Annotated in this window: 55 protein-coding genes (1 of these 55 cut by a window edge); 33 read left to right on the forward strand and 22 right to left on the reverse strand. The window is 71.9% G+C overall.

Annotation, left to right across the window (positions count from 1 at the left end):
- Nucleotides 1-173: 173 nt before the first annotated feature.
- From WD250_15930 to WD250_15945, 4 genes are all read left to right on the forward strand, one after another.
- On the forward strand, nt 174-2297 hold the full coding sequence (locus tag WD250_15930; GenBank protein MEX2621705.1) for a diguanylate cyclase: 2124 nt from the start codon (nt 174-176) through the stop codon (nt 2295-2297).
- Between the two features lie 43 nt (nt 2298-2340).
- Nucleotides 2341-7143 carry an NAD-glutamate dehydrogenase gene (locus WD250_15935; GenBank protein MEX2621706.1) on the forward strand — a complete coding sequence of 1601 codons (4803 nt, stop codon included), beginning with the start codon at nt 2341-2343 and terminating at the stop codon, nt 7141-7143.
- Between the two features lie 165 nt (nt 7144-7308).
- Nucleotides 7309-7509: a type II toxin-antitoxin system VapB family antitoxin gene (locus tag WD250_15940; protein MEX2621707.1), complete on the forward strand. Its 201-nt coding sequence runs from the start codon at nt 7309-7311 to the stop codon at nt 7507-7509.
- Nucleotides 7500-7928 carry a PIN domain nuclease gene (locus tag WD250_15945; GenBank protein ID MEX2621708.1) on the forward strand — a complete coding sequence of 143 codons (429 nt, stop codon included), beginning with the start codon at nt 7500-7502 and terminating at the stop codon, nt 7926-7928. Before WD250_15940 ends, WD250_15945 begins: the two co-directional genes overlap by 10 nt.
- 173 nt (nt 7929-8101) lie before the next feature.
- Here WD250_15945 and WD250_15950 read toward each other — a convergent pair whose 3' ends face one another.
- Genes WD250_15950 through WD250_15960 form a run of 3 tightly spaced genes read right to left on the reverse strand, consistent with a single transcriptional unit; the run spans nt 8102 to nt 11607 of the window.
- Nucleotides 8102-8881 carry a succinate dehydrogenase/fumarate reductase iron-sulfur subunit gene (locus WD250_15950; protein MEX2621709.1) on the reverse strand — a complete coding sequence of 260 codons (780 nt, stop codon included), beginning with the start codon at nt 8879-8881 and terminating at the stop codon, nt 8102-8104.
- On the reverse strand, nt 8882-10798 hold the full coding sequence (locus WD250_15955; protein ID MEX2621710.1) for a fumarate reductase/succinate dehydrogenase flavoprotein subunit: 1917 nt from the start codon (nt 10796-10798) through the stop codon (nt 8882-8884).
- Between the two features lie 23 nt (nt 10799-10821).
- Nucleotides 10822-11607 (reverse strand): succinate dehydrogenase cytochrome b subunit, encoded by a 786-nt coding sequence (locus WD250_15960; protein MEX2621711.1) that lies wholly within the window; start codon nt 11605-11607, stop codon nt 10822-10824.
- A 113-nt stretch (nt 11608-11720) separates the two neighbouring features.
- On the opposite strand from WD250_15960, the gene WD250_15965 reads away from it, so the two are divergent.
- Entirely contained in the window at nt 11721-13313 is a 1593-nt protein-coding gene (locus tag WD250_15965; protein MEX2621712.1) for a methylmalonyl-CoA mutase family protein, read from the forward strand.
- A gap of 45 nt (nt 13314-13358) precedes the next feature.
- Here WD250_15965 and WD250_15970 read toward each other — a convergent pair whose 3' ends face one another.
- On the reverse strand, nt 13359-14042 hold the full coding sequence (locus tag WD250_15970; protein MEX2621713.1) for an HAD family hydrolase: 684 nt from the start codon (nt 14040-14042) through the stop codon (nt 13359-13361).
- A 99-nt stretch (nt 14043-14141) separates the two neighbouring features.
- Nucleotides 14142-14714 carry a M15 family metallopeptidase gene (locus WD250_15975; GenBank protein ID MEX2621714.1) on the reverse strand — a complete coding sequence of 191 codons (573 nt, stop codon included), beginning with the start codon at nt 14712-14714 and terminating at the stop codon, nt 14142-14144.
- Nucleotides 14715-15239: 525 nt separating this feature from the next.
- On the opposite strand from WD250_15975, the gene WD250_15980 reads away from it, so the two are divergent.
- Nucleotides 15240-15995 carry a MerR family transcriptional regulator gene (locus WD250_15980; protein MEX2621715.1) on the forward strand — a complete coding sequence of 252 codons (756 nt, stop codon included), beginning with the start codon at nt 15240-15242 and terminating at the stop codon, nt 15993-15995.
- Nucleotides 15996-16120: 125 nt separating this feature from the next.
- Here the strand turns inward: WD250_15980 and WD250_15985 are convergent, their stop codons facing one another.
- Nucleotides 16121-17593, reverse strand: a complete 1473-nt coding sequence (locus WD250_15985; protein MEX2621716.1) for an FGGY family carbohydrate kinase — start codon at nt 17591-17593, stop codon at nt 16121-16123.
- Nucleotides 17590-18966: an FAD-binding oxidoreductase gene (locus tag WD250_15990; GenBank protein MEX2621717.1), complete on the reverse strand. Its 1377-nt coding sequence runs from the start codon at nt 18964-18966 to the stop codon at nt 17590-17592. The genes WD250_15985 and WD250_15990 overlap by 4 nt, the downstream gene beginning before the upstream one ends.
- A gap of 114 nt (nt 18967-19080) precedes the next feature.
- On the opposite strand from WD250_15990, the gene WD250_15995 reads away from it, so the two are divergent.
- From WD250_15995 to WD250_16010, 4 genes are read left to right on the forward strand one after another with little or no spacing between them, the layout of a single operon-like run.
- Nucleotides 19081-20154, forward strand: a complete 1074-nt coding sequence (locus tag WD250_15995) for a GNAT family N-acetyltransferase (protein MEX2621718.1) — start codon at nt 19081-19083, stop codon at nt 20152-20154.
- Nucleotides 20151-21275 carry a DUF418 domain-containing protein gene (locus WD250_16000; GenBank protein MEX2621719.1) on the forward strand — a complete coding sequence of 375 codons (1125 nt, stop codon included), beginning with the start codon at nt 20151-20153 and terminating at the stop codon, nt 21273-21275. Before WD250_15995 ends, WD250_16000 begins: the two co-directional genes overlap by 4 nt.
- 56 nt (nt 21276-21331) lie before the next feature.
- Nucleotides 21332-22276: a lysylphosphatidylglycerol synthase domain-containing protein gene (locus tag WD250_16005; GenBank protein ID MEX2621720.1), complete on the forward strand. Its 945-nt coding sequence runs from the start codon at nt 21332-21334 to the stop codon at nt 22274-22276.
- A gap of 30 nt (nt 22277-22306) precedes the next feature.
- Entirely contained in the window at nt 22307-23722 is a 1416-nt protein-coding gene (locus WD250_16010) for an NAD(P)H-quinone dehydrogenase (protein ID MEX2621721.1), read from the forward strand.
- A 3-nt stretch (nt 23723-23725) separates the two neighbouring features.
- On the opposite strand, the gene WD250_16015 is transcribed toward WD250_16010, so the two are convergent.
- Together WD250_16015 and WD250_16020 are read right to left on the reverse strand one after the other, a co-directional pair.
- Nucleotides 23726-24217: an SRPBCC domain-containing protein gene (locus WD250_16015; GenBank protein MEX2621722.1), complete on the reverse strand. Its 492-nt coding sequence runs from the start codon at nt 24215-24217 to the stop codon at nt 23726-23728.
- Between the two features lie 37 nt (nt 24218-24254).
- A complete protein-coding gene (locus WD250_16020) occupies nt 24255-24500 on the reverse strand; it encodes a helix-turn-helix domain-containing protein (GenBank protein MEX2621723.1) in 246 nt (81 codons plus the stop codon).
- Between the two features lie 110 nt (nt 24501-24610).
- Here WD250_16020 and WD250_16025 point away from each other — a divergent pair, with 110 nt between their 5' ends.
- Nucleotides 24611-24817 (forward strand): hypothetical protein, encoded by a 207-nt coding sequence (locus tag WD250_16025; protein ID MEX2621724.1) that lies wholly within the window; start codon nt 24611-24613, stop codon nt 24815-24817.
- Between the two features lie 676 nt (nt 24818-25493).
- Nucleotides 25494-25925, forward strand: coding sequence for a tyrosine-type recombinase/integrase (locus WD250_16030; GenBank protein ID MEX2621725.1), 432 nt, complete (start codon nt 25494-25496; stop codon nt 25923-25925).
- Nucleotides 25926-26092: 167 nt separating this feature from the next.
- On the opposite strand, the gene WD250_16035 is transcribed toward WD250_16030, so the two are convergent.
- The 3 genes from WD250_16035 to WD250_16045 form a co-directional block, all read right to left on the reverse strand.
- Nucleotides 26093-27343 (reverse strand): MFS transporter, encoded by a 1251-nt coding sequence (locus WD250_16035; GenBank protein ID MEX2621726.1) that lies wholly within the window; start codon nt 27341-27343, stop codon nt 26093-26095.
- Nucleotides 27344-27359: 16 nt separating this feature from the next.
- A complete protein-coding gene (locus tag WD250_16040; protein ID MEX2621727.1) occupies nt 27360-27713 on the reverse strand; it encodes a hypothetical protein in 354 nt (117 codons plus the stop codon).
- Between the two features lie 88 nt (nt 27714-27801).
- Nucleotides 27802-30630, reverse strand: coding sequence for an AAA family ATPase (locus WD250_16045; GenBank protein ID MEX2621728.1), 2829 nt, complete (start codon nt 30628-30630; stop codon nt 27802-27804).
- A gap of 148 nt (nt 30631-30778) precedes the next feature.
- Between WD250_16045 and WD250_16050 the strand changes: the two genes are divergently transcribed.
- Nucleotides 30779-31696, forward strand: a complete 918-nt coding sequence (locus WD250_16050) for a class I SAM-dependent methyltransferase (GenBank protein MEX2621729.1) — start codon at nt 30779-30781, stop codon at nt 31694-31696.
- Here WD250_16050 and WD250_16055 read toward each other — a convergent pair.
- Together WD250_16055 and WD250_16060 are read right to left on the reverse strand one after the other, a co-directional pair.
- Nucleotides 31671-31976 carry a hypothetical protein gene (locus WD250_16055; GenBank protein MEX2621730.1) on the reverse strand — a complete coding sequence of 102 codons (306 nt, stop codon included), beginning with the start codon at nt 31974-31976 and terminating at the stop codon, nt 31671-31673. The genes WD250_16050 and WD250_16055 overlap by 26 nt on opposite strands.
- 686 nt (nt 31977-32662) lie before the next feature.
- Entirely contained in the window at nt 32663-33001 is a 339-nt protein-coding gene (locus WD250_16060) for a nuclear transport factor 2 family protein (GenBank protein ID MEX2621731.1), read from the reverse strand.
- Between the two features lie 32 nt (nt 33002-33033).
- Here WD250_16060 and WD250_16065 point away from each other — a divergent pair, with 32 nt between their 5' ends.
- From WD250_16065 to WD250_16080, 4 genes are all read left to right on the forward strand, one after another.
- Nucleotides 33034-33459: a winged helix-turn-helix domain-containing protein gene (locus WD250_16065; GenBank protein MEX2621732.1), complete on the forward strand. Its 426-nt coding sequence runs from the start codon at nt 33034-33036 to the stop codon at nt 33457-33459.
- Nucleotides 33456-33878: an SRPBCC domain-containing protein gene (locus WD250_16070; GenBank protein ID MEX2621733.1), complete on the forward strand. Its 423-nt coding sequence runs from the start codon at nt 33456-33458 to the stop codon at nt 33876-33878. Before WD250_16065 ends, WD250_16070 begins: the two co-directional genes overlap by 4 nt.
- Nucleotides 33879-33951: 73 nt before the next feature.
- Nucleotides 33952-34290, forward strand: coding sequence for a hypothetical protein (locus WD250_16075; protein MEX2621734.1), 339 nt, complete (start codon nt 33952-33954; stop codon nt 34288-34290).
- A 118-nt stretch (nt 34291-34408) separates the two neighbouring features.
- Complete coding sequence (locus WD250_16080) at nt 34409-34651, forward strand: hypothetical protein (protein MEX2621735.1); 243 nt, start codon at nt 34409-34411, stop codon at nt 34649-34651.
- A 47-nt stretch (nt 34652-34698) separates the two neighbouring features.
- On the opposite strand, the gene WD250_16085 is transcribed toward WD250_16080, so the two are convergent.
- The gene (locus tag WD250_16085; protein ID MEX2621736.1) at nt 34699-35337 is read right to left on the reverse strand and encodes a class F sortase; all 639 of its coding nucleotides are present in this window, start codon (nt 35335-35337) and stop codon (nt 34699-34701) included.
- Nucleotides 35334-36332, reverse strand: coding sequence for an ice-binding family protein (locus WD250_16090; GenBank protein MEX2621737.1), 999 nt, complete (start codon nt 36330-36332; stop codon nt 35334-35336). Before WD250_16090 ends, WD250_16085 begins: the two co-directional genes overlap by 4 nt.
- Nucleotides 36333-36397: 65 nt before the next feature.
- Here WD250_16090 and WD250_16095 point away from each other — a divergent pair, with 65 nt between their 5' ends.
- The 3 genes from WD250_16095 to WD250_16105 are packed head-to-tail and all read left to right on the forward strand — an operon-like array spanning nt 36398 to nt 37308.
- Entirely contained in the window at nt 36398-36676 is a 279-nt protein-coding gene (locus tag WD250_16095) for a hypothetical protein (protein MEX2621738.1), read from the forward strand.
- Between the two features lie 51 nt (nt 36677-36727).
- Nucleotides 36728-37084: a nucleotidyltransferase domain-containing protein gene (locus tag WD250_16100; protein MEX2621739.1), complete on the forward strand. Its 357-nt coding sequence runs from the start codon at nt 36728-36730 to the stop codon at nt 37082-37084.
- Nucleotides 37081-37308, forward strand: a complete 228-nt coding sequence (locus tag WD250_16105; protein ID MEX2621740.1) for a hypothetical protein — start codon at nt 37081-37083, stop codon at nt 37306-37308. The genes WD250_16100 and WD250_16105 overlap by 4 nt, the downstream gene beginning before the upstream one ends.
- 38 nt (nt 37309-37346) lie before the next feature.
- Here the strand turns inward: WD250_16105 and WD250_16110 are convergent, their stop codons facing one another.
- On the reverse strand, nt 37347-39104 hold the full coding sequence (locus WD250_16110) for an acetyl-CoA carboxylase biotin carboxylase subunit (protein ID MEX2621741.1): 1758 nt from the start codon (nt 39102-39104) through the stop codon (nt 37347-37349).
- Between the two features lie 215 nt (nt 39105-39319).
- Here WD250_16110 and WD250_16115 point away from each other — a divergent pair, with 215 nt between their 5' ends.
- The 7 genes from WD250_16115 to WD250_16145 all read left to right on the forward strand — a co-directional run bounded on the left by WD250_16115 (nt 39320) and on the right by WD250_16145 (nt 45299).
- Nucleotides 39320-39772 carry a cupredoxin domain-containing protein gene (locus WD250_16115; protein ID MEX2621742.1) on the forward strand — a complete coding sequence of 151 codons (453 nt, stop codon included), beginning with the start codon at nt 39320-39322 and terminating at the stop codon, nt 39770-39772.
- 148 nt (nt 39773-39920) lie between these two features.
- Complete coding sequence (locus WD250_16120; GenBank protein MEX2621743.1) at nt 39921-41705, forward strand: hypothetical protein; 1785 nt, start codon at nt 39921-39923, stop codon at nt 41703-41705.
- A 101-nt stretch (nt 41706-41806) separates the two neighbouring features.
- Nucleotides 41807-42607: an AAA family ATPase gene (locus WD250_16125; GenBank protein MEX2621744.1), complete on the forward strand. Its 801-nt coding sequence runs from the start codon at nt 41807-41809 to the stop codon at nt 42605-42607.
- Entirely contained in the window at nt 42604-42939 is a 336-nt protein-coding gene (locus WD250_16130; GenBank protein ID MEX2621745.1) for a hypothetical protein, read from the forward strand. Before WD250_16125 ends, WD250_16130 begins: the two co-directional genes overlap by 4 nt.
- Entirely contained in the window at nt 42936-43724 is a 789-nt protein-coding gene (locus WD250_16135; GenBank protein MEX2621746.1) for an inositol monophosphatase family protein, read from the forward strand. Before WD250_16130 ends, WD250_16135 begins: the two co-directional genes overlap by 4 nt.
- Before the next feature lie 253 nt (nt 43725-43977).
- Nucleotides 43978-44379 (forward strand): cupin domain-containing protein, encoded by a 402-nt coding sequence (locus WD250_16140; GenBank protein MEX2621747.1) that lies wholly within the window; start codon nt 43978-43980, stop codon nt 44377-44379.
- A 125-nt stretch (nt 44380-44504) separates the two neighbouring features.
- Nucleotides 44505-45299 carry a Bax inhibitor-1/YccA family protein gene (locus WD250_16145; protein MEX2621748.1) on the forward strand — a complete coding sequence of 265 codons (795 nt, stop codon included), beginning with the start codon at nt 44505-44507 and terminating at the stop codon, nt 45297-45299.
- A gap of 33 nt (nt 45300-45332) precedes the next feature.
- On the opposite strand, the gene WD250_16150 is transcribed toward WD250_16145, so the two are convergent.
- Nucleotides 45333-47414, reverse strand: coding sequence for a DEAD/DEAH box helicase (locus tag WD250_16150; GenBank protein ID MEX2621749.1), 2082 nt, complete (start codon nt 47412-47414; stop codon nt 45333-45335).
- A 175-nt stretch (nt 47415-47589) separates the two neighbouring features.
- On the opposite strand from WD250_16150, the gene WD250_16155 reads away from it, so the two are divergent.
- Nucleotides 47590-49209 carry a DUF885 domain-containing protein gene (locus WD250_16155; protein ID MEX2621750.1) on the forward strand — a complete coding sequence of 540 codons (1620 nt, stop codon included), beginning with the start codon at nt 47590-47592 and terminating at the stop codon, nt 49207-49209.
- Nucleotides 49210-49221: 12 nt separating this feature from the next.
- Here WD250_16155 and WD250_16160 read toward each other — a convergent pair whose 3' ends face one another.
- From WD250_16160 to ligD, 4 genes are all read right to left on the reverse strand, one after another.
- Entirely contained in the window at nt 49222-49815 is a 594-nt protein-coding gene (locus tag WD250_16160; GenBank protein MEX2621751.1) for a TetR/AcrR family transcriptional regulator, read from the reverse strand.
- Nucleotides 49816-49891: 76 nt separating this feature from the next.
- Nucleotides 49892-50407, reverse strand: a complete 516-nt coding sequence (locus WD250_16165) for a DUF2017 family protein (protein ID MEX2621752.1) — start codon at nt 50405-50407, stop codon at nt 49892-49894.
- A 27-nt stretch (nt 50408-50434) separates the two neighbouring features.
- Nucleotides 50435-50737 carry an ATP-dependent Clp protease adapter ClpS gene (gene clpS / locus WD250_16170; protein MEX2621753.1) on the reverse strand — a complete coding sequence of 101 codons (303 nt, stop codon included), beginning with the start codon at nt 50735-50737 and terminating at the stop codon, nt 50435-50437.
- A 32-nt stretch (nt 50738-50769) separates the two neighbouring features.
- Nucleotides 50770-53337: a non-homologous end-joining DNA ligase gene (ligD, locus tag WD250_16175; protein MEX2621754.1), complete on the reverse strand. Its 2568-nt coding sequence runs from the start codon at nt 53335-53337 to the stop codon at nt 50770-50772.
- A 117-nt stretch (nt 53338-53454) separates the two neighbouring features.
- On the opposite strand from ligD, the gene WD250_16180 reads away from it, so the two are divergent.
- The 5 genes from WD250_16180 to WD250_16200 all read left to right on the forward strand — a co-directional run.
- On the forward strand, nt 53455-54258 hold the full coding sequence (locus WD250_16180) for a Ku protein (GenBank protein MEX2621755.1): 804 nt from the start codon (nt 53455-53457) through the stop codon (nt 54256-54258).
- Nucleotides 54259-54306: 48 nt separating this feature from the next.
- A complete protein-coding gene (locus tag WD250_16185) occupies nt 54307-54783 on the forward strand; it encodes an FxsA family protein (GenBank protein ID MEX2621756.1) in 477 nt (158 codons plus the stop codon).
- Nucleotides 54784-54921: 138 nt separating this feature from the next.
- Nucleotides 54922-55221 (forward strand): hypothetical protein, encoded by a 300-nt coding sequence (locus WD250_16190; protein MEX2621757.1) that lies wholly within the window; start codon nt 54922-54924, stop codon nt 55219-55221.
- A gap of 46 nt (nt 55222-55267) precedes the next feature.
- Complete coding sequence (locus WD250_16195; protein MEX2621758.1) at nt 55268-56233, forward strand: PD-(D/E)XK nuclease family protein; 966 nt, start codon at nt 55268-55270, stop codon at nt 56231-56233.
- 47 nt (nt 56234-56280) lie between these two features.
- A protein-coding gene (locus tag WD250_16200; GenBank protein MEX2621759.1) for an HAD-IB family hydrolase crosses the window boundary here: on the forward strand, nt 56281-56878 show its 5' portion. 209 nt of this gene lie beyond the right edge of the window; only the first 598 of its 807 coding nucleotides appear in the window; its start codon is at nt 56281-56283; its stop codon lies beyond the right edge, outside the window.

Raw genomic sequence — 56878 nt, forward strand, 5'->3', positions numbered from 1 at the left:
CCAGTCAACGCAACCTCCACCACAGCCGTAGACCACCGCTCTGCGAAATCAGGGTATGATATGGAAGAAATGACCAATTGAACTAATTCCTCGACCTGATCAGGGATTCTGCCGATAGTCCGAGGAAGCGCCGGCCATCGGGTTCCGGGTCTTTCAGGTGAGAGGTAGACGCGTTGGGATCGCCGCACCGTGACCCGCCGTCGACGCCGCCGCCGCATGCCCTGGGGCTGGGTGTCGCGCGCTGGTCAGCGGGCGCGACCGCGGCCATCGCGGCGGGCGCCGTCGTCGGTGGGCTGCTGCTGGATGAGCCAGCCGTGCCCCGGGCGGGCTCAGCGATGCCGATGGGGGCTGCCGCGACGCTGCTGGTGTTCGCGGCCGCGGTCCACGCCGCCGTGGGACCGCGGTCCGGGTGGGCGCGAAAGCTCAGCGTCGCCGCTGTCGTGGTGCCGCTGACCGGGTTCGTGATCATCATCCTGTCGACCACGGGGGTCGCAGCGTTCGAGGACGTCCGGGCGCGCGCGACGGTGTGGTTGCCCGGTGGTCAGGCGGCCGGGATCCACCTGCTGCTCGGGGTCGCGATCTTCGCGTCGTTGCGCCCGAACCGGGGGCTCGGGGGGCTGCGGGTCTTCGGGCTCGTCGCTGCGGTGCTCGCCATCGCGGTCTCCGTGTCCGCCTATGCCTTCGCCGGGCATGGCTACACGATGATCCCCGGGGTCGAGCCCATGTCCGCCCTGGTGTCCATCACGACCGCCGTGGCGACCCTGGGCATCACGGTGATCGCGCCGGGTCGCTGGCCCGTGCGGGCGCTGGTCCAGCGCGCGTCGGACCGGGTCATGGTCCGGCACCTGCTGCCCTTCGTCCTGCTGACCCCGATCATCGGCATGATCCTGCTCACCTCGGCCCGCCATCTGGGTGCCGACGACGAGCCGCGAGCGGTGCTCGCCACGGCTGTCCCCTCGCTGGCGCTGTTTGGGCTGGTCGCGGTCGCGGTTCGAGACCACCGACAGCTTGCCTCCGAGATCGAGTCGCGGGACAGCCAGCTGCTGTCGGTCCTCGACGGGCTGCCGGTCGCGGTGATGCTGCGTGCCGCGGACGGCACGTTGCTCCACCTCAACCCGGAGGCGGAGCGCTTCCTCGCCCGACTGGGTGTCGACCGGTCGGTGGTGCACCCGGGCCCGGCCGCCCTGCTCGACCACCTCGAGGTGATCGACGAGCTCGGCAAGCCGCAGACGCCCGACGAGCTCCCCGTGGTCACGGCCATCCGCGACGGGAAGAGCAACGAGTCCACGCTCGGCTACGCCCTGCCGGAGAAGGGCCATGCCTGGTACAGCGTGCGCTCGGCCCCGGTGCCCCTGGGTGACGGGACGACAGGGATCATCGTCACCCTCGACGACGTGACCGAACCCCATATCGCCCGGCAGCGGGTGGCCCTGGCCGAGCGCTCGTTGCGCCTGACGTTCGACCATGCGCCGATCGGCATCGCCGTCCTCGCGCCTGACGGTCGCCTGCTCCAGGTCAACGCCGCCCTGTGCGCCCTGCTCGGCTACGACGAGGCGCAGCTGCTCGCCGCAGGCCTCGAGGCCGCGACCCACCCTGACGAGCGCGACGACCACGCCGAGCTGCTCGCCTCCTGGCTCTGCTCACCCGAGGAGCGCGACCGGGTCGATCGGCGGCTCCGGCACCGCGACGGCCACTGGGTCCTCACCCAGATGTCCATCGCACTGGTCCGCGACGCCCAGGGCGCACCGCTGCACTTCATCGCGCAGGTCGTGGACTTCACCGAGCGGCGTGCCCTGGAGGAGGAGCTGCGGGCGGCTGCGGTGCAGGATCCCCTGACCGGATTGGCCAACCGCAGGGCGCTCGCCGAGGGACTCGCCAGTGCCCAGCAGGGGCAGGCACGCGCCGGCGGCCACATCGGCCTGCTGTTCATCGACCTCGACGGCTTCAAGGCGGTGAACGACCGCTACGGGCACGCGGTCGGCGACCTGCTGCTCATCGAGACCGGACGGCAGCTGCGCGCCGCAACGCGCGGGTCGGACACCGTCTGCCGCTTGGGGGGAGACGAGTTCGTGGTCCTCTGCGCCCCGATCGACGGGCACGCCGGGCTGCGGTTCATGATCGATCGCCTCGAGCTGATGCGAACCGTGGTGCCCACAGGCGAAGGATCGGTCTCCGTGGAGCAGAGCATCGGCGCGGTCCTGGTCGAGCCGGCGGAGGACCTCGACGCGACCCTTCGGCGTGCCGATGCCGCCATGTACCGCAAGAAGCGCGAGCGAACGAGCAACGCGGAGCCCTAAAAGTCTTGTCTAGCCAGCCGACCACTCGACAAGGGGCGACGTCATGGCTAGCCGGCATGAAGGCGCAACGGAGCTCGTCGAGGAGGCGACTGCCATCGCGGCGGCGACCCTGGAGGGGTCCCGGGCGGAGCAGGCGCAGCGCTTCGTGCGCACCTACTACGCGCACCTTCCCACCCGTGACCTACGGGGAAGGACGCCCGCCGACCTGTACGGGGCGGCGATGGCGCATCTGGCGTTCGCGCGCCGGCGCGACGCGCCGCTGGTCAGCGTCTACACGCCCGACCTCGAGCAGCATGGTTGGCAGTCCACGCACAGCGTGGTCGAGGTCGTCACCGACGACATGCCCTTCCTCGTCGACTCCCTCACCATGGAGCTCAGCAACCGCGGATGCGGCATCCACCTGGTCATCCATCCGCTGATCCACGTCCACCGCGACGAGCAGGGCCGCCTGGTCGACGTCGCCGACGCGCCAGGCGCCCACACCGCCCCCGAGTCCTTCCTGCACGCCGAGATCGATCGGCAGGGCAGCGCCGCCGCACTGGACGAGATCCGCGCCAGGGTGGAGCGCACGCTTGATGACGTCCGCAAGGCCGTCAGCGACTGGCAGCCGATGCAGGCGCAGGTCTCGGCGGTGCTGGAGTCGCTGCGGGAGGATCCGCCACCCGTGGAGGCCGAGGAGCGCGAGGAGACCGAGCGCTTCCTCGAGTGGCTGCTCGACGACCACTTCACGTTCCTCGGCTATCGCACCTACGACCTCGTCGAGCAGGACGGCGACGACGTCCTGCTCGCCCGCCTCGAAACAGGCCTGGGAATCCTTCGCGACGCACCCGCGTCGGTCAAGCGCTTCGCCGAGCAGCCACGAGAGGTCCGTGCGCTGGCGCGGTCGCCCGAGCTGCTGATGCTCACCAAGGCCAACACCAAGGCAACGGTGCACCGACGCAGCTACCTCGACTATGTGGGGGTGAAGCGCTTTGGCCCGGACGGGCGCCCGTGCGGCGAGTGGCGCTTCCTGGGGCTGTACACCTCCTCGGTGTACAGCGCCCCGCCCTCGCAGATACCCGTGGTGCGGCGCAAGGTCGCCGCGGTGTCCGAGCGCGCAGGGTTCCTGCCGCACGACCACGCCACGAAGGACCTGCAGGCCACCCTCGAGCTGTACCCGCGTGACGAGCTCTTCGAGATTCCCACCGACGAGCTGTACGACATCGCTATGGGCATCGTCGGGTTGCAGGAGCGCAAGGAGGTCCGGCTGTTCCTGCGGCGGGACCGCTTCGGTCGCTACTACTCCTGCCTGGTCTTCGTGCCGCGTGACCGGTACACGACCAGCACCCGGCTGCGGCTCCAGGACGTCCTGGTGGAGGAGTTCGCTGCGACCTCGATCGACAACGCCGTGCTGCTAACCGAGTCGGTGCTCGCACGGGTGCACTTCCGCGTGCACGTGCGCGGCGACCACCCCGGCACGGATGTGGACAGACTCGAGCGCCGCCTTGGGGACGTGACCCGGACCTGGGCCGACGACCTGGCCGAGGCCCTGCACGAGGAGGCCGGTGAAGAGCACGGGGCCAGGCTTGGCCGCCGTTTCGCCGAGGCGTTCCCCGCCGGCTACCGCGCGGACCACCGTGCTCGCGTCGCCGTCGTCGACATCCGCCGGATGGAGGCGCTCGGAGAGGACGATCTGGCGGTCAGCCTCTACCGGCCGGTTGACGAGCGGGAGGACGGTCTGCGGCTGAAGCTGTACCGGTCGGGCTCTGCGGTGACCCTGTCCGACGTCCTGCCTCGTCTGGAGCACATGGGCGTGGAGGTCACCGACGAACGCCCGTACGAGATCACCCCCGCGGGCGGCCCCTCCTTGTGGATCTACGACTTCGGCCTGCGCCACGCGCGTTTCGCGGAGGTGCCGATCGAGCAGGTGCAACCGGTGTTCGTCGAGTCGTTCCTGCGCGTGTGGCACGGCGACGCCGAAGACGATGGGCTCAACCGACTGGTCTTGAACCCGGGGCTGCGCTGGTTGGACGTCACACTCCTGCGCGCGTACAGCAAGTACCTCCGCCAGGCGGTGACCTACTTCAGCGAACCGTACCTGCAGTCCGCACTGGTCGGCCACCCGCACGTGGCGGCGCTCCTTCGCGGTGTGTTCGCGGCCCGTTTCGATCCCGACGGCCACGACGCCGCTCGGGCCGATGCCCTGGTCGAGGAGATCGAGGCCGCGCTGGACGACGTGGACAGCCTCGACGAGGACCGCATCCTGCGCAGCTTCCTGCACGTGCTGCTGGCGACGGTGCGCACCAACGCGTTCCAGCGAACCGGCGACGGTGACGATCCCCCACGCCACCTCTCCCTGAAGCTGGATCCCTCGACGATCCCCGGCCTTCCCCGACCGCTGCCCGCCTTCGAGATCTTCGTGTACTCGCCGCGCACCGAGGGGGTGCACCTGCGTGCAGGGCTGGTCGCGCGTGGAGGGCTGCGCTGGTCGGATCGACGTGAGGACTTCCGCGCCGAGGTCCTCGGCCTGGTCAAGGCGCAGAACGTCAAGAACGCCGTCATCGTGCCGGTGGGCGCCAAGGGCGGGTTCGTGGTCAAGCGCCCGCCCGAAGACCGTCAGGAGCTGTCCCGTGAAGTGCAGGAGTGCTACCGCACCTTCATCCGCGGGCTGCTGGACGTCACCGACGGCATCGTGGGCGACGAGGTTGTCCCACCCGCCCGCGTCGTGCGCTACGACGGCGACGACCCCTACCTGGTGGTCGCCGCGGACAAGGGCACCGCCTCCTTCTCCGACACCGCCAACGCCCTCGCTGCCGAGTACGGCTTCTGGCTCGGCGACGCCTTCGCAGCCGGCGGCTCCGCGGGCTACGACCACAAGGCGATGGGCATCACTGCGCGCGGAGCGTGGAAGTCCGTCAGCCACCACTTCCGCGAGATGAGCATCGACGTGGACGAGCAGGACTTCACCTGCGCCGGCATCGGTGACATGTCCGGCGACGTGTTCGGCAACGGCATGCTGCTGTCCGAGCACATCCGGCTGGTGGCGGCATTCGACCACCGCCACATCTTCCTCGACCCCGACCCTGACGCCGCGTCCAGCCATGCGGAGCGCGGACGGCTCTTTGCGCTTCCCCGCTCGAGCTGGGACGACTACGACCGCGAGCTGATCTCCGCCGGCGGCGGGGTGTGGCCGAGGACCGCAAAGTCCGTCCCGCTCTCGGAGCAGGCTCGCGGCGTCCTCGACGTCACCGAGGAGGCGCTGTCGCCCGACGAGCTCATCCAGGCCATCCTCCGTGCCCCCGTGAACCTGCTCTTCAACGGAGGGATCGGCACCTTCGTGAAGGCCAGCCACGAGTCCCACGCCGACGTCGGGGACAAGACCACCGACCGGATCCGCGTCGACGCCTCACAGCTGCGAGCCAAGGTCGTCGGCGAAGGCGGCAACCTGGGCTTCACCCAGCACGCGCGGGTCGAGTACGCGCTGGCCGGCGGGCGGATCAACACCGACGCGATCGACAACTCGGCCGGTGTGGACACCTCCGACCACGAGGTCAACTTCAAGATCCTGCTCGGCGGGCTGGTGGCCGACGGGGAGCTGACCGGCAAGCAGCGCAATGCGCTGCTCGAGGGCATGACGGACGAGGTCGCTGTGCTGGTCCTGCGCAACACCGACGAGCAGAACCAGGCGCTCAGCCGCTCGTGCGTGCACGCGGTGTCGATGGCCGACGTGCTCCGCCGCTACCTGCGCCACCTCGACGAGAACGCCCTCCTGGACCGAGCGCTGGAGTTCATGCCCGACGACGAGACCCTCGTGGAGCGGCGTCACCAGGGCCAGGGACTGGTGCGCCCGGAGTTCGCGGTCGTGCTGGCCTCGACCAAGATGGCCCTGTACGACCAGTTGCTCGACTCCGACGTCTGCGAGGACCCGTGGCTGGCGCGTGCGCTGCTGTCCTACTTCCCCCGCGTCCTGCGTGAGCGCTACCCGGAGGAGATCCGGGCCCACCGGCTCAGCCGCGAGATCATCGCCACCCAGGTGGCGAACCAGGTCGTCAACGAGGCCGGCACGACCTTCCTCTTCCGCCTCGCGGAGGAGACCGGCGCGTCGAGCCCGGACATCGTGCGTGCGCACACCGTCGCCAGCACCGTCTTCGGCCTGCGCGACCTGCAGGACGCCGTGCGCGCGCTCGACCACGAGGTCCCTGCCCTGATCCAGACCCGCATGGTGCTCGAAGGCCGCCGTCTGGTCGAGCGCGGCAGCCGGTGGTTGCTGCGCAACCGCTCGAGTCCCCTCGACATCTCCGCGTGCGTGGACTTCTTCGGCCCCGGCACCACAGCCGTCACCGACCTGCTGCCCGGGCCGATGGCGGGTGTGGACCGGCGTGCGCGCGACGAGACCGCGGCGGAGCTGGCTGACGCCGGCGTGCCCACCGCGCTGGCCGAGCGCGTGGCGAACCTGCCGGTGCTGTACGCCGCGCTCGCGCTGGTCACCGTCGCCGACGCCGTGGACGAGGACGTCGCCACCGTCACCGAGGCCTACCTGGTCCTGGCCGAGCGCCTCCACCTCGACTGGCTCGGCCAGCAGATCATCGCGCTGCCTCGGGACAACCGCTGGCAGGCGCTGGCTCGCGACGCCCTGCGTGACGACGTCCATGCCCAACACCAGGCGCTCACCGCCGAGGCGCTGCGCGCCAGCGACCAGGACACGGATGCCGTGTCGCGCGTGGACGGGTGGCTGCGGCACAACGCTGCCAAGGTGCGCCGGTGCGAGCGCATGCTGGCGGAGATCCAGGCCGTCACCTCGTCAGACCTCGCGGTGCTGTCCGTTGGCTTGGGGGAGATCCGCAATCTGGTCGAGGTGCACGGGTGACCCTGACGCCATCAGCGTCATCAGATAGATCGGTCTTGTCCGCACCGCACCGAGCGACTGGTACAGCGCGCGCTGACCCGCCAGAGCGTTGCCGGCAGCCACAGTGTCGGATATATTGTTCTCGATGAGGATATACTCAGGGGGCTCGCCGTGACGAAGCGACTGGTGGACATCGACGATGCGACGCTCGCGGACGCCCGGCAGGCGCTCGGGACTTCGACACTCAAGGACACCGTCAACACCGCCTTGCAGGAATCGGTGAAGGCGGGCCGGCGGCGGGCACTGACCAGGGACGATCTTGTTGCCTTCGCCGAGGCCGTCAAGGATCTCGGGGACCCCGAGGTCATGGCGAAGGCGTGGGACTGAGCGCGACGCGCTGGCTGATCGACAAGTCGGCACTCTGGCGGCTGGGCAAGCCAGAGGTCGCCGATGTCGTGGAGCCAGCGATCATCGCCGGACTGGTCGGCGTGAGCGTCGTGACCGAACTGGAGGTCGGCTTCTCCGCACGCTCGACGGCTGACTACCGGCTCATGCGCGCTACAGTGATGGACCGTCTCATCCCTGTTGCTTTCCCGTACCGGGCGGAGTCACGGGCTCGGGAGGTGCAGGCGGCCCTCGTGGAGCGCGGCGAGCACCGCTCCGCCGGGGTGGCCGACGTGCTCCTGGCGGCAACCGCGGAGCTCGAGGGCCTCACCGTGTGGCACTACGACAGCGACTTCGACCTCATCGCCGTCGTGACCGGCCAGGAGATGGAATGGGTCGTGCCCCGAGGGACGGTGGACTGATGAGCGCCCCGACCGAGGAGCGTCTCGAGACGGCGATCTGCCCCTCATGGACACCCCGTGGCAGGCCACCCAGCATCGCGCCGTGAAAGGAGTACGCGGAGGCCGCGGTCTCCGCGAGAGGCTGGTGGGGGACGATCCGCACGACCGTGCCGTGGGCTGCCTGCCGGCGCGCGTCAGCGGGTGCCGCGGCCGCGGAACTGCGCCTTGCGGTAGTCCTTGTTGAGCAGGGCGATGAAGTCGATCGAGATCTCCTTCGGGCACGCCGCCTCGCACTCGCCCATGTTCGTGCAGGACCCGAAGTACTGCTCCATCACCTCGACCATGTTCGTCGCCCGGCTGTCGCGCTCGGGCTGCCCCTGCGGCAGCAGGGACAGGTGGGAGGCCTTGGCGGCGGTGAACAGCTGCGCGGCCCCGTTCGGGCACGCGGCCACGCAGGCGCCGCACTGGATGCACGACGCGGCGTCCATCGCCCGGTCCGCGTCCTCCTTGGGCACCGGCGTCATGTTGGCGTCGGGGGCACCGCCGGTGTTGACCGAGATGTAGCCGCCCGCCTCGACGATGCGGTCGAAGGCGCCGCGGTTGACCACCAGGTCCTTGATCACCGGGAAGCCGGCCGCGCGGAACGGCTCGATGGTGATCACGTCGCCGCTGGCGTAGTGGCGCATGTGCAGCTGGCAGGTCGCGGTGCCCCGCTGCGGGCCGTGCGCCTGGCCGTTGATCATCATCCCGCAGGAGCCGCAGATGCCCTCCCGGCAGTCGTGGTCGAAGGCGATCGGCTCCCGGCCCTCACCCATCAGCTGCTCGTTGACGACGTCGAGCATCTCCAGGAAGGACGCGTGCTCGCTGACCCCGCGGGCCTCGTAGGTCTGGAAGCCTCCCGGGTCGTTGGGACCGATCTGTCGCCAGACCCTCAGCGTCAGGTCGAGTTCACTGTGCGTGCCGTTGGCGGACATCTACGTGTAGCTCCTCTGCGACAGCTCGACAGCGGAGAACTCCAGTGGTTCGGTGTGCAGACGCGGCTGGTGGCTTCGTCCGGTCCACTCCCAGGCGGCGACGTAGGCGAAGTGCTCATCGTCGCGCAGGGCCTCGCCCTCGGGGGTCTGGTGCTCCTCGCGGAAGTGACCGCCGCACGACTCCTCCCGGTGCAGCGCGTCGTGGCACATGAGCTCGGCCAGCTCGAAGAAGTCCGCGACCCGTCCGGCCTTCTCCAGCGACTGGTTGAGGGTCTCGTGCTCGCCGAGCACGCGCACGTCCGCCTCGAACTCCGCGCGCAGAGCGGGGATCTGCGACAGCGCTTTCTCCAGCCCCGAGCGGCTGCGGGCCATGCCGCAGTGGTCCCACATGATCTTGCCGAGCTCGCGGTGGAACCAGTCCACGGTGCGGGTCCCCCCCACGGCGAGCAGTCCGCGCACCTGGTCCCGGATGCCCGACTCGGCCGCGGCGAACGCGGGATGGTCGGTCGGCACGGGACGCTCGCCCAGCTGCGGGGCGAGGTAGTCACCGATCGTGGCGGGCAGCACGAAGTACCCGTCGGCGAGCCCCTGCATGAGCGCGCTGGCGCCCAGGCGGTTGGCGCCGTGGTCGGAGAAGTTCGCCTCCCCGATGGCGTAGAGGCCCGGCACGGTGGTCATCAGGTTGTAGTCCACCCAGAGCCCACCCATCGTGTAGTGGGGGGCGGGGTAGATGCGCATCGGCACCCGGTAGGGATCCTCACCGGTGATGCGCTCGTACATCGCGAACAGGTTGCCGTAGCGCTCGGCGATGATGTCGGTGCCGAGGCGCGCGACCGCGTCGGCGAAGTCGAGGTACACGCCGTTGCCCAGGGGCCCCACCCCCCGGTCCTGGTCGATGATCAGCTTCGCGTTGCGGCTGGCCACGTCGCGGGGCACGAGGTTGCCGAACGCGGGGTACTTGCGCTCGAGGTAGTAGTCGCGCTCGGACTCGGGGATCTGGTCGGGGGAGCGGGTCTCGTCGGGGTCGGTGGGCACCCAGATGCGCCCGTCGTTGCGCAGCGACTCGCTCATGAGGGTGAGCTTGGACTGGTAGTCACCGCTGGCGGGGATGCAGGTCGGGTGGATCTGGGTGTAGCAGGGGTTCGCGAACGCCGCGCCCCGCCGGTGCGCCCGCCACTTGGCGGTGGCGTTGGACGCCATCGCGTTGGTCGACAGGTAGAACACGTTGGAGTACCCGCCGGTCCCGAGGACGACGGCGTGCGCGGAGTGGCTGGTGATCGCCCCGGTGAGCAGGTCGCGGACCACGATGCCGACGGCCCGACCGTCGACGACGACCAGATCGAGCATCTCGGTCCGCGGGTACAGGGTGACGGTGCCCGCCTCGACCTGGCGGGCCATGGCCTGATAGGCGCCGAGCAGCAGCTGCTGGCCGGTCTGACCGCGCGCGTAGAACGTCCGCGAGACCTGCGCCCCGCCGAACGAGCGGTTGTCGAGCAGACCGCCGTACTCGCGGGCGAACGGCACACCCTGCGCGACGCACTGGTCGATGATGTCCACGCTCACCTGCGCGAGCCGGTACACGTTCGGCTCCCGGGACCGGTAGTCGCCGCCCTTCACCGTGTCGTAGAAGAGCCGGTGGACCGAGTCGCCGTCCCCGCGGTAGTTCTTGGCGGCGTTGATCCCGCCCTGCGCCGCGATGGAGTGCGCACGGCGGGGCGAGTCGTGGAACGTGAAGACCTTCACCCGGTAGCCGAGCTCGCCGAGGCTCGCGGCCGCCGACGCCCCCGCCAGCCCGGTGCCGACGACGATGATCTCGAAGCGGCGCTTGTTGTTGGGGTTCACGAGCCGCAGGTCGAAGGTGTGGGCGTCCCACGCGTCCGGCAGCGGACCCGGGGGGAGCTTCGCATCCAGTTGCATCAGGGGCACTCTCCGGGAAGGGCTCAGGCGACGAGGCCGGTCATCACGGCCACGGGGAAGCTCAGGTTGCCCCCGACGACGGCGACCGTGAAGCCGATGGCGAAGTAGCGCCGCCAGTGGTTGAACCGGCGGTTGCTCCACCCCATCGATTGGAACAGGCTCCACGCACCGTGGTACAGGTGCAGTCCCAGGGCCAGGTTCGCGATGATGTAGAAGACCGACACGGGGACGCGCTGGAAGCTCGCCACGACGTTGCCGTAGGCGTCGCCGTGGTGGAAGTCGGGGTTGGCCGTGCCGAACGTGAGGTCGGCGAGATGGAACAGCACGAACGCCAGCACGATGATCCCGCTCCAGCGCATCGTGCGGGCGGCGAAGTCCGCGGCGACCCAGTCCCGCCGGGAGGCGTAGCGCTGAGGCCGGGCCCGGCGGTTCATGATGGTGAGCTGGGTGGCCGCGACGATGTGCACCACGAACGACACGAGCAGCACGACGCGGATGATCCAGAGGACCGAGCTCTCCGGGGCGGCGGGGGAGCCGAACAGCCGCAACCAGTCCGCATACTCGTTCATCGAGTCCTGGCCGAAGTACAGCTTCAGGTTGCCGAGCATGTGCAGGGCGACGTAGCCCATGAGCACCAAGCCGGTGACCGCCATGGCGTACTTCTTGCCCAGCGAGGACCGGTAGAGGTCGCCCAGCCAGAAGCGGCTGCGGACCTGCTCGGGACGTGCGGCGGGCGCCCCCTCGGCCCCGCTGTCGCGCGGGCCGGAGTCGGCCGCGCCGGGCCCGTGGTCCGTGGTGGGTGACGCCATCCCGCGCTCCTTGGATCAGGTCCCCCAAGGCTAGCGCGCACCGGTGCCCATTTTGCGCACGGGCCGACGCGATCGCTCGCGGCAACGGTCGGCCCGCGTAGACTCGCCGACCTATGGTGAGCGACCCCACCGGGCACCGCACGGCGTCCGGCATCCCCGCGCAGCCGGTCTACCGGCCGGACGACGTGGCGCTCGACTATGACCGTGATCTCGGGGATCCCGGCACCTTCCCGTTCACCCGCGGGGTGTACGACTCGATGTACCGCGGACGCGTGTGGACGATGCGCCAGTACGCGGGGTTCGCCACCGCAGCGGCGTCCAACGCCCGGTACCGGTACCTGCTCGACCAGGGCCAGACCGGCCTGTCGGTGGCGTTCGACCTCCCGACGCAGATGGGCTACGACTCCGACCACGAGCTCGCGGCCGGCGAGGTGGGCAAGGTGGGGGTCGCGATCGACTCGCTGGCGGATATGCGGGCGCTGTTCGACGGCATCCCGCTCGCCGACGTGTCGACGTCGATGACCATCAACGCGCCCGCGGCGATCCTCCTGCTGCTCTACCAGCTGGTCGGGGAGGAGCAGGGGGTCGATCCGGCCCGCCTACGCGGCACCGTGCAGAACGACGTGCTGAAGGAGTACATCGCTCGCGGCACCTACATCTTCCCGCCGGTGCCGTCCCTGCGGATCGTCACCGACACCTTCGCCTACTGCGCCGCGGAGCTGCCGAGCTTCAACTCCATCTCGATCTCGGGGTACCACATCGGCGAGGCCGGCGCGACGGCGACGCAGGAGGTCGCCTTCACGCTCGCCGACGCGATCGCCTACGTCGACGCCGCCGTGGCCGCCGGGCTCGACGTCGACGCGTTCGCCCCCCGGCTGTCGTTCTTCTTCGTCGCCCGGTCCTCGCTGCTGGAGGAGGTCGCCAAGTTCCGCGCTGCACGGCGTCTGTGGGCCCGCATCATGCGTGACCGGTACGGTGCCCGCGACGAGCGCTCGCAGATGCTGCGCTTCCACACGCAGACCGCCGGCGTGCAGCTGACCGCCCAGCAGGCGGAGGTGAACATGGCGCGCGTCACCATCCAGGCGCTGGCCGCCACCCTCGGTGGCACCCAGTCCCTGCACGCCAACGCCTTCGACGAGGCCCTCGCGCTGCCGTCGGAGACCGCCGCCCGGCTGGCACTGCGCACCCAGCAGGTGATCGCCCACGAGACCGACGTCCCCCTGACCGCCGATCCCCTGGCCGGCAGCTGGTTCATCGAGTCCCTCACCGACCAGATCGAAGACCAGGTCAACGACTACCTCGCCCGCATCGAGGAGATGGGCGGGGCCGTCCGCGCGATCGAGGCCGGCTTCCAGAAGGCCGAGATCGAGCGCAGTGCCTACGAGCTGGCCAAGGCCATCGAGTCCGGCGAGCAGGTCATCGTCGGGGTCAACCGCTACCAGATCGACGAGGACATCGACCCGGACCTGCAGCGTGTCGACGACGCCGTCGCCGACGGCCAGGTGACCCAGCTGCGGACCATTCGCGCCGAGCGCGACGCCGACGTCGTCCGTGCGGCACTCGCCGAGGTGGATCGGGCTGCCCGAGGCGACGCCAACCTCCTGCCGCCCATGAAGGAGGCCCTGCGGTGCATGGCGACCGTCGGGGAGATCTGCGACACCCTGCGCGCCGTCTTCGGTCGGTACCGCCCGGCTGACGCGATGTAGGCAGCGGGTGCGTTGAGGATCAGGGCCACCACGCGGCCCTGATCCTCAACGCAGCAGCGCGGTCACCGCCTCGAGGTCCCCCAGGTCGTGCAGCACCGCGTCGGCGGGCAGAGCCGCAAGCGTCTCGTAGGGCACCCGGCCGGTCGCGACGAGCAGGCAGCGGGCACCGCCGGCGCGCGCACAGGCCAGGTCGTTGGGCGTGTCGCCGACCACCCACACCTCGTCGGGCTCCCGGCCGTAGCGCTGGACGAAGCGCCGTCGCGCGACCGGCACGAGCTCGCACCGGTCGTGGTGGTCGCTGCCGTACGCGCCGATCTCCAGGTCGAACCACCGATCGACGCCGAAGACCGCGAGCTTCAATGCGGCGTTGGCAGCGATGTTGCCGGTCAGCACGGTCTGCACGACCCGCGGGTCGCCGTCGAGTCGGGCGAGCAGCGCCGCGACACCGGGGAGCAGGCGCCCGTTCTCCCGCAGGCGCTCGGGTGAGCCGGCCAGCTCGTCCTCGAGGTGGCGGAGGATCCCCGCCAGGCCCTCGGCCGCGGCGGCGGGATCCAGGCCCATGGTCTCGAGGATCTCCAGCGCGATCTGCGGGTCGGTCTTGCCGCTCATCGCGATGCCGTGCGCGCCGGGGTGGGTGCCCGTCGCCCGGTGCACCGCGGTGGCGAACGCCTCCCGGGCGAGGGGGCCGGCGCGCAGCACCGTGCCGTCGATGTCCCACAGCAGCAGCATCACCCTAGGCCATCCGTTGCCGGATCCGCCGCGTGAAGGATTCCTGTCGGCTCATCGCCATGCCCTTTGCGTCGCCTCGGTCGGGGGTAGGCCCGGAGGTCAGCGGCCCGTCTCCGAGAAGTGGTGGTAGTCCTTGATGCTGCTCCAGTCCCCGCCCCAGCCCCACCCGACCGCGTCGAACGCGTCGACGACCGGGCCCGGCCGGGTGATCATGCCGGCGCGCAGGTGGTCGCGGTCCAGGTAGTCCGCACCGGCGACGGGTGAGATCCGTCCGTCGCGCACGTACGGGTTCTGCAGGGGGTTGAGGTCGATCGCGGTGCCGAACGCGTGCTCGGACCAGCGGTCGGTGCCCTCCAACCGCCGGCAGTTGAAGGCGGAGGTGTTGTTGGCCTCCATCGACCGGTCGTCATCGCCGGCGAAGGCCTCGACCGGCTCCATGCGCGCGATGGGAAAGCGTGCGGCGAGGAGATCGGCGAAGACGGCACGCACCGTGTCGGCCACGCGCACGGCCACGACCATCCGCCCGGCGTGCACGTGGCCGTCGAAGCCCCAATGGTTCAGCTCGAGCAGGGCGAGGTCGTCGAGCCCGACCGGACAACCGGGGTGCCACGACACGCCGGTCATCGCGGCACGCACGTTCGGGGGAAGGGGTGTCGCTGCGGTTGACTCCATGCGGTCCTCCGTGGGGATCGCGGCGGCCGGGGTGGGCTCGCCCGCGGGTGCGGTGGGCTCGCCGCGGGTGCGTTGGGCGGCCCGCTCTCGCCCGCGGCACGGTCGCGCTCCAGGGTCGGTGCCGGCTCCTGCGCAGGCTCGAGTGCAGCGGCGGGCGCCGGCGGGGGCGCCGCCGCGGGCGCTTCTTGGTGGCCGGGTGCGGGGCCCGTCGCCGTCACGGCCAGCACGCCGGCGGCGGTGAGCGCCACCGCGGCGATCATGCCCGCGAGCACAGCGACCCAAGCACGGCGGCTCATGCTCCCATCCTGCCGCACGCCGTACGCTGCGGCGGACCCGCCAGCTGCGGGAGAGGAGGCGCCGTGGGTGTCCGATGGCCCGGCTGGGCGGCCGAATCGATCGAGATCGCGCCACCCGATCCTGCCTGGCCGGGGCGGGCGGCGGTGTGGCGCCAGGAAGAAGATTGCGGACGCGGGTTGACCCTGACGTAGCGGGACGCCGTAGCGTCGACGTCGGAGGTGGTCACCGATGAGCTACACGGTGGGAGAGGTCGCCCGCGTCGCGGGCGTGACCGTTCGCACCCTGCACCACTACGACGAGATCGGGTTGCTGCACCCGAGCGGCCGGACCCCCGCGGGGTACCGGCAGTACGCCGACGAGGACCTGGACCGCCTCCAGCAGATCCTGGCCTACCGGGCCATGGGGTTCGAGCTGGACAAGGTCGCCGCGATCCTCGACGACCCCGATCTCGACCCGATCGACCACCTGCGCAGCCAGCAAACCGTGCTCACGGACCGCCTGGAGCAGCTGCAGGCAATGGTCACCGCACTCGAGAAGACGATGGAGGCACGCAAGATGGGCATCTCACTGACCCCCGACGAGCAGTTCGAGGTCTTCGGCGACTTCGACTCCGGCGCGTACGCCGAGGAGGTCGAGGAGCGCTGGGGCGGCACCGACGCCTACCGGCAGTCGAAGGGCCGCACCGAGGCGTACACCAAGACCGACTGGCTGGTCATGGGGGAGGAGGCCGGCGAGATCGAGTTGGGCTTCGCCGCGGCCATGGCCGCGGGCACGCCCCCTGACAGTGCCGAGACGATGGACATCGCCGAGTCCCACCGCCGGCACATCGCACGGTGGTTCTACGACTGCCCGCCCGAGATGCATCGCGGCCTCGGGGAGATGTACATCGCCGACCCGCGGTTCACCGCTCACTATGAGGAGACGGCCGCCGGGCTGGCGCAGTACGTCCGCGACGCGGTCGTGGCCAACGCTGACCGTTCGTAGCTGTCCCGCCCCGTCCGGTGAGGGGTCTGGCGCACCGTAGCGGTGTGCTGAACGCCGCGCCGCGGGTGCGTGCAGACCGCATCGCCTCCGCCGCCAGCAGGCGAGCGCAGCGGCGGTGAGGCCGGTCAGCGCCCGCCGAGCGCGTCGTGCAAGGCGCGGATGCGGCTGACCGGCCCGCCGTAGGCCGCGAGCATGGCGGGGTCGGGAACCACGTGGTCCCCGCCGTGCTCGACTGTGGCTGCCGCTGCCGCCGTGTCGGGGAACACCCCCGCGGCGACCCCGCCGAGCAGGGCTGCGCCCAGGGCGGCGGCCTCCGTCAGCGCGGGTCGGTGCAGGGTTTGACCCGTGACCGCCGCCTTGATCGCGAGCAGGAGCGGGGTGCGGGTCCCGCCGCCGATCACGCGCAGGGTTTGGCGGCTGGGCGCGGCGTGCGCGGTCAGGCGTGCCAGGACGTCGCCGGCCGCAACGGCGAGGCCCTCGAGCACCGCGCGGGTAACGGTGCCCCGGTCGGTGTCGGGCGTCAGGCCCACCAGCGCCCCGGGCGCGCCGTCGACCACCCCGGGCAGGGCCAGGTGCGGCGCGAAGACGACGCCGTGGGCGCCAGGGGGCACCGCGCCCGCCTCGGCGAGCAGCTCGGCGCGGTCGCCGTCCAGCATGCGCAGCGCCCACTCGAGGCTGGCGCCGCCGGCGTGCACCCCAGCCGCTGCGTACCAGCGGTCGGCGGCGACGTGCACCCCCTGCGAGAACCGCGGCGTGGTGGCGTCGGTGGGCAGTGGCGCGGTCAGCGGGACGAGCAGGGACTCGGCCGTGCCCATCGAGTCCAGGGCACGCCCGGGGTCGGTCACCCCCGCAGCCAGCGCCCCGCACACGTGGTCGTGGCCGCCTGCGCCGACCACGGTGTGCTCGGGCAGTCCCGTCGCGCGCGCCGCCGATCGGGTCACCCGACCGAGGGCCGTCCCGCTGCTGACCAGCGGGGCGAAGAGAGTCGCGGGGATCCCAGTGGCGTCGAGGACCTCGGCGGACCACCGCCGCGCACGCAGGTCGAGGGCCCCCGTGCGGGTGGCCAACGACAGGTCCGTGGCCTGGTGCCCGCACAGTCGGTAGGCCACGTAGTCGGCGACGTTCAGCCAGGCGCGGGTGCGGGTGAACGCGTCTTGGTCGTGCTCGGCCAGCCAGGCGAGCTTGCAGATCCCGTAGATCGGCTGCGGCGGCACACCGGTGACGGCCCGCAACCGGTCGGCACCGAGGGTGTCGGCCAGTCGCCGGGCTTGGGCGTCCGAGCGCCGGTCGAACCACGCGATCACCGGTGCCGTCGGGGTCCCCGATTCGTCCAGCGGCACGCCGGCCTCGGCCATGCTCGCCACGGCGACGCTCACGACGCGGTCGGGATTGTCGACACGGCCGAGGGCGTCACGCAGCACCGCCACGGCGGCGTCCCACAGTGCCTGCGCGTCGTGCTCGGTGCGACCCGGTGGGGTCAAACGCACGGGGGTGGGCACCGCCGCGACCGCAACCGCCCGGCCCGCAGGCTCGTACACGGCCGCTTTGATGGAGGTCGTACCGACGTCGACGCCGGCCAGCAGCGGTTCGATGGTCATCCCGCCCCGTGGGGTCGCGGCCCGAGGAGCACGCCGGGGTTGAGCAGCCCACCGGGGTCGAGTGCGTCCTTGAGCGCGCGCATGACCGCGAGGTCGGTGGCGCGGCGGGTGGCGGCCAGCCACCCCACCTTGGCCTGGCCGATGCCGTGCTCGGCGCTGATCGACCCGCCGAGCTCCGCCACAAGGCCGAGCACCGCGTCGTCGACCGTCGGATCCTCGGCGGCGGGTCCCACCACGTTCACGTGCAGGTTGCCGTCGGCGAGATGGCCCCACAGGACGGTGCGCGCCCCCGGCGCGGCCTCGGCGACCCGGCGGCGCACCGCGGGCTCGAACGCCGCCATGGTTCCCAGCGGCACGCTCACGTCGAGCTTGTGCGCCACGCCGAGCGCAGCGACGGCCTCGGTGTGCCGCTCCCGGTACGCCCACAGTGCCGCCCGTCCCGCACGGTCGGTGGCGACGGCGGCGTCGGTGACCTCCGGGACGTCGCCGATGACGGCGGCCAGCTCGTCGGTGGGGTCGCGGTGAGCGGCGCACTCCACGAGCAGCACGCACGGCGCATTCGTGGGCAGCGGCGGTGGCAGGCCGGTGTGCCCTGTGACGAGGTCGATGCCGTCGGCGTAGCAGACCTCAGCCGCCTCCAGCGACGGCAGCCGGGCGCGCAGGCGCGCCAGCACCGCGACCGCGTCGGCGGTGGACGTTACGGCGAGCAGCGCCACGACCCGGGCGGGCAGCGCCGGGACCAGCCCGAGGTACGCCCGGGTCACCACGGCCAGGGTGCCCTCGCTGCCGGTGAGCAGGCTCGGCAGGTGGTAGCCGGTGTTGTCCTTGGTCAGGCCGGCCAGGTGCGACACCACGCTCCCGTCGGCAAAGACCGCCTCCACCCCGCGCACGTGGGCGCGCATCGCGCCGTAGCGAAGGACGCGCACGCCACCCGCGTTGGTCGCGACCAGCCCGCCGACCGTGGCGCTGTCACGCGCGGCGAGGTCGACGGGGAACGCCAGGCCCGCGGCGGCGGCGTGCGCCTGCAGGGCGGCCAGCGTGACCCCGGCGCCGACGACCACGCCGCCGGCCGCGGTGTCCACCGGCTCCATCCCGTTGAGCCGCGACAGGCTGAGGACCACCTCGCCGCCTCGTGGCACGCCGCCGCCGACCAACCCCGTGTTGCCCCCTTGCGGGACGACCGGCGCGCCGGCGGCGGCGCACGCCCGCAGGCAGGCCGCGACCTGCCGGGTGTCGGCCGGGCGCACGACCAGACGGGCGCGGCCGTGGTACCGGCCGGTCCAGTCGACCTCGTAGGGGGCGCGGACGTCGGGGTCGCCCAGGACCTGTGCGGGACCGACGGCGGCGGCCAGACGGTCCTGCAGGGCGGTCACGGGCCGCATCGTAGGCGATGGGCGCCACGCCGGCCGCGGCGATCGGGGCGAACGGGGGCGCAGCGGTAGGGTCGTGGCCATGTTCCCCGAGCAGCGCAGCCGTCGGGAGCGGCCGTGACGGCGCCGGTCGACCGTCACCCCGCGTTCCCTGGGGACGCGGTGGCTGCGCACTGGAGCGCCCAGCGGGGGCTGCCCCTGACCCCGTACCGGTCCTGGGGGGTGCCGCTGGTGCGCGACGGCAGCGTGCTGCGCACGGCAGGAGGCAGCGACTTCCCGGGCGTCTTCCCCGACCCGACGAGCCCGCCGCTGGACCCTCCGGTGCCGCCCCGGGGGGTGGCCGCGCTGATCCTCCACGACGTCACCGACGAGGGCGGGGTGCCCGACCAGGCGGTCGTGCTCGACGCGCGCGCCCGGACGTACCTGCGCTACGAGTGCGCGTCCGCGGAGTTCGGGACGGACCCGGAGGCCTACTGGCACGACACGCTCAGCACCAAGCGGCGCAAGCGTCTGCGCCACGACCGGCGCAAGCTCGCCGAGGGCGGAGAGGTCACCGTGCGCTGGGTCGACGCCGCCGACGCCGACGCGATGTTCGGCCGCTTCTTCGCGATGCTGTGCTCGCGGGCTCGCCACCACGGCGCGTACGATGCCAACGTGCTGGACGGGGCGTACCTGCGTGACGTGTGGCGCCGCTTCGCGGGCCGGGACCTGCTGGTCAGCGCCTTGTGCGTGGGGGATCGGCCGGTCAGCTTCCGCACCGGATACGCCGTCGGGACCCGCTTCGTCGGCTACATGCCGGCCATCGACCGGGCGTTCGGCACCGCCAGCGTCGGTGACCTGCACATGCAGCTACTGATGCCCGAGCTCGCCGCGCTGGGGATCACCTCCTACCACATGGGCAAGGGGTCGCGCGGCAACAAGGAGGTCTGGGCGACCGGCACCTACACCCTGTCCACGGTGGTCGTCCCGCTGGCGGCGGGCCTGCGCGCCCGGGGGGTGACGGCGATCGAGGACGGTCGCCAGCGGCTCCGCCGGGCCATCACCGCCCGCGGTTGGGAGGTGCCCCTGCGCCGTGGGCTGCACCGCGTGCACACGCGTCCGGGGGCGACCTACCGTCGCGTGCTCGAGGGCGGGGGTGCCGGCGGCGCCGACCGCCTCGAGGGGACCGGCGGGGCAGCGGGACAGCCGTGAGGGCGACATCCTCCGCGGCCCGGCCCCGCGAAGAGGACCCCGGCACCCCGCAGACCCCCCGGTCCGGGCGCATCCTCGGCGTGGACGTGGCCCGCGCCGTCGCGATCGCCGGCATGGTGATGGTGCACTTCACCCTCACCGATCCGGCGGGGTCGGGCGGGCAGGCCGCCGCCCTGCCGGACGGCCCCCTGGGCCGCGTGTCGCTGCTGTTCGTGCTCGTGCTCGGCGTCGGTGTCTCCCTGCAGGATCGCGGCCGATCCCCGACGCGACGGCGTACCCGCCTGCGGCTGGTGTGGCGTGCTGCCGTGTTGCTCCCCCTGGGGCTCGGCCTGCAGGTGCTCGACCACGGCGTGTCCGTGATCCTGGCCGACCTCGCGCTGCTGCTCCTCCTCGCCGCGGCCGTCCTCGCGTGGTCGGACCGACGGTTGCTGGCGGCGTCTGCCGCTGCCTTCGTGGCCGGCCCGGCCGTGTTCGTGGTCGTCGGGATGCTGGCCCCCGACGTGATCACCGGCGTGGCGCCGGCGCTGACCGACCGGCCCGGACGGATCGTCACCGGCCTCGTGGTGGGCGGGGTGTACCCGCTGGTGGCGGGGGTGGGGACGCTGCTGCTGGGCATGTGGCTCGGCCGCCTTGACCTGACCGACCTGAGGCTGCAGGCGCGCGTGCTGGCCGTCGGCGTGGTCGGCGCGCTGGCGATGCTGTGGGCGGGCGCGGTGCTCGTCGCGGTGACGCCCGAGCCGGCGCCGCAGTGGTGGGTGCTGGCCATCGACCCCGAGCCCCACAGCCAGTCGTTCGTGTGGCTGTGGCAGGCCGCGTCGGCAGCGGTGGCGACGCTGGCGGTGTGTCTGGTCGTGGGGCAGTGGGCTCCCCGGCTGGTACGCCCGCTGGTCGCGCTCGGCCAGTTCGCCTTCACCGTCTACGTGGCCCACATCCTGCTGATGGCCGCTGACCCGGAGTTGGTGCGCGGCGCGGACGTCGCCGGCGCGGGGCTGCGCGTCGCGGTGTTCCTGGTCGCGGCGACCCTGGCGTCCATGGCGTGGCTCGCGGTGGTCAGGCGCGGCCCGCTGGAGTACCTCCTGGACGCGCCGTTCGTGCTGCCGCGCCGCTCCCGGCACTCGTGACTCCGCCCGCGGCGGCGGACCGTCCACGCCGAAGTCGACGAGTGTGGTTGCTGCGGGTGGCCGGCTGGGTGCTCTTGGCGGCGCTCCTCGCGGTCGCGGGCTCGGTGCTGTGGGAGCGGCGGGCGGCAGTGGGGGACGCCGGCGGGCTGCCGGGCGTCGTCCCGTCCGTCGCCGCGGTGCTCATCTACGTCGCGGCCAACGCGCTGCTCGCGTGGAACTGGTCGGCGATCGTAGCCGTGGCCGGCACGCGGTTGCGGTTTCGCACCGCCCTGTGGGTGTGGTCGGTGTCGCAGATCTCCCGCTACACCGTGACGCTCGCGCAGGTCGGCAGCCGTGCGGTGGTGGCGCGCCGGTACGGCGTGCCCGCGACGGCCGGTGTGCTGTCCACGGTGCTGGAGCTGGCCTGGATGTTCATGGTGACCTCCACGATCGTGGTGGCCACCATCCCCTGGTGGCTACCCACCGCCGGTGACGCCCGGTGGGTGGCCGGCGTCGCCGCGCTGCCCGTGGTCGGCATCGTCGCGGCGGTGGCGCACCCGCAGGCGATGCTGCGGGCGGCCGACGCGGTCGTGCGCCGCTCGTTCGTGGACCGCGTGACGGGCGGCAGGCTCGCCGGGGTCGCCGGGCGCGTCGACCTGGACCGGGCGACGATGTGGCGGTTCGTGGTGCGCTACGGCTCCAACACCGCCTTGCGCCACGCAGCATTCCTCACCCTGTTCGCCGCGGTGGGGGGCGACCTCTCCACCTCCGCGCTGACCGCGGTGGGCACCTACGCCCTCGGCAGCCTCGCCGGCACCGTGGCGGTGTTCGCGCCGGGGGGCCTCGGGGTGCGCGAGGGGCTCATCGCCGTCGCGCTGACACCTGTCATCGGCGGTGGTCCCGCGCTCCTGCTGGCCGCGGCGGTGCGCCTGCTCGAGGTCGTCGCCGAGCTGAGCCTGCTGGGCGTGGCGCGACTCGCCCGCGGCGACGTCGCCACGGCCGAGGACATCCCCACAGGTTGACCGACGGCACGCGGGGGATAGGTTGCCCCCATGCGCATCGTGATCATCGGCGGCGGCCCGGGCGGCTACGAGGCGGCCCTGGTGGCCGCCGAGGCGGGGGCCGACGTCACGATCGTGTCCCGCGAAGGGCTCGGCGGCAACAGCGTGCTGTGGGACTGCGTGCCCTCCAAGGCCTTGATCGTCTCCGCCGAGTCGATGGGCTGGATGCAGACCGCTCATCGGCTGGGGGTGCGCCTGGACAGCGGCGCCGACGTGGCCACGGGGGTGTCCGTGGACATGGTCGCGGTGCTGGAGCGCGTGCGGGGCCTGTCGGAGAGCCAGTCCGCCGACATCGGCCGCAAGGTCGCCGACGCCGGCGTGGCGGTCGTCGAGGGCCTGGGGCGCCTGGCCGGACGGGACGCGGTCGAGGTCGAGCAGGCCGACGGCACGACGCACCGGCTGCGCGCCGACGTGGTGCTGATCGCCACCGGCAGCCAGCCACGGCTGCTGGCGTTCTCCCATCCCGACGGGGAGCGGGTGTTCACCTCGCGGGAGCTCTACGACTTGAGGGAGCTGCCCGAGCGCCTGGTGGTGGTCGGGTCCGGTGCGACCGGCGCGGAGTACGCGCAGGCGTTCGCTCGGTTCGGGAGCGAGGTGCACCTCATCTCAAGCCGTGAGCGCGTGCTGCCCGGCGAGGACCCCGACGCCGCCGCGGTCATCGAGGGCAGCTTCGAACGGTGGGGGATGGTCATCCACCGCCAACGCCGAGCGGTCGACCTGGAGCGCTCCGCCACCGGGGTGCGGGTCCGGGTCGGGGGGACCGCGCAGGACGGGGAGTGGGTCGAGGGCACCCACGCGCTGTTCTGCATCGGCCAGGTCCCCGCCTCCGGACAGCTTGGTCTCGAAGCTGCCGGGGTCGCGGTGGGCGACACCGGCGCGATCCCCGTGGACGGCGTCAGCCGCACCAACGTGCCGACCATCTATGCCGCCGGTGACGTCACCGGCGGGATCATGCTCGCAAGCGTCGCGGCCATGCAGGGCCGCAACGCCATGTGGCACGCCCTCGGCCGGGCCGTGGCCCCCCTGGACCGCGACGCGATCGCGGCCACGATCTTCACCGCGCCCGAGGTGGCCAGCGTGGGCATCGACCAACCCGCGGCTGCCGAGCGCCGGATCCCGATCGACTCGGTCACCCTCGGCTTCGCCGGCAATCCCCGCGCCAAGATGAACGAGCGCACCGCCGGCTTCGTCAAGGTGCACGCCATGAAGGGGTCGGGCACCATCCTCGGCGGGTCGGTCGTCGCCGAGCGCGCGAGCGACCTCATCACCCCGCTGGCCGTGGCGGTGCAGAACCGGCTGACCGTGAGCCAGCTGGCCCACGCCTTCACCATCTACCCCTCGATGGCCGGCAGCGTGCAGGAGGCCGCGCGGTTGCTCATGGGGCGCCAGTCAGCCGAGCACCGCTGAAGCTCAGCCCTCGGCCAGCAGGTCGTCGATCTGTCCGACCGCGGTGCGGATGCCCTCCTCCATGCCCATGGCCAGGACCTGCTCGAGGTCCGCGGACGTGTCGTAGACCGAGGTGATCGTCATGCGCGTGTGCACGTCGTCGACCGACTCGATCGTGACCTCGGCTCGGCTGACGGGCAGGTCGTCTTTGGGTTCACCGGCGTCGTCGGCGAAGCCGTCCTCGAAGACGAGGCGGCGGGGCGACTCGACCTCCATGATGCGCCAGTAGCCCTTGTGCTGGTCGCCCCCTGGTCCGGTCATGTAGTAGCTGACGTGGCCGCCGGTGCGCAGGTCGTGGTCCACGACGGTGGCCGGGTAGGGGTCGGGGCCCCACCAGCGCTCGAGCTGGCGTGGGTCGGCCCACAGCCGCCACACGCGATCGGGTGAGGCGGCGAACACGCTGGTTACGACCAGGGTCGCCTTCTGGAGGTCCTTGGTGATGTCGACGGTGCTCATGGCTGCGCTCCTGGTCGGGGGTGTCGAGGTATCGGGATCAGCGGTCGTCGTCGAGCAGGTCGTGCATACGGTCCACGCGGGCGCGCCAGAGCTGCTCGTAGTGGTCGAGCACGGCGCGGGCGTTGGCGAGCCCGTCCATGTCGGTGGTCACCACGCGCCGGCGGCCGTCGGGGCGCTTGCGCACCAGCCCGGCCTGCTCCAGCACGGCCACGTGCTTCTGCACCGCGGCGAAGCTCATCGGGTAGAGGCCCGCGAGCTCCGAGACGCCGAGATCCCCGCCCATGGCCCGCGACAGGATGTCCCGTCGTGTGGCGTCGGCGAGGGGGTGTCAAGGGCCGCGTCCCCGTCGTCTATGGCATCATCGACAATCCGCAATCGGGGTCGGGAGATGGCATGGAGAACGAAGGCGGCGGCAGGCGGGACGAGACCCTGGACCCCCAGGCGCTTCACGACGCGTTGCTCGACGTGGCCGGGGCGGTCCACGAGCACTTCGGGGACCGCGAACCCAGTGAGGAGGAGCTGCGGGTCTTCCTGCGGCAGCGACTCATCGACGAAGGCAAGAGCGAGTCGGAAGCCGACGCCATGCTCCGTGACCTGTGAGGATCTCGCGGATCTTCTGGCCCGCCCCTCTGGTTACCGCCCGGTAGATGGGGGCCCTGGGACATATCTGTCGCTCCCACCCCATCTACCGCCGGGTAACCCCCGTGCGGGCCGTGGCTGGCGGATGCGGCAACCATCGGGGAGCCGGGATACCGGGAATCCTGTTGGCAACCGCTGAGTGCCATGCCGCTATCGGATCTTGCTAGCGAGCAGCGAGCATCACGTGGTCGCGAACGGCGCTCGTCGCAAGCGGGGCGATCGACGTCGGAGAGCCGCGGCTCCGCGGGTTTGGGGCGGCACCGTTGGGCTTCCTATCACGAACTACACGATGCAGCTCGTCGGTGGGGCTGGGCTCGAACTCGGGGATGAGGTGAAGGTTGAAGTCGCGTGCCTGCTGTGCCTTGAGGACTACCGGGCCTATCCGGTGGGGAGCGTGGCCTGGCGGCGGGCACCATCGCCGGCTGTCTGCATGTGGCGAGGCTGTTCTTCGCGGCGCGCGCCGCCGATGGGCAGCTGCATCTGGAGCGTCTGGACGCCTCGGAGGTGACCGGGTTCGTCTCGGCTGAGTGCGCGTCGCGCTCGGTCGGCTCGGCCAAGTACATCGTGTGCGGGCTGCGGTCGTTGCTGCGTTACCTTTGCGTCGCCGACCACACCGAAATCCAGTTGGGAGACGGTGGTGCCCAAGGTCGCGGGCTGGCACCTGGTCGGGGTGCCGGTCACGTTCGATCTTGGCGAGGTGGCCCGCCTGCTGGCCAGCTGCGACCGGCGGACGACCTTCGGCCGGCGCGACTGCGCCGTGCTCGTCGTGCTGTCCCGGCTCGGGCTGCGCGCCGGGGAGGTGGCCGCCTTGGATCTGGCCGACATCGACTGGCGCGCCGGTGAGCTGGTGGTGCGGGGCAAGGGCCGACGAGCCGAGGGCCTTCCCCTGCCTGTCGCCGTCGGCGAGGCGCTGGCCGGCTGCGTCAGGGACGGTCGACGCAGCCACTCGCGGAGCTGCTGCTCGACCTCGTCGGGCTCGGGTGGGGCGAGTCGTGGGTCCAGCGGTGCTGGCCAACCACCCGGCACGCACGGCGTTCCGACACCCCGAACCGGTCTTCCAGCTCGATGACCGCCTAGCGCCCACGTGGACTCGGCGATCTCGAACTGCCGGCAGACCGCACCCCGACATCCGGCGGGCACCGCGCTGCCTCGCCGTCTGACGCCGGGCCCCGAGCCCTTCTCGGATGGTCCCCGGACATGGTGCTGTCGCGGGACGGCGACCGACCGCTGGCGACTTCAGTGGTGGTCGAACCGGTACTGCGCCACAACCCGGCGCTGCACAACGATGACCGCGAAGGGCACAGTGAGGATGCCGCAGGCGAGGAGGTTCACGCCGGAGAAGCCAATGAGGCCGAGCAGCAGACCGGAGCTCAACGCCGCGCCTGCCCCGGATATCCATGTGATCGCCTCGACCCGTCCTTGCAGGCGAACACGGACGGCCGGGACGAGTCCCCGGCTCAGCAGGGCGCTGGCGGCAACGAAGGCGAGACACCATCCGAAACCCAGGACGAACAGCGCCGTCGCCAGCAAGGGCTGGGATCCTGCCGGTGCTGCAGCTCCGGCGAGGGCCGCGAACAGAAGAGTTGCCAGCCCGGCGACGATGACCTGGAGACTGCCGAAGCGTCCGGTCAACCAACCGGCCAGCGGGGCCAGCGCGAACATGCCGAAGGTATGGGCGCTCATGATCGCCCCGACGCCGGCTACACCGTGGCCGGCGCTGTGCACGTGGACCGGCGTCACGGTCATGACCATGAACATCACACCGAATGCGGCGGCCATCGTCACCACCGCGATCTGCACCGTTGGAAGTCTCCAGGACGAGATGGCCGGGGCAGGCAGGGCGGTCGCGTGGGGGCTTGGCTGTTCGGCTGCGCGGTAACGCGGTGCACGCGCGTGCGAGGCGGCAGCGAGGGCGAACAACACCGCGCCGACCAGGAATCCACCTGCCTCCGCCGGGAACGTCAACGCCGTTGAGACACGCCCCGCCGGGCTCAATGACAGCGGTCCCAGCACCGCCCCGATGGCCTGTGCCCACACCATCCACCCGATGACGGTTGGGCGGCGCTGCTCGGCGTGCAGCTCGGCCGCGGCGTAGCGAGCCAGTTGGTTGGCGGCGTGTCCCATGCCGATTCCCGCAAGGCCAAGGATCAGCAGAGCGAAGCTGGCGGTGGCGACCGCCACCGCAGTGAGCACGCACGCGCCAGCCCCGAGCAGGTACACGGCGGCGAAGGCCTTCTGGTGTCCGTAGCGGCTGATGAGCGCTGTCACTCGGGAGGCGCCGATTCCGGCGCCCGCGAGCGCCGCGGCGATGGGCGTGCCTGCGAGGAATGCCGAACCGGTGATGCCGTGCGCCACCACCGGCGCCATCGTCACCGCGGCGAACACACCGCAGGTGGCCAGGACCACGCCAGCGAAGATGCCTTGGGTGGCCCGCCGGGCCGTGATGTCCGCCTCCACGTCAGCGCGGGGATGTGCCGGTCTGGCCATGAGGTCCTCCGGTGGGTCAGCTGGCGTATTCGGCAGCCTTGTCCATGGTGAGTGCTTGGAGCTGGTCGACGATCGGCTGGAGCTCCTCCGTCACGGGAGTAAGGAAGGTGATCTGCTCGAGCTTGTAGACCTGCAGAAGGGTTTCCAGCTGGCCGCTGCTCGTCAGATGCTGGAAGTGCTTCCCGAAATCCTCCGGACTCGCCCAGGTCTCGATGAAGGTGACCTTGCCGGCTCGCTCATCGATGAACATCTCCCAGGACAGGGCCCCGGTCTCGTTCGCCGGCGCGCTTTCGATCCACTTGGCCGCCCAGGCCCTCAGGGCCGCCAGGTCGCTGGTGGATCCCTGACTCAGGGTACGTACCTCGCTCATGACGCTCTCCTTGGTTGTCGTCAACACAAGGTGTACAGGCAGGGAGTCTGGGATACGTCCGTGGTTCTACCGAACTTGGCCTACGCGACTACTCAACAAGTCCGTGACGTCGGGCGATGTCGGCCGCCTCGGTACGCCGTGACGCGCCCAGCTTGGCCAACAGTCTGCTCACGTGCGTGTCGACGGTGCGGGTGCCCACCATCAGGATCTCGGCGATCTCGCGGTTGGTCCGGCCCCTGGCGACCAGGTCGAGTACCTCCCGCTCGCGAGTGGTGATCCCAAGGTGGCGTGCGCTCTGCTCCGCCGGGTCCGACGCCTCCACGCCGCCAAGGGTGATGCGGGTTCGACCCGCCAGGGCCGCCGTGGCATCTGCCAGGGGTTTGGCGCCGAGGCCGATGGCTGCCTCCCAGGCCGTCGTGAGGTGGTGGCGAGCCGCAGCGCGGCCGGTTCGTTCCGACAGGGCGGTCTCGGCGACGCGCCAGTGGCAGTACGCGGCCTGGTACAGGTTCGACAGCGCGGACCACGCCTGGATCGCGTCCCCCCACAGGTCGTCGACACGCCGGTTTCGGGCCCGGGCCAATTCGGCGTGGGCGGTCACCGACCATGCCGCAGCACTGGGGTCCTCCGACGTGGGCAGATCCCGGGCGAGGCTGGCCGCAGCTTCGACGTGCTCGTCCGCCTGGCCCGGGCGGGAGGCCGTGCGGGCGCCGCGGGCGATGTCGGTGTGGGCTCGGATTCCCAGCGCCGTGAGGCAGGCGAGCAGGTGCGGGTAGTTGGCCGGGAAGTGGGGCATGGCAAGCGCAGGCCCGACCACCTCCAGGGCGGCCGTGGGCCGTGCCTGCCACAACAGGTGTTCGGCCCGCCCGGCCGAGGCAACCAGCAGGGGCGCGGTCTGGACCGGCGTCGAGCCGATGAAGCCGCGAACGGCGTCGTGGACCTGCTCCACCAGGTCACCATCTCCGGTTGCGGCCCCGAGCCGCGCCCCGTGCATCAGGCCGTATGCGTGGGCCATGTCCCTGACCTCGTGTGGAAGTCCGCAGAGTCGACGGGAGGCCTCCTGCCAGCGCCCAAGGTCCACCAGGCTGCCGAGCTCCCAGCCGGTCAAGAACACCCGGTAGGTCTCGATGTTGCGGTCGCGGCAAGCCAGGGCGCCGTCGTGAGCCTCGGAGGCCGCCTCCTCGAGGAACCCTCGTTCCCGCAGTGCATCGACCAGTCGCAGGTATGCCCGAGCCATCTCGTCGTCAGCGCCCACCTGCACAGCAAGGTCACGGGCCTCCCGCGCTGCGGTGGGCGCATCATCGGTCACCCACGAGGCCGACAACGTCGCCCGACAGCGATGCAGCGGATCGCCGCTGCTGTCGGCAAGCGCGACGGCCTCCTCGACCAGTGGTCGTGCGTCCTCACTCCGACCAGTAGCCCCGAGTCGCCAGACGAGGCCGGCGAGCACCTGGACCCGCGTGTCGACAGGAGTGTCGTCGGTCATGGCGGCCAGCGACTGCTCGTAGATCGCTTCGGCATCTTCACCCCTGCCGGCGACGAACTGGAAGCGGGCGAGCCGTTCGAGACGACCCGGGAGAGCTCCTGGGTCGTCGGCCGCTTCGGTGACCGCCGCGGACGCCAGCTCACGGGCACGTTCGAACGCTGACGCCTGGAATGCGGCTTCGGCGGCACGGGCGAGCACCTGGCCCCGACCTCCCGCCCTCCTGCGCTCGCACGCGGGCAGCTCATCCCACAACTCGAGGACACGCTCAAGGTGGGTGTGGGCCACTCCGGGGGCGTGCAACCGCGCAGCTTCCTCGGCGGCCGTGATCGAGCAGGCTGCCGCTTCCGACAGGTGGCCCCCCTCGAGCCAGTGGCGAGCCACGGTCGCGGCGTTGGCGCCGCCCGTTTGTGCCAGCCTTCTCGCCAGAGCCTCGTGGAGTGCGCGGCGACGCGAAGGCACCAGCGACTCGTACACCGCTTCGCGCAGGAGCTCGTGGCGGAACCCGTACTCGCTGCCGTCCGTGACAAGGCAGCCTGCGGCAACCGCCTCCTCGACCGCGGCGGTGACTCCCTCCTGTGCGACCCCTGAGGCGGTGACCACCGTGTCGCCGAGGATCGGTGAGCCCGCAACCGCAGCAGCCCTGACGATGGCCGCTGCTGCCGCAGACAGTGCATCCACGCGGGACAGGTACAGGTCGCGCAGGTGGGGTGGAACGCCAACCCTTCCGGCGTCCTCCGCAGCCACGAGCTCCTCGACGACCAGGGGAATGCCGTCACTGCGGCCCGCGATCTCCCGACCTTTCAGCGGACCTGCGGGGCGACCCGTGAGCGCACGCACCAGCTCTTCCACCTCGCTGACCGACAGACGATCCAGCGTAATTCGTCTGGCCGGGCGATGACTGGCAACGCGTTCGAGCATGGCGGTCAACGCTGGACGGTCGGAGATCTCCTCGCCCCGGTACGTACCGACCACAGTCCAGGTCCCCCGAGTGGCCGTGGCAAGCAGGAACACCAGTGCGTCCAGCGTGGCCTCCTCGGCCCAGTGCAGGTCCTCAACCACCAGCACGGTCCTGCTGCGCTGGGTGAGCCGGTCAACCGTCTCCCGCAGCAGGTTGAACATCTGACCGCGCGGCAACTCCGTGGCGCCGCTCAGGGCGTCCAACGCATCCGCGACCGACCGAGGCGGTGCGCCTCCAAGAGCCTTAGTCAGTGGCGCAAACGGGACCCGGCCGGACCTCAGATCGACGCAGGCGCCACTGAGCACGTTCGTGTCGGCTTCCGACAGCCGCGAGACCAGCTCGCGGATGAGTCGCGTCTTGCCGATCCCAGCCTCACCCGACACCAGCACCAGCCCAGGAGCCCCCGGCGACAGCGCTTCCACGAACGAGGACAGCCCCTCCAACGCGTCCGCTCGCCCCACAAACCGATCACCCATGCGCTCACGATAGACCCACGATGAACCGCCGAGGGCTCGTCGGTGTGTGGGCACTGCCCTAGCTACGCCGCCGACCAGGCTGCCACCATGCACGCCGCGACGGTCGTGGTCGGTGACCAGCTGGGTTTGTACCGGGCGCTGGCGGACGGTGGCGCGCAGACCCGCTGACGAGCTGGCCGCGGCGACCGACTGTCAGCCGAGGCTGGTGCGCGAATGGCTGGGCGCCCAGGTCGCCAGCGGCTACTGCGAGCACGACGACGGGCGGTACTGGCTCACCCCGGAGCAGGCCGCTTGTCTGGCGGATCCCTCCAGCCTGACCTTCGTCGCGGGCGGGGCGCTCGCGGCCAGCTCGATCCACAAGGACACCAAGCGCGTGCGAACGGCCTTTACGACCGGCGGGGGGATCGGCTGGGATGAGCACCACCCGGACCTGTTCGCCGGGACCCGGCGCCTCTTCGAGCCGGTCTACCGCGCCAACCTGGTGAGCAACTGGATCCCGTCGCTTGACGGTATGGAGGGCAAGCTCGTGGCGGGCGGCCGGGTCGCCGAGGTCGGTTGCGGCTACGGCGCGCCGCTGATCCTGCTGGCGGAGGCCTATCCCGCCTCGACGTTCGCCGGCTTCGACTACCACGCGGGCTCGATTGAGGCAGCTCGCAAGGCAGCCGTCGAGGCCGGGGTCAGCGACCGGGTGACGTTCGACGTCGCCGGCGCCGAGGAGTTCGGCGGCGGCTACGACCTCATCTGCGTGTTCAACGCGCTGCACGAATGGGGTGATCCCGTCCGGGCCGCACGCCACATCCGCCACGCGCTCACACCCGAGTGGACGTGGATGTTCACCGAGCCCCGCACCGACGACGAGCTCGTCCAAAGCGTGCGAGCCCGCACGTTCTTCTCCGTATCGACGTTCGTGTGCACTCCCAGCGCGCTGGACCAGGGCGCCGACGACGCGCTCGGTGCCCAGGCTGGCGAGGCGAGACTGCAAGACCTGGTCGCAGACGCCGGCTTCACCCGGTTCCGCCGGGCCGCCCAGACCCCGACGTTCATGGTCCTGGAAGCGCGCCCGTGACCGCCCGGACCGTCTCCAACAACAACCGGTAGCGGGCCCGCCCGTGACGCCGGGCGACCTGCACCATCGACTGCTCGACCAGCCCAGCGACCAGATCGAGCACGTCGGCACGGTCGATCCCGTCGCCGCCCACCACCGCCTCGACGGCGTCGAACTCGAATGACCCGGCGAACACCGACAGCCGCGCCAACGCCACCCGCTGCACGTCGTTGAGCAGGTCGTAGCTCCACTCCAGCGACGCCTCCAGCGTCCGTTGACGTGCCGGCGCCCCCCACCCCACCGGTCAGCAGCCCGAAGCGGTCCGACAGCCCGGTAGGGGGCCCCGAGGTTCAGGACAGGGAAACCCTAGTGTTGAGCCGAGGATCGCGACACCTGCTATGCGGGCACCAGCTCGGCCAGCTTTCCAGGGATGCTCGCATCTCCTTGCGCAGGGGCCCCTTGCGCATCGGGAGCAAGACATGCTTGAGCAGGAGGGTCTTGAGATGTGGTTCGCACGTGACCGTCACCTGGGAGCCGGCCCCGGTAGGGTGCACGGTCCAGGTCCACAGCGCGTACGAGGGGTTGTTGCCCTCACGCTTCGAACGATGGACGAACCGGTACTGCGTTCGATCGAGCTCGAGCGCCTCGGAGTTGCTGTTCCACTTCGCCCCGGAGGCCTTGACGCGCACGGTCCACGCGGCGCCTTCCGCCAAGGGCTCGGGCCGCTTCACCACCTCCGTGATCTTCTGGTTCCACGACGGCAAGCCTTCGATGTCGATGATCTGCGCGAAGACGGCTTCCGGTGGAGCTTCGATCTGTCGGCCCCTGGCTGCGCATCACAGGGGTGGTTCGTCTCGGCCCTACCCGGCATAGTCCGCACTCGATGACGGTCTCGAGGGATGTTTGTTAGACGGTGTTCGACGGCCAGCTGGTACCGGGCAGATACCGCGACCAAGATCGAGGTTAAAGGTGCCAACAGCCGGGGGGTCAAGCCCAGAACTCGTCTTGCACCCGAGGATCGCCGGTAAACCAGGCCTCAACGATCCTGCCGTCCCGCAGGTGATACACGTACACGACGTTGTCTCGGAGACTGCGCCGTGCGCGTTGGGCTGTTGTCACCTGCAGCGCGACCGTGTGCTCGTCGTTGGCAAGGACATCGTGCAAGTGGATCTGCAACGTCCCCTCAGACGCCTCGATCAACTGGTGAACCATGGCCGCTATCGACTGCGCGCCCTCAACACGAGCTCCAGCGCCGTGCCGGACCGCATCGTCCACTGGATGGTGAACCACTGCTTCGCAGCAGGCATGAGGGCTGTTCCGCGTCATCGCTGCGACAGCGAGGCGTGCATTGCGCGTGGGTGCGGGTCTGGACTAGAATAAACCGTATGGTTTACTCAAGGGCGGAGCGCGAGCACGATGACGCGCCGGACCTCGACGCCGTGTTCGCGGCCCTCGCCCATCCCTCTCGGCGGGCGATCGTGCAGTATCTCGCCGCGAGACCATCAGCGCCGCGCATGCATGTCGTGGCGTCCGAACATCAGATGTCGCCTCAGCTGCTGAACAAGCACGCGGCGGCGCTCGAGAAGTCTGGGTTGGTGGCGCGCGAAGGTCACGGCAGACAACGACACCTCGTCCTCGACCCACGAGGCCTCAGCGCTGCGCAGCAGTGGATCGAGCAGGCCCGGGCCTTCTGGCAGCACCAGCTGGGCGCCCTCGACGCCTACATCACAGAGCTCGATCGCGAAGACGGACCGGGTACGGATCCGGACGGGCAGGCGACGTGAACTTCCATGCCGAGGTCGAGCGGGTGTTCTCCATCGATCGGCCCACCATGTGGACACTCTGGACGGATGAGGAGCACGCTGCACGTTGGTTGCGCCCGTCGATCACTGAGTTCGAACCAACGATCGCGAGCATCGACCCGCGACCGAGCGGTGCGTATCGGTTCGAGATGATCGGGAAGGACGGCTCCGTTCGAGCGGTCTCAGGCCAGTTCGTCGAGGTCGACGAACCCCGACGGCTGGTCTTCACGTGGTCATGGGAGGACTCAGAAGAGGAGTCGCTCGTCGAGGTGATGCTCAGCGAGGTCCGCGACGGCACGAAGGTGAGGATCTCGCACACCAGGCTCGACTCACAGGAGTCTGCGGAGCAGCACGAAGACGGCTGGGTCGGGTGCCTGGCCAGTATCACGCATCTCGCTTGACCCCATCGGTGTCCATCGCCTGTCACCGGACACCAGCCAGATCCGCATCAGATCACTCGAGGAGGAGCAGCTCATGTCGAAGTTCGTGTTCGTCTATCACGCCCCCGGTACCCCCGCGGAGGCTGCACCGCCGACGCCTGAGCAGATGGAAGCAGTCATGGGTGCCTGGAACGACTGGGCAGCCGCTGTCGGTAGTGGAATGGTCGATTTCGGGACACCGCTGGCGGGCGGCTCACGCGTTGCTGCCGACGGCACGACCGCGCCGAGCGAACGCGACGTCGTGGGCTACACCATCATCGAGACCGACAGCATGGAGACGGCGCTCGACCTCGCCAAGGCCCACCCGCACCTGCACATGCCAGGCGGCTGTGAGATCGAGGTTCACGAGGCCCAGCCGATCCCTGGGATGTAGGGAGCGCCATCCGGTGACCCACGGTCTCGGCGGGCGAGGCGACCTCCAGAGGAGCACGGGAGAGCAGGGATCCCGTGTATCCATGTGCGACACTGGGCCCCCTCGAGGAGGACAGACCATGCCGTTCGTCCAGCGCGCCCTGGTCGCGCACGAGAGCGATCCGGCCAGCCGCCACCTGGCCGCCATGGGCAGCGGGGCGGTACCCGGTGCGGTGTGGCAGGGCGAGACGTCCTGCGGGCTGACCGGTGCCCTGACCTACGTCGGCCCTGCCCGCCATGCCCTCATCCCGGGCATCACGCCCGTGTGCCCGTCGTGCCTGTCGAACGAGGCGGCGGCACAGCAGGAGGAAGGCGCCAGCTGACCCCGACCCTTCCGTAGTGGGCCTTCCTGCAGCGGTTCGTCGGCGTCCTACCGGTGTCCGACCAGTGTGGCGAAGACGACCACGTTGTCGAGGTAGTGCCCGGCGGCGCCATCGAACGCGCCGCCGCACGTGATCAGACGCAACTCGGCGCGATCGGTGTGGCCGTAGACGAGGGACGTCGGGAAGTCGGCTTTGGCGTAGCGGCCGACCGTGTCGACCCGAAACCGGGCGGTCAGCCCATCGGCGCGCGCGACCAGGATGTCGTCACCCGGCCGGAGGTCGGCAAGGTCGAAGAACACCGACGGCCCCTGGGCCGCGGAGTCGACGTGCCCGACGATGATGGCGGGGCCAGGGGAGCCTGGGCCGACCGAGTGCTTGTACCAGGCCGCCTCGTTGTAGTGCGGTCCCGGCGCTGGCACCTGCATGATGTTCTCGTCGGTGAGCCCGACCCGCTGCAGCGGCGAGCGCACCCCGATGGCCGGGATGTCGATGGAGACCGGGAAGGACGGGGGAAGCGCAGACCCGTCGTCGCGGGCGACGGATTCGGACGGTGCAGAGGCGGCCCCAGTCGGCATGACCTCCACCGCGATGGCGGTCGTGCCGCCGGCCGCCAGGACACACGCAGCCGTCAGGACGGCAAGCTTGCGGCTGCGGTGCACGACCACCGCCTTCGTCGGCTGGATCACGTCGGGGGGCGCTGACCGGGACGACGCGGACGGGCGATGACGACCGCTCCGGCGCTGAGGAGGAGGCCGTATCCGAGGCCGAGAAGGACGATGTGGTGGCCCCCAGCCGTCGAGCCACCACCGGCCGGCACGCCGCCCGTCGGGGGAGTCGTGCGCGTCGGCGGGGTGCCGCCGGTGGGGGTGCCGCCGGTGGGCGTCCCGACCGTGGGGGTGCCGCCGGTGGGCGTGCCGACCGTGGGGGTGCCGGAGGTCGGGGTGTCGCCGGTGGGCGTGCCGACCGTGGGGGTGTCGCCGGTGGGGGTAGCGACCGTGGGGGTGCCGCCGGTGGGGGTGTCGACCGTGGGGCTGCCACTGACGGGGATGCTGACGGTGGGGGTGGGGACCGGGGTGGCTGTCGGCGTCGGCGTGGGCGTGGGGGTCAGCGTGGGCGTCGGCGTCGGCGTCGCGAGCGGCGTGCACGCGGCGCGCGTGATGGTGTTGGTGTCCATGGTGACCGCACCGTTTCGGGCCATCGCTCGACCGTCGATGACGGCGCCGGTGTTGAGGGAGATGGAGGTCAACGCCAGGATGTTGCCCTTGAACGATGTGCGCGTGCCCAGGGTCGCTGAGCTACCCACCTGCCAGTAGACATTGCAGGCATCGGCGCCGTTGATGAGGTTCACCCGGCTGTCCGTGGCGGTGACGAGCGTCGTGGGCATCGTGAAGATGAAGACTGCGTTGCCATCGCCGGCGGCGTCGAGGGTGAGCGTGCCCGTCATCCCGAACGTCCCCGACGCGGACGTGTAGACCCCGGGTGCGAGCGTCTGCCCGCCGAGCTCCGTGGCGGTCGTGGTCACCGGCTGACGGCCGGCGGCGTCGGTGTAGGCGGTCACCAGGTCGGTCTTGGCCTGCTCGGCGACGGCGTCGGCGATGTGGAGCTCGCCCGCCATCGTGACCGAATCGAACCCGGTCACCGAGCTGCCGGGGTGCAGACCGACGTCGCGGCACCCGGGCACCTATCCGTGCGCCGTCCGCCAAAGCAAGCGCCCCACTCGGGGTTCATCTTCCCTATCGGCAGCATGTGGCCGAACCTGTGGGGTGTGTCCGGTCTCACCAGTCGGCCGGGTGGGCCCGTGGGCAGCAGGCCGGCAAGCTCCGGGAAGGCCGACCCGACCGCCTCGAGCAGGCGGGCACGCGCTCATGGGCCACCGAAGGCCACTTCCTCATCGTCGACGTGGACGACGAGCGCATGACCGTGCACCCGGTGACCGATTTCGGCGTCGATGGGGAGCTGACCTATCTGCGCGCGACCACACCCGATGGCCAGGGCGCACCCATGCCGATCGTCGTCCCGCGCTGACAGCGACAGACGCGCCATCATGGAGGGCACGGCCATGGAGCCTGCTCGTCGATGCACGCCCGGAAGGAACGCGTGGACCGCGCTGTCGCCGACTTCGTCAGGGTGCTCGTGGCGCGCACCGAGGCGCTGCTGGGCGAGGACCTCCTGGCGCTGTCGCTGGTCGGGTCGCTGTCCACCGGTGATGCCCACCCGGCGACGAGCGACATCGACGTGCTGGTGCTGGTCGACCAGGCGCCCGACGGCGCGCGCCGGGACGGGCTGGCCGACGAGGTCGTCGCCCTCGGCCTGGAGTGCCCATGGGCAGGCGTGAGTATGTCGTCTCCCAGGCTGACGCCGTGCGGGCCCCGACCTATCCGTTGCGGTACACACTCAACGTCAACGCCGGTCCCCGCCGTGACACCCACGTGAGCGTCGGGGGCGACCCCGCGCACTGGTTCCTGCTGGATGTGGCGATGGCCCGCCAGCTCGCCACCCCGCTCCGCGGCCCGCGGCCGAGCGACCTGACCGGCGAGCCACCGACTGCCGATGCCCTCAGGGCCAGGCACGACCGTGGCCCGCGGTTGGACGAGGACAGGGTCGGGGCCTTCCTGGCCAGCGTGGCCCGGCGGGTCGACCACCGCATGCCGCAGTAGGCCCGCGACGACGGGAGGCGGGGCGGCAGGGCGCTGGGCTACCCGGCCTCGGGCGTGATGGTGGCGAGCGGGTCGCCGGTGTTGACGACGTCACCCGCGGCCACGTGCAGCTCGGCCAGGACCCCGTCACGCTCGGCCGTGACGTGGTTCTCCATCTTCATGGCCTCCAGCACCACGATGAGGTCCCCGGCGGCCACCGCCTGACCGGCCTCCGCGGCGGTCTTCACGATCGTGCCCTGCATCGGTGCGGACAGCACCGTGGGCGCGGTGGCCGTGGATGCCGGCCGTGGGACGGATGACGCGCGGCGGGCAGGCCCCCGCCGGGGGGGGTCCGGGGCGTCCTCGGGGTCGAACACGGCGACCTCGACGCGCTTGCCGCCGACCTCGACGGTGAGCTTGCGGGTGGGGGACTGCTCACCTCGGCCCGGGGCCGCGGGTGCCGCGGCAGCGATCGCGGACAGGTCCCACTCCGTCTCCACGGACACCGTCGAGACGGCACCGGCGACGAAGTCGGGGTGGGCGACGGCCACGCGGTGGAAGTCGATGGTGGTGGGCACCCCCTCGACCACGAACTCGTCGAGCGCCCGAGCCAGCTTGCGGCGCGCGTCCTCGCGGTCGGCGCCGTAGGCGATCAGCTTGGCGACCAGCGAGTCGTACGCGCTCGGGATCGTCCAGCCGGCTTCGCCGGCGGCGTCGACGCGCACGCCCGGCCCGGCCGGGGCGCGCCATGCGGTGATGAGCCCCGGGGACGGCACGAAGCCCGCACCGACGTTCTCGGCGTTGATGCGTGCCTCGATGGCATGGCCCCGCACGACGATGTCGCCCTGCATGAGGTCCAGCGCCTGCCCGTCGGCGATCCGCAGCTGCCAGTGCACGAGGTCCAGGCCGGTGACCAGCTCGGTGACCGGGTGCTCCACCTGCAGGCGGGTGTTCATCTCCAGGAAGAAGAACTCGCCGTCGGCGTAGAGGAACTCGACGGTGCCCGCGCCGGTGTAGCCGACCTGCTCGGAGACCCGCACCGCTGCCGTGCCCAGCGCCGCACGCACGTCGGCGGGCAGGTGCGGCGCGGGCGCCTCCTCGATGAGCTTCTGGTGACGGCGCTGCGCGGAGCAGTCCCGCTCGCCGAGGAACAGGCAGCGGCCGTGCGTGTCGGCCAGGACCTGCGCCTCGATGTGGCGGGGGCGGGACAGGTAGCGCTCGACGTAGACCTCGCCCCGGCCGAAGGAGGCGATCGCCTCGCGCTGCGCGGCCTCGAGCGCGTCGGCCAGGTCCGCCGGGTCGTGCACGACCTTGAGGCCCCGCCCACCGCCGCCGAAGGCCGCCTTGATCGCCACCGGCAGGCCGTGCTCGTCGGCGAACGCCGCGACCTCGGCGGGTTCGGTGGTCGGCTCGTCGGTGCCGGGCACGACCGGCACACCGGCGGCCTGGGCGACCGCGCGGGCGCTCAGCTTGTCGCCCATCTGGGCGATGGCCGATGCCGGGGGTCCCACCCACGCCAGACCGGCGTCGGTCACCGCCGCGGCGAAGTCGGCGTTCTCGGAGAGGAAGCCGTAGCCGGGGTGCACGGCCTCGGCGCCCGTGTCCGCGGCGACCGCGAGGATCCGGTCACCCGCGAGGTAGCTCTCGGCGGCGGGGGCGGGGCCGAGTCGGTGCGCCTCGTCGGCGGCCCGCAGCCAGGGGGCGTCCCGGTCGGCGTCGGAGTAGACCGCGACGGTGGCGATCCCCAGCTCGTGGCAGGCGCGCAGGATCCGCAGGGCGATCTCGCCACGGTTGGCCACCAGGAGCCGCGTGAACATCGTCGGGGGTCCTCTCGGGAGACGTCGCCAGCATGCTAGTCGTCCGGCTCGTCGGGGCCGCATCCCGCGCCTGCGACCTGCGGCTGCCGCCGCCGCGCGGCAGAATGAGGGTATCCACAGCGTTGTCGGCTCCCCCTCCCGCCGGCGCTTGTGAGAGGCTTCACAAGCTGCGCACCCGCGCGGCCCACCACGTCGCAGTGAAGGAGCGAACGCGCATGTCGTCGATCAGGATCTCGTTGTTGGGACTCGTGGCCGCGTTGGCCGTCGCCGGGACCGCGTGCACCCCCCAGGAGCCCGACGTCACCCCCGAGGAACAGGTGGGCGCCGCGCAGCGTCCCGAGGAGCCCGCCGAGAACGGCGAGGACGCCGGCGATGACGCCGAGGGCGAGGGTGGCGGCGAGACCGTCACCTTCGTCGCCGAGGACATCCTCTTCGCCGACGCCCCGAGCGAGGTCCCGGCGGGCAGCGTCACCTTCGAGCTGCTCAACGACGGCAGCGCCGACCACGACGTCACGATCGACGACCTCGGCGGCGAGCCCATCGTGGAGGCCCCCGGTGGCGAGACCGCGACCGGCACCGCCGAGCTCGAACCCGGCGAGTACGAGTACTACTGCTCCGTCCCCGGTCACAAGAGCAGCATGAACGGCACGTTCACCGTCACCGAGTAGCCGAGCAGGTCGACACCGCCGTCCGGGCCCTGTGCTACCGGACGGCGGTCCGCCGGATGGCCCTGTTCGCGGCGGGTTACCGTGAGTACACTGACCGCTCGGCCACGGCATCGTTTCCGGATGCCGCAGCGCAGGAGGGACAGCCGGCATGGGCATCGTCGTGGCGCACGGGGTCGGGGCGTGGGCGTGGCTGGCCGTCCCGTTGACGGGTTACGTGGTCGTCACCGCGATCCTGGCGGTCACCGGCCGCAGCACCAACCGCGAAGCGGTCATCCACTTCATGGAGCGGGTCTCCGACAGCCTGCGCCGGCTGACGGGGTTCCCGGGCTGGGCGATGGCCGGGGTGCTGTCGAGCCTGGTCATGCTGCTGATCGTCGTCGTCGGCTTCTACTGGGACGTCGCCTGGCACATCGACCTCGGTCGCGACGTGGTGCTGTTCACCCCGTCCCACGTGATGATCCTGGTCGGGCTCGGCGGGCTGGTGTACGCGGGGTTCGTCGCGATCCTGTTCGCCACGATCGACGACGCCCGCGTGGGGTTCGACCTGTGGGGCCTGCGGGTGCCCTACTCCGCGGTGCTGCTCCTCGCCCTGGGGACCGGCGCGGTGATCGGGTTCCCCCTGGACGAGCTCTGGCACCGCTCCTACGGCATCGACGTGACCCTGTGGAGCCCGACGCACCTGCAGCTGGTCGGCGGGGGCTCGGCGGCCACCATCGCGGCGCTGCTGATGTGCGCCGAGGGCCTGCCATCCGCCCGACCCAACCGGCTCGGCCGCGCCATCGTCGTGCTGACGGCCGGCACCGTCCTCGTGGGCATGTCGACGTTCCAGGGGGAGTTCGACTTCGGCGTGCCGCAGTTCCAGCTGCTCTACCAGCCCCTGCTGGTCGCGGCTGCCGCCGGGTTCGCCCTGGTCCTCGCCCGGCTCGCGCTCGGCCCGTGGGGCGCGCTCAAGGTCGCCCTGGTCGCCCTGGCGCTGCGGGGGCTGCTCGCCCTGACGGTGGCCGGGGCGCTCGACCACACCGTGCCCCGCTTCCCGCTGTACCTCGGGTCCGCGTTGCTCGTCGAGGCGGTGGCCTGGCGGCTCGGCACCGCCCGCCGGCTGCGTGTGGGCATCCTGGCGGGGCTGGCCGTCGGCACGGTCGGCCTGCTCACCGAAGGCGGGTGGGCCCTGGCCACCGGGTGGTGGGACACCGCGCCGGCGCCGCTCGTGGTCGGCGCGCTGCTGCTCGGACCGGTCGCGGCGATCGCCGCGGCGGTCCTCGGTGCCGGGCTCTCGCGGGCGTTCCTGCCGCGCGCTGCGCCCCTGCCCGCGGCGGCGCTCGTGGCGGCCGGCGTGGCGCTGCTGGGTGTGCTCGCCTACCCCGCGCCGCGGCTGGTCGGCGAGGTCGAGGCGACGATCCGCCTGGACGTTGCGGGCGATACCGCCGACGTCGAGGTCACCCTGCACCCCGCCGACGCCGCGGACAACGCCACCGCCTTCGTCCTGGCCTACTGGCAGGGGGGCGGCAGCGGGACGACCCCCCTCGACGAGGTCGCCCCGGGCGTGTATCGCTCGACCGCTCCGGTGCCCGTGACCGGCAGCTGGAAGACCATGGTCAGCCTGCAGCGGGGCGCGCAGGTCATGGCCGCACCGGTCTACCTGCCCGCGGACCCCGAGATCGGTGCGTCGGCCGTCCCGGCGGTGGCCGAGCGTCGCGAGCCGTTCGTCCGCAACACCGAGGTGCTCCTGCGCGAGGCGACCGACGGGCCGGCCCTGCCGGGGGTGCTGGCCTACACGGGCCTGGCGACGCTCGTGGCCCTGTGGGTGGCGCTCATGGGGGTCACCGCTCGCCGCGTGGGGGCAGACGACGAGACGACCGAGCCCGCGGCGTCCCCGCCGGTGCTCGCCGGCGCGGAGCCACCGAGCATGGCAGGCAGCGCCGAGCGGCGGTAGACGTCGCCCGCACCGGCGCATGTCACCGCTCGGCCAGGGGCGGCGGTCCCGCCGTCTGGCGGTAGCCTGTCACGCACCCACCTCGAGGAGACCCGGGACCTGTGCCAGCTGCCGTCTACGCCGTCGCCAACCAGAAGGGCGGGGTGGCCAAGACGGCCACCACCGTGTCCCTCGGCGCGGCGCTCGCCGAGCGCGGCCAGGCCGTGCTGGTCGTGGACCTGGACGCGCAGGCGTCGCTCACGTTCAGCCTGGGCTACGACTCCGACGCGCTCGACCCGACCATGCACGACGTGGTGCTCGGCCGCGCCACCTTGGCCGCGAGCATCCTGTCGCACGCGGAGATGGACGTCGCCCCGGCCAGCATCGACCTCGCGGGCGCCGAGGTCGCGCTGCTGACCCGCACCGGCCGCGAATACGTGCTGCGCGCGGAGATCGACACCCTGCGCGACACCTACGACGCGATCCTGATCGACTGCCCGCCGTCGCTCGGGGTGCTCACCCTGAACGCGCTGACCGCCGCGGACCGGGTGCTGATCCCGCTGCAGTGCGAGACGTTGTCGCACCGCGGCGTGAGCCAGCTGCTCGAGACGATCACCGACGTGCAGCGGCTCACCAACCGCGGGCTCGAGGTCGCGGGCCTGATCGCCACGATGTTCGACGGGCGCACCCGCCACGCCCGCGAGATCCTCGCCGACGTCGTCACCCGCTACGACCTGCCGATCGTCGGGGTGCCCGTGCGCAAGAGCGTGCGCTTCGCCGAGGCGCCGCTGCACGGCAGGTCGATCCTCGCCTACGCCGGCGGGGTCCCCGGGGCGGCGGCCTACCGGGTGATCGCGGGCGAGCTGGCCGGCCTCGCCGTCGACCCGACCGTGCGCGAGGCTGCCGGAGAGGTGCCGCAGTGACCGATCGATCCGACGACGCACCGCCCGACCCGCTGGATCGCATCAAGGTGCCGCAGCGCCGCGTGCGGGAGCGGCCGCAGGGCGACCGGCTCGACGCCCCCGACGCCGACCGGCAGGGGCGGGCGGCCCTGTTCACGCACCGGCAGCGGCGGGGGGCCCCGATCACCGTGCACTGCAGCCGCTGCGAGGCGACGAGCCCGGTCGATGCGGGCACCGCGTTGCGCAGCGCGCTCCCGCTGTTCCTGGTGGCGCCCTGGCGCGACCACCCGGTGTTCGCCGTCTGCCCGGCCTGCCGACGGCGTTCCTGGCTGCGGCCGGGGATCGGCGGGTGAGCGGGCTGTCCGAGGACCTGCTGGAGCTCGCCGAGCGAGCGGCCGTGCGTGCCGGACGCGAGCTGCTCACCCGCTACGGCGACGCGTCGGGCGTCAGCACGAAGTCCAGCGCCACCGACCCCGTCAGCGACGCCGACCGCGCGTCCGAGGAGGTGCTCGTCCAGACGCTGCTGGCCGAACGGCCCGACGACGGGCTGCTTGGTGAGGAGGGGGCCGACCGCCCGGCGGTGTCGGGGTTGCGCTGGGTCCTCGACCCGCTGGACGGGACGGTCAACTACCTCTACGGGTTTCCTGCCTGGTGCGTGAGCGTGGCCTGCGAAGACCGTACAGATGGGCAGTGGACGGGCGTCGTCGGCGTCGTGCACGACCCGCTGCGCGGCGAGACCTTCACCGCGCGGCGCGGCGAGGGCGCACGGCTGAACGGCGTGTCGCTGCGCGTCAACGACCCCGTGCCCCTGAAAGCGGCCCTGATCGCCACGGGCTTCAGCTATGACGCCGACCACCGGCGGCGCCAGGCGGCGGTCATGGCGGACCTCGTCCCGAACGTGCGCGACATCCGGAGGGCCGGATCGGCCGCCCTGGACCTGTGCGCGGTCGCCGCGGGCCGGGTCGACGGCTACTACGAGGAGATCGCCTCGCGCTGGGACTGGGCAGCGGGCGCGCTCATCGCCGTCGAGGCCGGCGCCCGGTTCGGCCGTCTGCCTACCCCACCCGAGGAGCCCGGCGTCCTCGCGGCCGGGCCGGCGCTCGCCGGCGCCCTGCGCGCCGCGGTCACCCGCCCGTGACCTCGCCCACCGCAACCCCCGGCGCCGGGGGAGCGGCGGCGGGGCGCGCGGCCTCTCCGGGGCGGGCGGTGAGCACCCAGGGTCCGTCGTCGCGACGAGGTCGCGCACCGCCGGAGGGACCGTGTCGTCCCCGACCCGGTGGCGACGCGCACTGCCGAGAGCCGCAGTCTCGCACGGACGCCGCGACCCGTCTACCGTCGCGGGGTATGGGGGGGCGCAACGCCCGAGGGATCATCAACGCCTGGGAGGGACCATGCTCGGCTGGGTCGGAGACATCGAAGAGGCCACGCTCGCCAACGACACGTTCCGCACGGTGCTGTTCACCGGCGAGCACATGCAGCTGACCGTGATGCGGCTGGCTCCCGGCGAGGAGATCGGTCGGGAGGTGCACCCCCACCTCGACCAGTTCATCCGGGTGGAGTCGGGCACGGCCCGCGTGGAGCTCGGTGCCGGGCAGGACGCCATCGACGAGGAGCACGAGCTGCAAGCGGACTGGGCGGTGATCGTCCCCGCCGGCGTGTGGCACAACGTGATCAACGCCGGCTCGGAGGCGCTGGCCCTCTACTCGCTGTACACCCCGCCGGAGCACCCGGCGGACACCGTCCACGCCACCAAGGCCGACGCCGACGCCGCCGAGCACGATCACCACACCTGACCCCCAGACGGCCGCCGCGCGACGGCGGTGGATCGCGGCCCCCAGACGGCCCCCTGCGTGCCATACTCGCTGGAGAGCCGCCGGATCTTCGGGCATCGGCGGACCGGTCATGACAGGAGCGCGCGATGCAGAGCCGTAACCCCACGTTGCGCCGGATGGCGCGGCAAGGCGGCCACCCGCCCATGATGGACCAGCGGCAGGCCGACGCCGAGTTCGAGGCCATGGCGGGCCGGCTCACCGGCGACCGGATGACCATCGAGGGCACGGTCTACAAGACCCTGTTCCTGCTGGGGCTGACGGCGGCGACCACGGTCGCCGTGTGGTTCTGGGCAGGCGGCGAACCCGTGGCGGTGCCGTTCGCCGGCATGTTCTTCTTCCCCTTGCTGGCGGTCGGCGTCCTGACCGGCTTCAAACCGAAGCTGGCCCCCATCACCGGCCCGATCTACGCGGTCATCGCCGGGGGGTTCATCGGCGTGCTCACCCTGTTCCTGCAGGGGTGGGTCGACGGCGGCCTCACGGTGCTGCCCGTGCAGGCTGCGCTGGCGACGATGGCCGTCAGCGGCTCCATGCTGGTGGCCTACCGCACCGGCCTCATCCGCGCCACCCCGCGCCTGCGCAAGATCGTCATCACCGCCACCCTCGGCATCATGGTGTTCTACCTGGTCAACATCGGGATGAGCGCGTTCGGCTCGTCGACGATGCCCCTGATCTGGGGCGGGGGGATCCTGCCGATCGTGCTGAGCGTGGCGTTCATCGTCGTGGCGTCCCTGATGCTGGTGCTCGACTTCGACCTCGTCGAGCAGATGGCCGGCACCGCGGAGAAGCGCATGGAGTGGTACGGCGCGTTCGCGCTGACCACCACGCTCATCTGGCTCTACATCGAGATGCTGCGGCTCCTCGCGCTGCTCCAGCGCGACTGACCGGGCCTCAGGGGCCGGGGCCCGCGACGACGCTCAGGGCAGGTGCGTGACCGCCATCGGGCGGTTGAGCGCGGGCTTGCCGGTGCCCCGGGTGCGCTCGACGGTGTCGCGGTCCGGTCGGGTGCGCGGCTCGGAGCGGGCCTTGCGCGGCCGGGCCCGGCGGCCGCGCTGCCCGCCGTCGCCGGGATCGCTGTGCTCGCCCGGGGACGACGGCTCCGGGCGCACCCGGGCCGGTGGATCGTCGGAGCTGGTGCCTGACGGCGCTCGGCCGTCGCCCTTGGGCGAGCCCTTCGAGCCGCCGGACCGGCCGCGGCGGGTGCGCTCCTGTGACCGGGCTGGACGCTCCTGGTCGGCCCGGTCCCCGTTGCTCGTGGCCGAATCGCGCACGGGCGTGCGGTCCCCGGATGCGCTGGGGGCGACCCGCGTGCGGGTGCGGGTGCGCCGGCGCGTGCCCGCACCCGCGCCGGCGGGCGCTCCCCCGGCGTCGGCGGGACGGGCCGCGCGGGGTGCGGCGTCGCGGGTGTCGGCGTCGCGGGGTGCGGCGTCGCGGGTGTCGGCGTCGCGGGTGTCGGCGTCGCGGGGTGCGGGCTCGCGGGCGTCCGCCTCGCGGGCGCCGGTACCGGCGGCGGACTTCCGCCGGGTGCGCGGCGCGGGCGCTGTGGCCGTGTCCGAGCCCTCGGGCGCACCGCCACGGGAACTCCGCCGGCGCGTGCGCACCCGGGCCACCGTCTCCTCGCCCTCGTCCTGATGCTCGGCTGCGGGCTGGGTGTGCTTCGGTGCGCCGTCGCGGGGCTTGGCCTCGGCGGTGCGGTCGGTGTCCGGACGCCCGCTGGCACCGGCCTTGGCGCGCTTGGCATCCGTTGCGTCCCCGCGTGCCTTGCCGCCTCGTGACGACGACTTCTCACCGCGCTTGCGCGTGGGCTTCGACGGCACGAGCGGGGCGGAGCGGGGCGCCCGCGCCGGCAGGTCGAACAGCTCGTCGAGGATCGGCGAGGTGGAGAAGACCTCGTGGATGGGCGAGTCGACGTCGAGGGCCTTCTTGATCATCTCCAGACGGGCGAGCTCGTTCCACACCGCGAGGGTGATCGCCACGCCGCTGCCGCCGGCCCGCCCCGTGCGCCCGATGCGGTGCAGGTACATCTTCTCGTCGTCGGGGCAGTCGTAGTTCACCACGTGGGTGACATCGGAGATGTCGAGCCCACGTGCCGCGACCTCGGTGGCCACCAGCACGTCGATGGTGCCCTTGCGGAACTTCGACAGGGCACGCTCGCGCGCCTCCTGTCGCAGGTCGGAGTGGATCGGCGCGGCCACGATCCCCCGGTCCTGGAGCTCGGCGGCGAGCACGTCGGCCATGCGCTTGGTGCGGGTGAAAACCACGCACAGCCCACGGCCCGGCGTCTGCAGGATCCGGGCCAGCACGGCGGGCTTGTCCATACGGTGGCAGGAGAAGAAGTGCTGCTCGGTCTCGGGGGCGATGCGCGCCTCCTCGACCTCGGCGCGCAGGAACGTGGGCTTGCGCATGTACCGGCGCGCGAGGGCGACGACCGCCGAGGGCATGGTCGCGCTGAACAGCTGGGTCTGGCGGTCGGTGGCACACGCGTCGAGGAGCGCGACGACATCGGGCAGGAACCCGAGGTCCAGCATCTCGTCCGCCTCGTCCAGCACCAGGGCGTTGACCCCCGACAGGTCCAGGATGCCCCGGCGCAGCAGGTCCAGGAGGCGACCGGGGGTGCCGACCACCACGGGGGCGCCCGCGCGCAGCGCCTCGGCCTGGGTCTCGATCGCCTTGCCGCCGTACACCGGCACCACGCGGGTGCCGAGCCGGGCGCTGGCCCGGTCGAGGTCGTCGCGGACCTGCACGCACAGCTCGCGGGTCGGCACGATCACGAGCGCCTGGGTGCGCTTGTCGTCGGTGACGCGCTGCAGCAGCGGGATCCCGAACGCCAGGGTCTTGCCCGTGCCGGTGCGCGCCTGGCCGATCACGTCGGCGCCCATGAGGCCGAGCGGCAGGGTCAGCTCCTGGATGGGGAAGGGGTGGTGTATGTCGGCGTCGGCGAGGGCGTCGCAGATCGCCGGGTCCACACCGAAATCGGCGAAGGTCTTGGTATCACTCAATGGTTGTCAACTCGAATCCGGGGGGATGGTCGGGTCCGCGTTCGGGACCGGAGGTCTTCTAGCATCCGTCTTCCAGACTACCAGGCTCCCCCAGGCCTCTGCCCCCGAGTGACCGGAGTGACCGCTGCGCCCCCGACAGGTCATCGACGACGTCTTCGCCCGCTATCTGCGCCACATACGCGACCACAGCCCGACCACGGCGACCCGCCTGGGCGACCACGCGCGGGACGACGAGCTGGACGATTGGGGCCCGGGGGCGGTCGACGAGCGCCTCCGGGAGCTGTCCGGGCTGCAGCGGCGCCTGGCTGACGTCCACCTCGAGCCGGGCGTGCCGGACGACGTCGAGCTCGACGGCGACCGGATGCTGCTGGACGACACGCTCGCCGGCATGCGCCTGGAGCTGGATGTCCTGCGGCTGCCGGAGACCGACCCGACCTTCTACCTCGGCATCGCCACCGACGGCGTGTACGACCTGCTGCGCCGCGACGACCTTCCGGTGGGGCCCCGCCGTGCGGCCGCGGCCCGCCGGGTCGCCGCCGTGCCGCGCCTGCTCGACCAGGCCCGGGCGAACCTGACCGGGGTGACCGCCCCCCGACGCCAGGTGACGCTGCTGCGCGCCCCGGGCGCCGCGACGCTGTTCCGCGATGTGGTGCCCGCGTTCGCCCCGCAGGCTGCCCTCGCCGGGCAGGCCGCGGCGCAGGCATGCGAGGCGTTCGCCCTGTGGCTCGGCACCGGGGAGGGTGCGGTCGTGCCCGACTGGCCACTGGGCGAAGGCACGTGGTCCGAGGCGCTGCGCCTCGTGCTCGGCTCGCGGCTTCCGGCCGAGGAGCTGTGGCAGCGGGGGTGGGTGCGCCTCGACGAGCTCCAAGCCGAGGCGGAGCAGCTGGCGCGTGCGGTGCTCAGCGGCGGCGGGCCGCCCCCCACCGGCGACGGGCCGGCCCCCACCGGCGACCCGCGGGCGCTGGTGTGGACCGCCCTGGACCGGCTGGCCGCCGACCGCTCGCCCCGCGAGCGTCTGGTGGCCGACGCCGCTGCTGGGCTGGACGACATCGTCGGGTTCCTGCGGTCGAGCGACCTGTTCGACCTGCCCGAGCCCGACGTCCTGCGCGTCGAGGAGGTGCCCGCGTTCCAGCAGGGGGTGGCCATGGCGTACTTCATGCCGGCGCCACCGCTGGAACCCGAGGCGCCGCACACCTACTACCTCTCGCCGGTGCCGGCCGACTGGGACGACGAGCGGGCGACGTCGTTCCTGCGCGAGTACAACCACCACGGCCTCGCCTCAGTCGGCCTCCACGAGGCCTACCCCGGCCACTACGTGCACTTCGCGGCGGCGCAGCGCCACCCGCGCCGGCTGCGGCGCACGCTCTGGAACTCCGCGTGTGCGGAGGGCTGGGCGGTCTACGCCGAGCGGGAGGTGGTGCGTGCGGGCTTCGGCGGCCCGGGGCTCGCGCTCACCAACGTCAAGATGGACATGCGCGCCGTCGCCAACGCGCTGCTCGACCAGGGCCTGCACGTCCACGGCTGGGACGATGACACCGCGATGGCGTTGCTGACCGACCGGGTCTACCAGGAGCGGTCCGAGGCCGAGGGCAAGCTGGTGCGCGCCAAGGTGACCGCCGGTCAGCTGTCCTCCTACTTCGTCGGCGGTGAGGAGTTCGCCGACCTGCGCACCGACGTGGCCGCCGCCAGAGGATCGGCCTTCCACCCGCGCGCCTTCCACGCCGACGTCCTCGCCCAGGGCGTCCCGCCGGTCGGGGTCCTGCGGCGGGCCCTCGGCGTCCAGCCTGCGGCCTGACGCGCGCCGCGCCTACTCGTCGTCGGGGTCGAACGATCCGAGGCCCCGCCAGGCGAGACGGGCCAGCAGGGTCACGGCCTCATCCTTGTCCACGGTGGAGTGGTCGAGCCACCACCGGGCCCCCTCGGTGGCCAGGCCCCGCAGGGCCGTGGCCAGGAAGCCGGCCGACTCCGGGTCGAGCCCGGCATCCTCGGCCACCAGGACGCCGACGGCCCCGGACACCCGGGACATGGCGTCCTCCACCGCGACGCGGACGTCGGGGTCGGTGAGGTCGGCGGTGCGAAAGAGCAGCCCGAAACGCTGGTCCTCGACGAAGTCGAAGTAGGCGGCGATGGCGCCCTCGACGCGGGCGCGGTTGTCGGTCGTGCCGTGCAGGGCCTTGCGGACCTGCTCCTCCATCTCGTCGACGGCATCGCCGACCAGCGCCAGGTACAGGTCGCGCTTGGACGGGAAGTGCTGGTAGAGCACCGGCTTGCTCACGCCCGCGGCCTCCGCGAGCTGCTCCATGGACAGCCCGTGGAACCCATGCTCGGCGAACAGGCCGCCGGCGACGTCCAGCAGCTGGGCACGCCGGTCGGGTGCGCTCAGACGTGTACGCCGTCCCAACGCTGCCGTTCCTTCCTCCGCCGGATGGACCACCGGGTCGTGCGGGGCCGGACCCGATGTTACCGCAGAGTAACAATCAGCCGGAGGACTCGTCGTCGAGGCTCTGCATGAGCGCGCCGAGCAGCTGCTCCTGCAGCCAGCCCAGGTAGTACAGGGCCACGGCGGAGGGGTTGTCCTGCTCAGGTCCGCGCTCCCACTGCGACTCGTCGGTGATGCCGAGCAGCACGCCGAGGGTCAGCCGCGCATCGTTCAGCGCGGACAGCCACGCGTGGGCGTCGTCGGGGGACAGCTCGACCGTCCACGACCAGCGTCCGCCCTGCCCGCCGTCGAGCGTGGCGGCGAACGCCTCGAGGCGCTCGAGCCGTTCCTCCACCAGGCTCTCGCCCACGAGGTCGCGGTACTCGGCTTCCTGCTGCGCGTCGTCGTAGCCATGCGGGAACAGCCGCCGGCGGATCCCGACGTCGCCCGCGTCCCCGGCCAGCAGCGGCCGCAGCTGGCCGGGCAGCGACTGCAGGAGCGAGCGCTCCTTGGCGGTCAGGCGTACCCGGACCCCGCCGTCGGGCAGCCGGGCGACGCCGTGCACTGCTCCCATGTGCTCAGGCTGCCGGTCGCGACACGGTCAGTCCCGGGCCAAGGTGGCCTGGAGGCCGTGGGCGTGCAGCCGGGCGACGTCGCCCTCGGACCGTTCCCGCGGCCCGCTCGCGACGATCGCCTTGCCCTCCTTGTGCACCTGGAGCATGAGCTTGGTGGCGGTGGGCTCGTCGTGGCCGAAGAGCTTGCGCAGGACGTACACCACGTAGGACATGAGCGTCACCGGGTCGTTCCAGACGATCACGTTCCACGGCCGGTCCCGGTCGGTGGTCTCCTCCCCGACGGGGTCGTCGGTGCGCTGCGGCGCGATGGTGGGGGCGGAGGCGGACATAGGGTCAGGGTAACGCGATCGCCGCGAGCCGCCTATACCCCGAGGTCGTCGCAGACGCACTCGCGGGGGTCCGCCCCCGCCACCAGGCCCTTGTAGGACGGCGCCCGCAGGAGCCCCTCGTCGGTGACCTCGCCGAACTCGACGCGACAGACCAGGTCGGGACGCACGAACCGCGCCGTCGCGGGCGGCCGCGGGTCGCGCGCAGCGAACGGCGGGTCGTCGGTGGCGCGCTCGGCGAGCAGGGCGCCCAGCCGGTCGAGCTCGCCCTCGTCGAAGCCCGAGCCGACCCGGCCCACGTAGCGCAGCCGGCCCTCGTCGTGCAGCCCGAGCAGCAGGGCACCGAGGCGCCCGGCGCGCCCCCCCCGGCCACCCATCCACCCGCCGATGACGCAGCAGGCGGACCGGCGCACCTTGAGCTTGCGCCAGTCGCGGCTGCGCCGTCCCGGCTGGTAGGTCGAGTCGGCCCGCTTGGCGATCAAGCCCTCCAGGCCGCGGTCGCGGGCTGCCCCGAACAGCGCCGTACCCGACTCGGCGACCGCCTGGCTGCGCTGGATCGCGCTGCCCGGGACGAGGAGCTCGTCGAGCAGCCCGAGGCGTTCGGTCAGCGGTCGGTCCACGACTCCCCGGCCATCGACGGCCAGCAGGTCGAAGACCATGTAGGCCACCGGGATGCGGGTGCGCGCCCGTTTCACCCCGGCGGCGTCCCGCATGTGCATGCGCCGCTGCAGCCGCTGGAACGAGGGGGCGCCGTCGGGACCGAACGCCACGATCTCCCCGTCCAGCACCGCGTTGCGGGCCAGCACGCGTTCCCACAGACCCGCCAGCTCCGGGTAGCCGGCGGTGATGTCGTTGCCCGCCCTGCTGACCAAACGGGTGGAGGCCGCCTCGCCGGTCCCGGGGCGCACCGTGGTGGCCACGGCCCGCACGCCGTCCCACTTGATCTCGAACAGCCATGCGGGGTCGTCGAAGCCCGCCGATCCGCCGTCGACCGCCAGCATCGGGGTGAAGGACGGTGGCGGGGCGGGCAGGTCCGTGGGCTCGTCCGCGCGCACGACCATCCACTGCGACGAATCGTCGGCACCACCATGGCTCGCGCCATGCCCTCTGCCATGGCTCGCGCCATGCCCGCCACCCGTGCGGAACAGGTGGTACTCGCCGGTGTGGCGCCGGCCGTGGAGGCGGACGGTCACCTTGTCGTCGTGCCACTCCACCAGCTCGTAGGGGCCCTCGTCCCAGATGCGCACCTGCCCGCCCCCGTACTCGCCCTCGGGGATCTCACCCGAGAAGGTCATGTAGGACAGCGGGTGGTCCTCGGTCTGGACCGCCAGGTGGCGGACCCCCGGGACGTCGGGAAGCCCCTTGGGGACCGCCCAGCTGGGGGCGGAGCCGTGCCGTTCCAGGCGCAGGTCATGGTGCAGGCGGGTCGCCAGGTGGTGCTGGATGACGAACCGCGGGCGGTCGTCGTCGGCGCGGTCGTGGCCGACCTGGGCTGTGTCGCTGTCGCGGACCTGGTCGGCGTCGGCCTCGTCGGCGGGCGGTTCGGGGGTGCGCGTGAAGTCGCGCTTGGCGGTGTACGCGGACAGGTCCGGGCGCCGGGCCACCACGTGGGATCCCTCCCCGTCGGCGGCGTCGGGATCCATGCCCACCGCAGCCATCGCGCTCCGCAGGTCCTGGCCGCCCGCCAGGATGGGAACGGCCAGGTCGCCGACCTCGTCGAGGCGGCGCCAGACCGTGGCGATCGTGAAGTCCGTGGGCTCGACGTCGCCGGCGACCTCGGCCCACTCCAGCGGCGTGGCGACCGGCGCACCGCGTTCGGGGCGCAGCGACCACGTCGCGGCGATGTTCTTGCCCTCGGTGTTCATGTTGTGGTCGAGGAAGACCTTGCCCGTGCGCTTGGCGATCTCCCACTCCATGGTGGTGCGCTCGGGGTCCGCCCGGTTGATCAGCCGGCACACCCGCCCGACCCACTCGCGCACGGCGCCGGCCGAGTGCACCCGGTCGATGGGCACGTAGACCTGCATCCCGGTGGCCCCCGACGTGCGGGGGTAGCCACGCAGGCCCAACCGGTCGAGGGCGGTGCGCACGAGCAGCGCCACCTCCCGGACCTCGGCGAACCCCACGCTCATCGGGTCGAGGTCGAAGAAGGCGTAGTCGGGCCGGTCGATGCGGTCGACGCGGGCGTGCCAGGGGTGCAGCTCGATGCACCCGAGGTTGGCCAGCCACAGCAGGCTCGGGGCGTCGCGCGCCAGGAGGTAGTCGATGGTCTTGCCGCTGTCGCGCGAGGTCACGGGGGCGGTGGACACGAAGCCGGGCGTGTGCGGCGGAGCCTGCTTGGCGTAGAAGAAGGCGCCATCGGCGCCGTCGGGCATGCGCTTCAAGGTCAGCGGCCGGTCGGCCAGGTAGGGCAGGATCCACTCGGCGACGTTCCAGTAGTAGGCGAGCAGGTCGGCCTTGGTGTAGCCCTCGGGCTCCCAGAAGGGCTTGTCGAGATTCGTGACCTTCTGGTCGACGCCGCCGGATTCCAGGATCCACGCGCGACCCTCGCGCCGTGCCGGCAGGGGGCTCGGAAACGCGATGGTCGTGGGCACGTCGCTGGTCACGAAAGGACGGTACCGCCACCCCGGCGCGTTGGGGGATGCGCGCGGCGCGGGAGGGGTAGATGATGGACGCAGCGCGCCGGCCCCTTCCCCGTGCCGGGCGCGGAGGAGGGCGCACCCATGCCGCGGACACTGTGGAAGGGCTCGTTGTCGTTCGGCTTGGTGACGGTGCCGGTGGGGCTGTACGCCGCCACCGACGACAAGTCGCCGTCGTTCAACCAGCTGCGGGCCGGCGACCACAGTCGCATCGGCTATCAGCGGGTTGCGAAGGCCGACGGCGAGGAAGTCGAGTACGACGACATCGTCAAGGGCTACGAGTACGAGCGCGACCGTTACGTCGTCTTCTCCAAAGAGGAGCTCGACGTCTTGAAGCCGCCGTCGAGCCGCACCGTGGACATCATGCAGTTCGTGCCGCGGGAGCAGATCGACCCCCTGTACTTCCAGCGCTCCTACTACCTGGCGCCGGACCCCGCCGGGGCGAAGGCCTACGGCCTGCTCGCCAAGGCGATGGCCGACCAGGACACCGTGGCGGTCTGCAAGATCACCCTGCGCGACAAGGAGCACCTGGCGACGCTGCGCCTGCGCGGGGAGCTGTTCGTGCTGGAGACCATGTACTGGCCCGACGAGATCCGTGAGCTCTCGCTGTCCGACGTCGGCGTCGAGGAGCTGCCCGAGCCGCGCAAGCAAGAGGTGCAGATGGCGCAGAGCCTGATCGAGAACCTGACCGAGGACTTCGATCCCAGCGTCTACACCGACGAGTACCGGGCCAAGGTCGAGGAGGCGGTGCAGGCCAAGGTCGAGGGCGAGGAGGTCGTCGTGTCGGAGGAGTCCGAAGAGCCCACCGCCGTCGTCGACCTGATGGACGCGCTGAAGCAGTCGGTCGAGGCGTCGAAGAGCCGCAGCAAGAAGAGCAAGGCGTCGTGAGCGTCGGCCGGGTCACGCAGTGCCTCGGCGCGGGGCGGGTCTGAGCGGATGGGCCCCATCCTCTTCGTCCTGTTCATCGTCATCCCGATCATCGAGCTGGCGGTCATCATCCAGGTCGGCCAGCTGGTCGGTGTCGGGTGGACCCTCGTCGCGTTGATCGCGATGTCCCTGATCGGTGCGGCGCTGGTCAAGGCCGAGGGCCTGCGGGCCTGGCAGCGCGTCCGGGAGGCCCTGGCGCAGAGCCGGATGCCCGCCGAGGAGGTCGTCGACGGCGCGCTGGTCCTGCTCGGGGGCGCGCTCATGCTCACGCCCGGGTTCCTGACCGACGGTGTCGGCTTGCTCCTGGTGCTGCCACCCTCACGCGCCCTGCTGAACCGCGGCATCCGTGGGCGCGTGCGCGGGGCCTTCGGGCTGTCGCACCGGCGCGGGGACCCCCCCGGCCCGACGCGGACCCCCACCGACGACGGGGTGGTCGACGTCGATGTGGTCAGCATCGAACGGGACGACCCCCCGGACGCCGACTGACCGTGCCCGACCTCCGCCGCGCTGGCCCAGCCCGGCCCCCCGGCCCGCGCGGCCACAGGCCGCCATGCCGCGCGGGCGGGTCAGGGGTGCAGGAAGATCGCGGCTCAGGGTCGAGGAGCGTCCTGCCGAAGGGAAAGCATGAGCCTTCACGCCACCATGTCCAGGGCGCCCAGCGCGGCGCTGCCCGCAGCCGAGACCGTCCGTGCCCGTGACAACCTGATCGTGCTGCTGTCCGCGACGGACCCGCTGGGGCTGATCGCACGAGGCCATTCGGTGGTCGACTACGCCGCCACGGCCAGCGCGGCGCTGGAGGTGCTGGTCGCGGGGGGGCGGGCCGACGAGCTGTTCAGGCTCTTCCACACCACGGACGCACCGGTCGAGACCGTCCACACCTTCGTCCGCACGGCCATCCACTGGTGGGACGCACGGCCCGCGTGAGGTGGGTCGGGGCCGGGTGTCACAGGCGCCACGTATGGTGCCGTCAATGGGTGGACACCACGAAGCCGAGCCGCTGAACCCCGTCCAGCAACGCGTGCTCGACGAGCTCCTGGCCGTCACGCGGCCGCGCCCGCCGGGGGACCGCACGGTTGCTGACCGCTGTCGTGCGCAGCTGCTGGAGCGGACCGAGGAGGCGGCAGCGTTGGTGCCGGCGGGCGATCGGGGGCTGTACCTGAGCAAGGGACGGTTGGACGCGCTCGGGTGCGACGGACGCTACCTGGACCAGCAGGCGCACCCGTTCAGCTACTCGCCGGCGGTCCTGCGGGGCACGCTGGCCCACACGGGCATCGAGGTCGACACGGCGGGCGCACGGACGCGGACGCCGCAGGAGGTGCTCGAGCAGGCGTGGCGCCGCCTGGCCACCGACGACCGCGCGGCCCGCCACGTGGCCGGCCTGCCACCGGCCGAGGCGGATGCGCTGCGCGCCGACGCCCTGCGCACCGTCATGGAGTTCCGCGACCAGTTCCCCCCGTTGCCATCGGCCTGGCATCCGCGCACCGAGCCCGCCTTGCGAACCCGTCTGCACGGCGGGCGCATCGTGGTGCTCGGCCGCCCGGACCTCATGATCGGCCGACCCACCCTCGACCGCCGCCGCCTGCTGATCATCGACCTGAAGACCGGGGCGCGCCACCCGCAGCGGCACCGCGCCGACGTCGCGCTCTACGCCCTGCTGGCCACCATCAAGTACGGGGTTGCGCCGTTCCGGGTGGCCACCTACTACCTCGACGAGGGCGACTGGGACGCGCAGGACGTCGACGACGCGATGCTCGACGCCACGGTGGCTGACGTGGCCGCCAAGGTCGTGCGGGCCGCCTGGCTCACCCACGCCGACCCCCCTGAACGGTCCCTGCAACTGCTGCCGGGGCCCGCCTGCGGGTGGTGCGACCGGGCCGGGTCATGTCCCGCTCTGGTCGCCGCCGAGCAGCGGCCGACCGGTGTCCGTGCGGCGTGAGTCGTCCGGCCAACCTAGACTTCCGCGAACGCGAGACTGGAGGACCAATGGCGACCGCGGCGGCCTTCTTCGACCTCGACCGCACCCTCATGGCCGGGGCGAGCGCCTACTACGTGGGCAAGGCGTCCTACCGCGAGGGCCTGTACCCGCTTCCCCGGCTGGTGCGTGACGGGCTGCGCAGCGTGGCCTTCAAGCTCTTCGGCGCGTCCGACGAGAAGTCCGAGGCCCTGCGCGACCGCATCCTCTCGATGGTCGCCGGTCGGGACGCCGACACCGTCCGACGCATCGCCCCGGTCGTCGTCGAGGAGCTGGTGGCGCGCATCCGCCCGGAGGCCCAGGCACTGCTGGACATGCACGAGGAGGCCGGCCGGGACGTCTACATCATCTCGGCGAGCCCGGTGGAGATCGTCGGCGAGCTCGCGCGCGCCCTCGACGTGGCCGGGGGGCTCGGCACGGAGTCCGAGATCGTCGACGGCGTGTACACCGGCCGGCTGGCGGCACCGTTCTGCTACGGCGAGGGCAAGGCCGAGGTGGCGCGCAGGATCGTCGCCGACTGCGGCTACGACCTCGCCCAGTGCTACGCCTACGCCGACTCGGCCAGCGACCTGCCGATCCTGCAGCTCGTGGCGCACCCGGTCGCGGTCA

The sequence above is a fragment of the Egibacteraceae bacterium genome, assembly GCA_040905805.1.
Classification (GTDB): Bacteria; Actinomycetota; Nitriliruptoria; order Euzebyales; family Egibacteraceae; genus DATLGH01.

Excerpts from the sequence above, each read along its gene's own strand:
- WD250_15970 (MEX2621713.1), bottom strand. The coding sequence starts at position 14,042 with ATGCTGCTGCTGTGGGACATCGACGGCACGGTGCTGCGCGCCGGCCCC.
- WD250_16045 (MEX2621728.1), bottom strand. The coding sequence starts at position 30,630 with ATGGGTGATCGGTTTGTGGGGCGAGCGGACGCGTTGGAGGGGCTGTCC.
- WD250_16145 (MEX2621748.1), top strand. The coding sequence starts at position 44,505 with ATGCAGAGCCGTAACCCCACGTTGCGCCGGATGGCGCGGCAAGGCGGC.
- WD250_16140 (MEX2621747.1), top strand. The coding sequence starts at position 43,978 with ATGCTCGGCTGGGTCGGAGACATCGAAGAGGCCACGCTCGCCAACGAC.
- WD250_16025 (MEX2621724.1), top strand. The coding sequence starts at position 24,611 with ATGGAGAACGAAGGCGGCGGCAGGCGGGACGAGACCCTGGACCCCCAG.
- WD250_15975 (MEX2621714.1), bottom strand. The coding sequence starts at position 14,714 with ATGGAGTCAACCGCAGCGACACCCCTTCCCCCGAACGTGCGTGCCGCG.
- WD250_16165 (MEX2621752.1), bottom strand. The coding sequence starts at position 50,407 with ATGGGAGCAGTGCACGGCGTCGCCCGGCTGCCCGACGGCGGGGTCCGG.
- WD250_16190 (MEX2621757.1), top strand. The coding sequence starts at position 54,922 with ATGAGCCTTCACGCCACCATGTCCAGGGCGCCCAGCGCGGCGCTGCCC.
- WD250_16040 (MEX2621727.1), bottom strand. The coding sequence starts at position 27,713 with ATGAGCGAGGTACGTACCCTGAGTCAGGGATCCACCAGCGACCTGGCG.
- WD250_15980 (MEX2621715.1), top strand. The coding sequence starts at position 15,240 with ATGAGCTACACGGTGGGAGAGGTCGCCCGCGTCGCGGGCGTGACCGTT.
- WD250_15985 (MEX2621716.1), bottom strand. The coding sequence starts at position 17,593 with ATGACCATCGAACCGCTGCTGGCCGGCGTCGACGTCGGTACGACCTCC.
- WD250_16100 (MEX2621739.1), top strand. The coding sequence starts at position 36,728 with ATGCACGCCCGGAAGGAACGCGTGGACCGCGCTGTCGCCGACTTCGTC.
- WD250_16195 (MEX2621758.1), top strand. The coding sequence starts at position 55,268 with ATGGGTGGACACCACGAAGCCGAGCCGCTGAACCCCGTCCAGCAACGC.
- WD250_16020 (MEX2621723.1), bottom strand. The coding sequence starts at position 24,500 with ATGGGCGGGGATCTCGGCGTCTCGGAGCTCGCGGGCCTCTACCCGATG.
- WD250_16060 (MEX2621731.1), bottom strand. The coding sequence starts at position 33,001 with ATGACGCGGAACAGCCCTCATGCCTGCTGCGAAGCAGTGGTTCACCAT.
- WD250_15960 (MEX2621711.1), bottom strand. The coding sequence starts at position 11,607 with ATGGCGTCACCCACCACGGACCACGGGCCCGGCGCGGCCGACTCCGGC.
- WD250_15955 (MEX2621710.1), bottom strand. The coding sequence starts at position 10,798 with ATGCAACTGGATGCGAAGCTCCCCCCGGGTCCGCTGCCGGACGCGTGG.
- WD250_15935 (MEX2621706.1), top strand. The coding sequence starts at position 2,341 with ATGGCTAGCCGGCATGAAGGCGCAACGGAGCTCGTCGAGGAGGCGACT.
- WD250_15950 (MEX2621709.1), bottom strand. The coding sequence starts at position 8,881 with ATGTCCGCCAACGGCACGCACAGTGAACTCGACCTGACGCTGAGGGTC.
- WD250_15965 (MEX2621712.1), top strand. The coding sequence starts at position 11,721 with ATGGTGAGCGACCCCACCGGGCACCGCACGGCGTCCGGCATCCCCGCG.
- WD250_16075 (MEX2621734.1), top strand. The coding sequence starts at position 33,952 with ATGTCGAAGTTCGTGTTCGTCTATCACGCCCCCGGTACCCCCGCGGAG.
- WD250_16110 (MEX2621741.1), bottom strand. The coding sequence starts at position 39,104 with ATGTTCACGCGGCTCCTGGTGGCCAACCGTGGCGAGATCGCCCTGCGG.
- WD250_16080 (MEX2621735.1), top strand. The coding sequence starts at position 34,409 with ATGCCGTTCGTCCAGCGCGCCCTGGTCGCGCACGAGAGCGATCCGGCC.
- WD250_16115 (MEX2621742.1), top strand. The coding sequence starts at position 39,320 with ATGTCGTCGATCAGGATCTCGTTGTTGGGACTCGTGGCCGCGTTGGCC.
- WD250_16185 (MEX2621756.1), top strand. The coding sequence starts at position 54,307 with ATGGGCCCCATCCTCTTCGTCCTGTTCATCGTCATCCCGATCATCGAG.
- clpS (MEX2621753.1), bottom strand. The coding sequence starts at position 50,737 with ATGTCCGCCTCCGCCCCCACCATCGCGCCGCAGCGCACCGACGACCCC.
- WD250_16180 (MEX2621755.1), top strand. The coding sequence starts at position 53,455 with ATGCCGCGGACACTGTGGAAGGGCTCGTTGTCGTTCGGCTTGGTGACG.
- WD250_16035 (MEX2621726.1), bottom strand. The coding sequence starts at position 27,343 with ATGGCCAGACCGGCACATCCCCGCGCTGACGTGGAGGCGGACATCACG.
- WD250_16015 (MEX2621722.1), bottom strand. The coding sequence starts at position 24,217 with ATGAGCACCGTCGACATCACCAAGGACCTCCAGAAGGCGACCCTGGTC.
- WD250_16010 (MEX2621721.1), top strand. The coding sequence starts at position 22,307 with ATGCGCATCGTGATCATCGGCGGCGGCCCGGGCGGCTACGAGGCGGCC.
- WD250_16120 (MEX2621743.1), top strand. The coding sequence starts at position 39,921 with ATGGGCATCGTCGTGGCGCACGGGGTCGGGGCGTGGGCGTGGCTGGCC.